This window comes from Blastomonas sp. UPD001 (genome assembly GCF_003426715.1).
GTDB lineage: Bacteria > Pseudomonadota > Alphaproteobacteria > Sphingomonadales > Sphingomonadaceae > Blastomonas.
This window is the reverse complement of sequence record NZ_QKVT01000001.1, coordinates 2,429,407-2,472,383: the sequence shown is the minus strand read 5'-3', so window position 1 is coordinate 2,472,383 and position 42,977 is coordinate 2,429,407. Positions and strand designations below refer to the sequence as shown.

The window sequence follows — 42,977 nt, the reverse complement described above, 5'->3', positions numbered from 1 at the left end:
GGGGCCGGCCAGCGCCGCCGCTGCCAGATATCGCGCCTTCACTCGGTTGCCGGAGCCGCCACCGGGACGGCCAGCGGCCTGCGCACGATTTGCTCGATTCCCGCCGCGCTCAATTGCGCGTTGAGCTTCGGCAAATCGCTGCCGATCGCTGCTTTGAGCGCAGCCAACTGCCTGTCGAGCTCGGCCGAGAGCGTGGCGAAGACCGCTTCGCTCTGGTCGGTCGGGCGCGCCTCGGCGCTTTCCGCGACGCCGATCAGCCCGGCGAGCTTGTCGTTGAGCTTGATCGGATAGTTGAGCGGGTCCTGGCGCGAGCGGTTGCGCATCTGATAGAGCTCGCCCTCGATCGCGCTGAGCCTTGCATCGAACGCACTCAGGGCGCGGCGCAGCCCGGCATTGGCCGATGCATTGCCTGCTGCCGATGCGGTCTGCTCCTTGATGCCGCGGATCAGCAGCACCGCTTCGTTGGCCTGGCTCACCCGCTGGCTCACCCGATTTGCGAAATCGAACCGCGCGACCAGATCCGCCTGGGTGACATTGGTCAGGCGCGGGTCGGAGCGGATTTCAAAGGGTTGGGTGAAGCTCTTGCCGTCGACGGTCAGCCGCGCCTGATAGCGTCCCGGCGCCGCCGTGATGCCGCCATTGCGGCTGGTCCACAGGATCATGCCGGGGAAATCGGTAAAGCCCGGATAGCGCATCTTCCACACGAAGCGGTTAAGGCCGGGCTTCATCGTCGTGGTCGGCTTGGGCTTGGGCTTGAACGGATCGTCTTCTTCGTCATCCTTCTTCTTGTCGTCCTTCTTGGGATCGACCGGATTGCCGGCAAAGCTCTGGATCAGCGCGCCGTCGGGTCCCAGGATGTCGAGCGCGAGCTGCTTGGGGCGGGTGGGCAGGAAATAGTCGATCGCCACGCCCTCATCGACCTCGCGCACGGCAGGGGCAGGGGCGAACAGCCGCTCGGTGCGCGGCGCGCCGCTTTCGAGCTGGCGCAGCACGCCGATATTGTCGAGCACCCAGAACGAGCGGCCGTGCGTCGCGATCACCAGATCGTTGGCGGTGACGGCGAGGTCCGAGACCTGCACCGCAGGTAGATTGCGCTGCAGCTTGCGCCAGTCCTTGCCGCCGTTGAACGAGACCCACACGCCGCGTTCGGTACCGAGATAGAGCAGCCCGGGGCGCACGATGTCGTCGCGGATGCTGCGCGCCATCTCGTCATTGGGCAGGCCCGCAGCGATCGAGGTCCAGGTCCTGCCGTAATCGGTGGTCTTCAGCACATAGGGCTTGAAGTCGTTCAGCAGGAAGCGATGGCCGATCATATAGGCCGTGCCGTCGGAATGCGGCGAATCCTCGACCGTGGTGATCTTCACATGGCGCGGCAGCGTCTTGGGCGTGACGTTCGCCCATTTGCCGCCGCCATCGCGCGTCACATGCACCAGGCCATCGTCCGACCCCGCCCAGATCAGCCCGCGCTCGCGCCGCGACGGGGCGAGGGCGAAGACTGTGGCATAGGTCTCGACGCCCGTCTGGTCGCGGGTGATCGGGCCGCCCGAGGGGCCGAGCGTCTTGGGATCGGCAAGCGTCAGGTCGGGGCTGATCTTCTCCCAGCTCTGCCCCTCGTTGCGGCTGCGCCAGACATGCTGCGAGGTGACATAGAGGCTCTTGGGATCGTGCGGATCGAACACGATCGGGAAGGTCCATTGAAAGCGCTCGGCAATCTCGCCCGCCGAATAGCCCATCGGATTGTCGGGCAGCACGTTGATCGCACGCGCCTGGCCGGTGGTGCGGTCGTAGCGGTCGAGCGTGCCGCCATAGCTGCCCGCGTAGAAGATCTCCGGATTGAGCGGATCGTTGGTGACATAGCCGCTCTCGCCGCCGCCCGCGGCAAAGCCGTACTGGCCGCCGCCGAGGACGTTGACATGCTTCCAGTCGCGCGAGGGCACGCAGATGGTCGAATTGTCCTGCTGCCCGCCACAGACGAAATAGGGGAAATGATTGCTGACCGACACGCGATACATCTGCGCGGTCGGGTAATTCTGCCGCGTCCAACTCTCGCCGCCATTGACGCTGACATTCGCGCCGCCGTCATTGGCCTGGATCATCCGCTGGTTGTTGGCGGGATCGATCCACAGATCGTGATTGTCGCCATGCGGCACCTTGATCTTCTTGAGCGTCATGCCCGCATCGTCCGAGCGGAAGAAATCGACGTTCAGGATATAGACCCGGTCCTTTTCGACCGGATCGGCGAGCAGGCGCGAATAATAGAAGGCGCGCTGGCGCAGGTCGCGGCTGTCGTTGCTGCGCTTCCAGCTCGACCCGGCATCGTCCGAGACGAACAGCCCGCCTTCTTCGGCATGCTCGACGATCGCGTAGACACGGTTCGCATCAACCGGCGAGACGCTGACCCCGATCTTGCCGATCAACCCCTTTTGCGGCAGCCCCGGCGCGCGGGTCAGTTCCTTCCAGGTCTCGCCGCCATCGGTGCTGTGGAACACGCCGCTGCCCGGCCCGCCAGAGCTCATGCCCCAGGGCTTGCGCCAGGCCTCCCAGAGCGCCGCGTAGATGTTGCGCGGGTTCTTCGGATCGATCGAGATATCGACCGCGCCGGTTTTCGCGTCGCGGAACAGCACCTTGCGCCAGCTCTTGCCGCCATCGGTGGTCTTGAACACGCCGCGCTCGGCATTGGGCTCGCCATAATGGCCGAAGCCCGCAACAAAGGCGGTGTCGCAATTGGCCGGATCGATCCGCACCCGCGCGAAATTCTGCACATCGGCCAGCCCGGTCTTCGCCCAGGTCTTGCCCGCGTCGGTGGATTTCCACACGCCATTGCCGGGCAGGATGTTGCCGCGCAGCTGCGTTTCGCCGGTGGTCAGGTACAGGATATCGGGATTCGCCTCGCAAACCGCGACCCCGCCGACCGAGGCGGTGTCGAGCTGGCCGTCGGTCACCGGCTTCCAGCTCTGGCCGCTATCGGTCGTCTTCCACAGACCGCCGCCGACGGCGGTGAAATAATATTCGTGCGGGCGTGCCGCGCTGCCGGTGGCGGAGATCGAGCGACCGCCGCGATCGGGGCCAATATTGCGCCAGGTCAGCGAGGTGAAATAGGCCTGCTCGTCCTCGGGCAGCGGCGCATCGGCCGCCTCCTTGGCCTTTTCGAGCTCGTTGGCGTCCTGCGCCAGCCCCGCGCTTGCGGGCAGGCAGCAAAAGGCCAACCCGATCCATTTGTGTTTGAGCTTCATGTCTGACCCTCTTTCCCTGCGTTGGCGCCTGCGTCCCGGCATGTGCCGATTCCAGATCGTTTCTGTTGGAACCACCATCGGGTGCCGCATCGGGGAAATCAAGCAAACTCATGGAGTTGTGAACCAAGCTGCAAACTTCCCGGAAAAGGCGGCCTCTCGAGGACCGATCAGCGTTGCCGGCGGACAGGCGTTGGAGAAAGAGATGCAACCATTACGTCAGGCGTAGGCACCTGAGACGATGGTTCAAATCATTCCGATCGATGCATATACCCCCGTCCAGTTGCCCCAATGGGTCGACGCATTCCCTGACCTTATCGCGGTTGTGACAATCTGCGCCCGTATTGCCGATAGCTCCTGATCATGGTGTCAGCTTCGGGAGAGCGTCCGGTTCTGGGGGCCGCAATAATCGATCAGACTGCCTCACGCGAGGTCCGGCTATCGGGTCTCGCTGTCGGACTCAGCGGATCGAATGCCATGCGCGAGCACCGCGCTTCACCCCGGCCGCCGCCGGTCCGAGCATCGGTTGGATGCCGTGGACGCACTCTGCGGCAGGCCATTTGCTCTGGAATCTGCACTGTCAGGCAACAAGGCGGGGCCAATTAGGCAACCGTCGCGGCAAACTTGTCTTATAAAAACGGGATTGGTCGATGTTGCATTGCAACGGACCTTCCGCCCGGTCGCGTGGCCTGGATTCGGGATAATGAGGGAACCCAAATGAGCGTTAGCAGTCTGCCGCGACCCGGCGAGGCCTCTTCCAGTGAAATGGGGGATGGCTATCTGCTGCAGAGCGAGGCCGATCTTGCCAAGGCGGTGGCCTACGCGATCGAACGCAGCGGTGCGTTGGGTGCCGCCGAGGCGATCGCGCATGTCAGCGAAGGCGGTGGAATCCATATCGCTGTCACCAACGGGCAAGTCGAGACAGCGGTGCGCGACGGCAACCAGAGCCTTCGGATCACTGTGTTCGAAAATGGCCGCACAGGCATGGCGTCCACCGAATCGCTGAGCCGCAGCGCCATCGATCGTGTGGTCGAGCAGGCCATCAGCATGTCGCGCCAGCTCGAACCCGATGCGGACGCGGGCCTTGCGGACACCGATATTCTGGCGTGGTCGACGCCGGGCGTACAGCTTTTCGCGCCTTCCAACGAGTCCGCCGAGACACTGACCGAGGCGGCGCTGGCAATCGAGGCTGCGGCGCTTTCGATCAAGACCAGCGATGAGGTTCGCGTTTCGGAAGCAGGGGCTTCGAGCCAGGACATGCGGTTTGCGATCGCGACCAGCCAGGGCTTCTGCCGCACCGGCAGCGGTTCGATTCAGCGCCGCTGGTGCCAGACGATTGCCCAGCGCGGCGACGAAATGAAGCAGGGCAGCTGGTCCTCGGCCGACCGCCAGCGCACGGGGCTTGAACCTGTCATGGAGATCGGCCGTCGCGCTGCCGAACGCGCGCTGGCCATGGTCGGCGCCGAAGGTCTGACCACCCGCCGTTGTCCGGTGCTCGTCGATTCGACGGTCGCCGCGAGCCTGGTACGCGATATATGCACACAGCTGACGGGCAGTTCGCAGTTTCAGCGCATGACGTTTTTGCCCGACGCCATGGGCCAGCAGATCACGGCGGGCCATCTGTCGATCGTCGAGGATCCCTTCGAGCCGTTCGGTTTGGCAAGCGCCGCGTTCGACGATGAGGGCGTTGCCGGCCGGCGCCGCGAAATCGTTCGCGAGGGCGCGGTCGCCGGGCTGTTTCTCGATACCCGCATGGCGCGCAAGCTCGGCAGCGTCTCGACCGGAAACGCTGGCGGCATGCGCAATCTGTCGCTCACCAGCAGCCTGACACAAGCCGGCGACGATCTCGCCGCGATGCTCCGCAAACTGGGGACAGGCCTGTGGCTGACCCGGTTCATGGGCGGCAAGACCAATCCGGCTACGGGGGTCTATTCGCAGGCCGCAGGTGGCTTCTGGGTCGAAAATGGCCAGATCGTGCGCCCGGTTCTGGGCTTCACCGTGGCGGGCAACCTCCAGGACATGTTCAAGTCCATCGCCGCGATCGGCGCCGACGTCCATCGCGCCGGAGCCTTTAGAGTGGGTTCGATCCTGCTGCCCGAAATGCAGATTGCCGGTCGCTGATGATGCACCCCTTACGGAAAGAACCGAGCCCGATGCTTCTGACAGCCACCGATCGTCTAGCCCATGCACAGGATCAGCTTCTTGCGGCCAACGACCTCGACATCAATCAGCTGGAGAACGGTCTTGCCAGCCTCTGGGCACGGGGCGGCGACTATGGCGACCTGTATTTCGAGATGACCACGCGCGATACATGGTCGCTGGAGCGCGGCAAGGTCGCGCGCGCCGCCTTCAGCATATCGCAAGGCATCGGCGCGCGCGCCGTGACCGGCGACAATACGGCATTTGCCTATTCCAGTGACATCAGCCCCAAGGCCCTCGGTGCCGTAACCGCTGCCGCGCGCGCCATGCAGTCGCAGGGCCAGGACTCCGGCGAAACCGGGCGGGGCGTCGAAATCAAGCCGGTAGGCCAGGATTCGAAGGCCTATTCGACGATGGAAGCAGCGGGCGGCATGGACACCATCCAGAAGGTCGCGCTGCTGCGCAAGCTGGATGACATGGCCCGCGCGGTCGACCCTCGCATTACCGAGGTCAACGCCCAGCTGGCCGTTGAGGATTCGACGATTCTGGTCGGCGCAACCGACGCCACGCTCGCGGGCGATGTCCGCCCGCAGGTGCGCCTCAATCTCTCGGTCGTGGCTGAGGGGAACGCCAGGCGCGCGTCTGGCTCGGCCGGGGGTGGTGGACGTTTCACCTTGGAAGAGTTCGATCAGCAAAGTCTGGAAAAACTTGTCCGCAAGGCCACGTCGGTGGCGCTGACAAACCTCCAGGCCATTCCTTCCCCGGCCGGTGAAATGACCGTGGTGCTGGGCAACGGCTTTCCCGGCGTCCTGCTGCACGAGGCCGTCGGGCATGGACTGGAGGGCGATTTCCACCGCAAGCGCGAATCCGTTTTCAACGGCATGATGGGCGAGCGTGTCGCTGCACCGGGTGTTACCGTCGTCGATGATGCGACCGTTCCCGGTGCGCGCGGATCGTTGAACGTCGACGACGAAGGGGTGATCGGGCAGCGCACGGTGCTGATCGAGGATGGCCGTCTGGTCGGCCTAATGCAGGACAAGATCAGCGCCCGGATCATGAATGACAGGATGACCGGCAATGGCCGCCGCCAGTCCTATTCCGACCTGCCGATGACGCGCATGACCAACACCTTCCTGGAAAATGGGCCATACGATCCTCAGGAGATCATCGCCTCGGTCAGGAATGGCATCTATGCCGTGGAATTCAGCGGCGGCACGGTCGACATCACCTCGGGCCAGTTCAACTTCTCCGCCGAACAGGCGTTCCTCATCGAGGATGGCAAGGTCACCGCGCCGATCGAGGGCGCGACGCTCATCGGCGTCGGAAACGAGGCGCTCAAGCACATCTCGATGATCGGCAACGATCTGGAAATGGGCATCGGCTTTTGCGGCAAGAATGGCCAGACTGTGCCGGTCTGCGTGGGGCAGCCGACGATCCGCATGGATCAGGTCGTCGTCGGAGGAGGCGGAGCATGAGAATGCGCCGCGAACGACCGGCATCCGTCGTGCGCCACAGCCGGGTGCTGATCATCGGGTCGGGGCCAGCGGGCTATACGGCGGCCATCTACGCCTCGCGCAGCGCGCTGAACCCGCTGCTCATCGAAGGTCCGCAGCCCGGTGGCCAGCTGACCATCACCACCGATGTCGAGAACTGGCCGGGCGATACCCGCGTGCAGGGCCCCGACCTGATGATGCGCATGGGTGAACATGCGCGTCATGTCGGCGCTGAGCTCATTTCGGATTATATCGTCGAGGTCGATCTGACCACGCGGCCATTTGCGGCCACAGGCGATACGGGCGATCGCTACACCGCAGACAGCGTGATCATCGCGACGGGCGCCAATGCGCGCTGGCTGGGTCTTGAGAGCGAAATGCGCTATCGGGGGCAGGGGGTGTCGGCCTGCGCCACATGCGATGGCTTCTTCTTCCGCAACCGGATCTGTGCGGTCGTCGGCGGGGGCAACACGGCGGTCGAAGACGCGCTGCATCTCGCCAATTTCGCGAGCGAGGTCTATCTTGTTCACCGCCGCGACACCCTGCGGGCCGACAAGGCCAACCAGGCCAGGCTGTTCGCCAATCGCAAGATCAAGGTCATCTGGAACGCCGAAGTGGCAGAGGTGCTCGGCGATGGTGGAAAGGTCACCGGGGTTCGGCTGACCGATGTCGCCACTGGCGCGCAGTCCATGCTCACGATCGACGGCCTGTTCGTCGCGATCGGTCACGATCCGGCGACCAGCCTGTTTGCAGGCCAGCTGGCGATGGATGAGGACGGTTACATCCTGGTCACCCCCGGGTCGACCGCCACCAGCGTTCCAGGCGTCTTTGCCGCCGGCGACGTGCAGGACAAGCATTTCCGTCAGGCGGTGGTGTCCGCCGGAATGGGCTGCATGGCGGCGCTCGAGGCCGAACATTTTCTCATCGATGTCGCGAGCGCTTCCGCTCCGCAACCCGCCGCTGAATGCATCAGCGGCTGAGTACAAGGATCACGCCATGTCCCTTCTGAAGATCGTAACGACAGAAACCTTCGAGGCCGAGGTTCTCCAGTCGCAGATTCCGGTGCTGGTTGATTTTCACGCTGCCTGGTGCGGCCCGTGCAAGGCATCGGCGCCGGCGCTGGAGGATGCCGCACGCGAGTTCGAGGGCGAGATCGCGTTCGTCAAGGTGGATGTCGACGAGGAACCGACGCTTGCCAGGACCTATGACGTTCAGGGTGTGCCGACGTTCATCGTGATGAAGGATGGCCAGCCGATCGAGCGCTTCCAAGGTCTGGTCTCGCGCGGCAAGCTTGCTGCGGTACTGGAGCCGCTTGCGTGAGCGGGCCCGGCAACACATTCCGCGCCTTTGGCGAAGAGGCGCGGCGGCAGGCGTTGATCGCCGACATCCGCAACAAGGGTCCGATCTACACCGCTTGGCTGACGCGCGCCTCGATCGAGGGAGATATTTCCGCCATCTCGGCCGAGCATGGCCTTCACCCGGCGCTCGCGCGGCTCTTGCCCGCGCTCGGTGCGTTCGGCGAAGCAGAAGATGCACGTTCCTTTTACGAGGCATTGCTCAACGCCATTCCCGTGGGTGCCGAGACAGGGGAGCTGGCCGGTCAGACGCTGCTTCTGGCTTGGACCGACCCGGTTTATGGTCGCGCCCGCATGGTCGCGCCGGGGCCGGTCCGTGACGCATGCGAGGGGGTCGTTGCTCTGGTGAAGCAATCTGTCGAACAGGCGGTGGACAAAAAGGCCTGGCGGTCCGCGCGGGCGACGCTCGCGGCTGTCCGCCATGATGATCCGGCCGCGGAGAAGGCGACCGATCTGGTCATGTCGCTGGGCTGGGATCTTGATCAGGCTCCGGGTGCTGCGCATGACGTGATCTCGGCATGGTCAGCCGCGGTCAATCTCGAGGCCGATGCGTCCGACGAGGACTGCTTCACCGCCGAGGAAAGCGCAACATTCGAGACCGAGATGAACAAGGTCAACGAAGAGGCGATGGATGCGCTGGCACAAGGCCAATCGGTCGAGAGCATCGGTGTCGAGGACTTTATGGCCGAAGTCGAGAAGCTCTGGAGGGCGGATCCGGTGCGTCATGCGCTCAAGCAGCGATCGGTCGCCAGACGCCAGCGATCCAATGCCAAGGTGGCGGCCTGGCGCCAGTCGATCCAGCGACGCATGCTGGATCTGGCCCATGCCACGCTGGCAGCGGCGACGATGGCCATTCACCCGGCCGAGCCTGTCGGCCTGCACGATTGGCAACAGCTCTGATGGCAGTCGTCCCCGCGCAAATTGCCTCGATCTTTGCCGCCAATCCGGTTCGCGGATTGCGCGGCGGCGACCCCTGGCACGTCGAAAGCGTTTTGCGCGATATTGCAATCATCCATCATCTGACCTGCGGCCCGTTTGCCTTTGCCCTCGAAGGGGCCAGCAACTTCGATGGTCCGGGCTTCTGTGCGCACATCATCTTCATCCGCTCCGGCGAGCTGAGCGTCGGTCAGGCGGGCCACAGCCGAACCCTGTCCGCGGGTGATATCTTCGTCGCTTGCGCTTGGCAGCCGATGACCCTTGAGGGCAAGGGCGATCTGGATGCGCTGATCGTCGTGCTTCCGGCCTGGTGGGCCATGCAGCGGTTTCTGGACGGCTTCCTGATCCTGCCCGATCTTTATGTCGACAAGGGCTATTTCGCTTCGCCCATCATCGCACGCCTGGCTGAAATGCTGTTTGCCATGACGCCGGATGATGAAACCGTCGCGTCGCAGGCGCTGACGATGATCTCGGACCTCATGCGCACGGCCCTGGCGGCCTGCGTCGATGCCGACAAGGCCCAGCCGCGCTGGCAGGGCCGTATGGGGGCCATACTGGAGTTCATCATCCGCAACCTTGATACCCCGGGGCTGTCTGCCCAGGATGCGGCCATCAGTCTCAAATGCTCCGTCAGGACGATCTACAAGAGTTGCGCGAACCATGGCACGAGCTTCAACAGTTTCCTCAACGAAATCAGGTTGGTGACCGCGCAATACCAGCTGATGCGGACCAATGATCGCATATCGGAAATCGCCTATAATGTAGGGTTCTCCAGCCTTTCGCACTTCTCCCATCTGTTCCGGGCCCGCTTTGGCGTCGCTGCCAAGACGATGCGCCAGAACCGCAGCGGGCGGCTTGTGCCATGAGCCGGATCGCCTCTTGCACGGAAATGTCTTCGTGTTTCCCGCAGCGTCTGCCGCGCAGCGCAACGCGCGTTTTTGGCCGGGTGATCGCAGCATGATCGGTGTCGGCGACGCACGCGCGGCCTGGCTCGCCCAGCACATCCTGCCGCTCGAGCCCAACCTGCGCGCATGGCTGGCGCGGCGGCATGTGGCGGGGCTCGATGTCGATGACATCGTGCAGGAAGCCTATGCGCGACTGGCATCTGTGGGCTGTGTCGAAGGCGTGCGCAACCCGCGGGCCTATCTGATGCAAACCGCGCAATCGATCATCTATACCCATCTGCGCCGCTCGCAGGTCGTCTCCATCCGCGCCGTCGAAGATGACGAATTGTCGTGTTTCGAAAGCGAGGAACCATCGCCTGAATGCACGATCTGCGATCGGGACGAACTGCACCGCATCCATCAGATCCTGGCTGGCTTTCCTCCGCAGGTTGCCACCGTGTTCACGCTGCGCCGGATTGACGGATTGTCGCAGCGCGAGACGGCCCAGCGGCTGAACGTTTCGGAAAGCACCGTGGAAAAACACATGGCAAAGGGCTTGCGCCTGTTTATGGACGCTATTGCGCGTTCCGGAATTTCGTCGCGTGGCGCGTCTAGAGCACACAAGGCAAATCGTACTGGATTAGATGTCCCATCGCGAAAGCAGTGCACGGATTGATGATGCGGCAGCTCTATGGGCCGCCCGTATCGATGCGCGTGCCCTTTCGGCCGAAGAGGAAGCCGAACTCATGGCGTGGCTGGCGGGCGATGAACGCCGCGTGGGCGCGTTCGCCCGTGCCCGTGCCATCTCGGTCTATCTGGCGCGCGCACGCGGTCTGCAGGGTGACAGCAGCGATACGTGACGGCTGGCCGGCTCGGTGATTCACGGCCGCACGCATCGACCTGCGCTGATGACCATCGCTGGCGGCCTCTTCGTTTCCCGCATCTGGCAAGACCTGCAGAAAGTGACGCGGGCCGGGTGTGGAAAATGCAACCGCCATGCGTCTCCCCTAAGTATCCGTTCTCTCCCCTCGTCTGCAGGGGAACGAAAGGATCGGCTTTTTCTGGGGGGATGGCAGTTCGTGCGCTGTGCGGGTCAATTCGTCATCTCCCTGCCATGCGGCCAGCGGGAGTACGCGATGCCACTTCGAGCGTTTCTTGGCGATTTGTCCTTCAGAACCGAGACGGTCGCGCGTGTTCGGGAACGGTGGGCCGCGCGCCAGGCGATCCCGCTGATCTATCTGAAATGGTCGTCGGACAGTGGTTTTGCCTCGCTCGCTGGCACCATCGCCGAAACGCAGGCTCCCGATGTTTTCGTCGCCAGAACCGGAATTCCGCTGGAACTGGCGCTTCTTTGCGAAACCCTGATCAACGCAGGCGTTGCGTTCGTCGACGATAAGACCGCGCCTTATGGCTTTGCCATGCAGTGCGACGATGCGGTCTGGGCATTCGGGACCGAATGGCTGGAGGCCATCGCTGCAGGGGATGATGTCAGCGACGTCGTTCGGCGCTTCCTGCCGCGCTTTGTGCGCCACATCCTGTCCGGCGATTTCTCGCTGGCTGACCATGTCGACGCAGAGGTGCGCGCCGCCGCCCAGCAGATCCTGGCCATCTGGACACGCGAACTGAAAGGTGAGGTCATTTCGCGGCAAGAGTGGCGAGCGGCGCGGGCCAATGTGCTTTGGGCCTCGGAGGCCAGCGTCGATCCCGAGGGATTTCTGGTCGCCGATCTCGTGGAATCGCTGCCATGGCCCCTGGCTGGCATCGCGCCCGAATTTCCGGCCATCTGCCAGAAATTCCTGCACGCCTATCTGCAGAGCCTGTCGGCAGCCTTCCTGCCGGAGCAGGATCAGGCGGATCGGATTGCGTGGCTCGTCGGGGCACGGCGCCTCAGGCACCTTCGCGGCGAGGCTCGGTTTGCCGATGCCTCGGACGAAGCGATTCTCGACCAGGTGCCCGAACTCAAGAGCGCGATGCTGGCGTTCCGGCAGCCCGACGCGGAATCCCGGATGGGCGCTGCCAGACATCTCGCCCGCCCGCTGGCCACTCGCTTTCTGCGCGAGCAGATGGATAGTCTGCTGGCGCTCCTGCGAGAGAGGCCGGGGTGACGCGCTTCATCGTCATTTCCCCGTGCTGCATCTTCATTGCCACCTCCAGCTAAGACTGTATCTCCTATGACCGACCGCTATGTCATCGATCCTTCCGCGCAAGACGCAGCACGGGAAGAGCGGCCGCCCGAGGTGCCGCCCGGCACGGTCTGGCAGCATGTGAAATACGGCGCCGGAATGATCTGGCGCTACGTCAAGGTCGATCCCATTCTGGGGACGCTGCTGATCGCGTACCAGTTCGTTCAGAGCACCGCGACGGTATCGGTCCTGCTGAAGATGCAGCTCGGGTTTTCGGCCATCGTGACCGCGCTGGCGGCCAAGGATGGTGACGTGATCCCCGGGATCGTGTGGGAAATCCTGATGTACAGCGGCGCCATGGCGATCCTGGGCGTGATCGGCGTGTGGACGCGGCTGGTCCTTCGCATCCGGATGCGCAAGGTGCTGACAGCGCCGTTCCTTGATCGCTGGATGGCGGGCAACCGGTTCTTCCACCTCGAACAGCGGGCGGATATCGACTATCCCGAACAGCGTATCCAGGAAGACATCTATACCTATGTCGAGAAGGTGACGATCATCGGCGTGTCCGTCGTCGCTTCGGTGTTCGGCGTGTTTCTCTATACTTCGGAACTCTGGCGCCTGTCGCCGCCGCTGGTTGTCCCGGCCGTCGGCATGACCGAGCCGATACCCGGCCTTTTGGTCTATGTCGCCTTCGCCCTGGCGATCGTGATGACCGTGCTGGTCCACTGGGTCGGCCGCTTGCTGACGCGCGCGGAAGTCGTCCGCCAGCGCCTCGAGGCACAGTTTCGTCAGGAAATGCAGGCAATCCGCGGCAATGGCGAATCGATTGCCTTTGCGCGTGCCGGTGGCATCGAGCGGCGCCGTCTGGCGAATACGTTCGAACTGATCGTCGTCAACTGGCGGGCCTATACCGTGGCGAACATGCGCATTACGCTGGTGACGGGCTTGCCCGAGACCTTCATGTTCCTGTTCCCCTATCTGATCTGCATTCCCTTCGTGCTCAGGGATCAAATGAAGATCGGCGACATCCAGGTCGTGATGGCGTCGTTCACCGCGGTCTATATGGGGATCAGCGCCATCGTGACCCAATATACCGAACTGGCGATCCTGCGTTCGGCGGTCGCGCGGCTTCAGTTGCTCGATGACCTGCTGTCCGTGCCAATGGACAGTGGCATTCACGTCGAGCAGATCGCGGACCAGCGGGTTGGCGTTCACCACCTCAAGGTCGCATACCCGAACGGTGAGCCGATGGTGGCGCTCGAGGAACTGGAGATCACGCCCGGTTCCCGCTTGCTCGTTCAGGGCAGCTCCGGCGCGGGCAAGAGCACCCTCCTGCGCAGCATTGCAGGCCTCTGGCCATTCGGGGAGGGTGACGTCAGACTGCCCGAAAATGCCAAGGTCGCGTTTCTGCCGCAGCGCAACTATATGCCCGACGGCACCCTGGCCAGTCTGATGTCCTATCCCGATCCGCCCGACAACCACAGTGACGCCGACTATGTCGATCTGCTCAAGGCCTTCGATCTTGCTCGGCTGGCACCGCAGCTGCACAGCTACATGCCGTGGAGCCGCATTCTCTCGCCCGGCGAGCAGCAGCGGATAGCCGCAGCCAGGGCCATCATGGCGCAGCCGGACTTTCTCTTCGTGGACGAGGCGACGAGCGCGCTGGACGCGCATTCCGAAGAGCAGCTGTACAAGGCGCTGATCGAGCGCCTGCCCAACGCCGCGATCATCTCGGTCGCGCATCGCCAGAGTGTCGCGGCATATCATGACCAGCGACTGCTCATCGAAAATGGCGTGGCCGATGTGTCCCCGCTGCGCCCCTCGGCAAGCTGACAAACAGTCCTCGGGGCGTGGGGCAGCGCAGGCTGCCTTGCGTCCGGATGGCTGCGACGCGGAACCGCTGCGAGAGTTTTCCAGTGAGACAGGAAGTTACACCGCGCGACCGATAATTAACTTTTTATGACGTCGCGAATGGCGGAAACAAAATGGTCATGCGTCTTATCGGGTGGGGATAATCACAGTCTCAAGGGAAGGGGCAGTCCGATGAACGCAAACAGCAAGGTTTTGAGCGTGCGGCCATGGCTTGGCACGAGCGTCGTGGCGCTTGGAATAGCACTGTGCGCACCGGCAGCACTCGCGCAGGAGGTTGAGGATCCCGATGGCGCGTCTGAAAGCCCGCAAGACGACCAGGTCGAGGGCGTTGCCGACATCCTCGTAGTTGGCCAGCGTTCGTTGAACAACGACATCCGGCGCAACCGCGATGATATCCAGCCCTATATCGTGTTCGATTCCACCGTGCTGACGCGGAGCGGTGCGCAGAATGTCGAGGACTTCCTGCAATCGCGCCTCCCGATGAACGCGACGCAGCAGACCCAGTCGCAGGTCGGCCCTCCGACCTCGGCCGCGGGTCGGCTCGACCTGCGCGGGCTGGGGTCTGATGAAACGCTGGTTCTCGTGGATGGTCGGCGTCTGCCCAGCATCACGACCGGGGATTCGTTCGGTCAGCCGAACATCAATGGCATTTCGATGGCGCAGATCGACCGGATCGAGGTCCTGCCCGCGACAGCGAGCGGCATTTATGGCGGCGGCGCGACGGGCGGGGTGATCAACATCATCCTCAAGCGCGACTATTCGGGTCTCGACCTGGAAGCCCGCTACAATGACTCGTCCGATTTCGAGGTTGGCCAGAGCTTCTTCAGCGTCAATGGCGGCCTTACGTTCGACAAGGGGCGCACCCGCATCATGGGGTCGATCTCGCGGTCGCGATCGCAGACCCTGGTGGCGAGCGACCGCAATTTCTTCCGGCGTGGTGCCGAACTGCAGTTCCGTAATGATCCGGTAAACGCCACCGTCCTGCTCGGCGGGCCGAACATCTGCTCGACAATCGATGGCTTCGACTGTGCGACCGATCGCCTCGTGTTGAAAAACGGCACGGCGCTCGGTTCGGCGTTCACCAGCATACCCGACAATTATTCGGGCAATCCTGCCGATCTCTCGGCGCGGGCGGGCAGCCTGATCTACAACCGCTCCTCATTGCCGATTTTCACCGCACCGAACGTCACGACGTACAATGTCAACATCCGGCGCAAATTCGGGAAGAACGTCGAAATCTTTGCCGATTTCTCGCGCGATGAATCCAAGAGCACCAACATCACGCCGATCCAGTACACGCTGTTCATCCCTGGCAGCGCGCCAGCCAACCCGTTCAACCAGGATGTGCTGCGGTTCTTCGACATTCCCGACAGTTTTGCGCAGACGCAGAACACCCGCAATACCCGCGTCAATGTGGGCGCGATCATCCGCTTGCCGTATCAATGGAGCGCGGCGCTGCAATATGACTGGCTGGAGAGCAAGGGGAACAGCGTCAGCAATACCGTGCTGGGGCCGTCCTTCGAGGGAGAGGAAGCGCTTCAGGCTGCCGCGTTCCGTGATCTCAGGGCCAATCCGCTGGCAAATCCGTTGTCGCTGTTCGATGTCTTCTCCTCGTCGAACGTCGCCGGAACGACACTGGAAATAGCGTCGCTGCGGCTGGGTGGTCCGGTGTTCATGCTGCCAGGCGGCAACCTTACGGCGACAGCCTTGCTCGAGCAGCGCTGGGAATCGAGCGATGAAACGGTCAACACATCGTCCTTCTTCGGCCAGACGACCTTTTTCTGGAATCCCAGGGCGGTCCAGAATTTCGAATCAGGCTATCTCGAGCTCCGCGCTCCGGTCTTCGCGCCATCGAACGGCGTCCCCTTGTTTCACCAGCTGGAGTTGATGGGATCGGTTCGTCACGATCGATACGACACGCGCTTTTCCGGTTCCTCGATCCGCGTCCCGAGCCAGACCGGCCCGTTTCCGGCCCAGATTGCATCCGAAAACGCTCTTTCGACGACGAACTACACCGTCGGGATCAAGTACGCGCCCGCCAAGGACATCGCATTCCGGGCCAGCTGGGGTAACGGTTTCCTGCCGCCGAAACTGGGCAATATCCGGTCGGAACCCCCCTCGCTGTTCAGCAGCTTCCTGATCTCGCTGCTCAATCTGCGCGATCCGGCGCGCGGCAACAGTCTCATTCCCGGCCCGCTGACCGTGCTGGGTGGTGGCAATCCCGATCTGAAGCCCGAAAAGTCGAACAGCTTTTCGGCTGGTGTCGTGCTGACGCCCAGTTTCGTGCCGGGATTGCGCATCTCGGTCGATCTGACCTCGATCCGCAAGAGCGACGAGGTGCTGAACCTTCCTATCACCTTCTTCCTGGCCAACGAAAAGGCGTTCTCCGACCGCATCAAGCGCGGCCCCAATCTGCCCGGAGATGCCCCCGGCACCCCGGGGCCGATCACGTCTGTGGACACCTCGACCCTCAATCTGTCGAAGTCGCGGTTGAAGGCCATCGATTTTCAGGTGGATTATGATCTCAAGGACACCAGCATTGGCGACCTGCATTTCTATGGTGTTGCCACGCACACCAAGGAGCTGAGCCTGCGGGCGTTGCCAGGCGACCCCTCGGTCAACCGCGCCGGGTTCTTTGAAGGACCGCTCAAGTGGCGTGCGAATGTCGGTGTGGACTGGAGCAGCGGTTCATGGAGTGCCGGCTGGAACACGCAGATTTATGGTGGTTACCGGGTCTGCAGCTCGGTGCTGACGGCCTTTACCTGCGCCCAGCAGGAAGCGTGGCAGGGCGCCGCCCGCATCGGCAGCCAGAACTATAGCGACATCTATGTCAGCTATGATTTCCCGGCGGGCGGCCTTCTGGAGGGCACCAATATCCGCCTCGGCATCCAGAATATCTTTGACCAGAAGCCCCCTACGGTGGCGTCCGGCATCGACCAGCTTGGATATTCGTCGTTCGGCGACCCCCGTCTGCAACGGTTTACCCTAGCGGTGCGCAAGCACTTCTAGTGCCCGGGGCGCCCGGTTTCCTGCCGCAAGGGCAGTGGGGCCGGGCGTCTCTGAGCTTGCGATCGCGGGGACCCATCCGAAACCTCCTGTCTAGGAATCGAGCGAACAATGCGTGGCATCATCATGGCTGTGGACGAGACCAATTTCGAGGCGGAGGTCGTGGCCAGCCCGCTTCCTGTGCTCATCGACTTCTGGGCCCCCTGGTGTGGGCCTTGCCGGGCGCTTCTTCCGACCATCGAAGCGTTGGCGCCGATATATGCGGACAGCCTGAAAGTGGTCACGATCAACATCGACGAGAATCCGGCATTGAAAGACAAATTCAATATACAATCGATTCCGCAACTGTATCTGACCCAGGAAGGCAAGCCGATGGCGCGCCTGACGTCGCGCACCCGCACGCAGCTTGCGGCTGAGCTGGACGACATTCTTGTTTGAGCGGCCCGAGATGACTTTCCAGGCTTTCCACGGCAGCCCCACCGTCAAGACAGAGTTGCTCGACCAGGTACGCGCGCAGTGGAACGCGCGTGCCCTGGCACCGGCTGTCGACCTCCACTGGAACAGCGAGGATCAGCCTGATTCGATCAGCGGAACGCTCGCCCGTACGCAAGATCGCAGCGAATTCGAAGAACGAACCGGAATTCCGGCAGATCTGGCACAGTTGTGCGAATTTCTGATCGTTGCGGGCGTCCGGCAGACCAAGGCGCCGGACACCGCCGCCGGGTTCTTGCTCGAAGGCGCTGACGCGGTGCTGGCGTTCGGGACCGAGTGGCTGAATGCGATCCGGCCTGGCGCCGACCTGAGCCAGATCGTTCCGCAGTTCGCGCGATATTGCCTGGCGCTGTTGCTCGATCCCGAATTCATCCTGGCAGAGCATATCAGCACCGCGTTGCGTGATGTCGGGGGCCAGATCCTGTCATTCTGGGATCGCGAACTATCCGGAAAAAGCCTTGCGCGTATCGATTGGCGCGACGTTCAACGCGCCGCGATGCTGGCCACGGCCAGTGACACCAGCGCCTGGGGCTATCGCGTGGCAGCCTTTGTCGAGGCGATTGCCTGGCCAGTCAAATCGGTGTCGCGCGAGTTTGTCGGGCTTTTCGAGCCGTATCTGTTCAACTGGCTGATGTACCTCGAAACGCCGTACATGACGGATGCAGAACGTGCGGATCGGGCGCACCTGCTGCTGGGGTGGAAGGCCATGGCGACCGCGCTGCGCGACGAGGCCGGTAAGATCGATTTCGACCCGCTGGAGTCACTCCCCGAGTCCAGTCGGGTCATGTCAAGCAACCACATCATGCAGACGATGGATCGGGCCGAGGCTGTCAGGGCCGCGGCACGCAGCCGCAAGGATGCGGTGATCACCGCTCTGATGGACGCCCTCCTTGCGCTGATACGCTCTGCCTGAGCGCCGCCGCCACCCGTCTTTGCCTCCGATGGCGCACCGCGCACAATAGAAGGATGAATGCATGAGCGTAGATATCGTCGCCGTTTCCGATGCAACCTTTGCGGTTGAAATCGAACAGAGCGATCGGCCTGTGCTGATCGATTTCTGGGCGCCGTGGTGCGGGCCGTGCATGGCGCTGCTGCCAACGGTCGAAGGCCTGGCGTCGGTCTATGGCGATGACCTGAAAGTGGTCAAAGTCAATGTCGACGAAAACCCCGTTCTCGCAGAAAAGTTCGGCGTCCAGGGCATTCCGAACCTGACACTGGTCATGGGAAGCAGGGCCGTGGCGCTGCGCGAACGCAGCCGGACCCGCCTCGTGAGCGAGATCGACGCGCTGCTCGGCTAGCCGCCGACAAGCCGCCCGCCAGCACGGCGGTATGCCGGGCGATAGCGATGTCCACGCCTCCCGCCAGCGGGGCCGGCGGTCGAAGAAAATGCAGTCGCTGCGACGCGGTTCACCGCTGGAAAGATTGAATGATGGAACAGGTAATGACAACCAAACCCCGGACTGCTGCCCGCGCGCTTTCCCGAATTGAGGCGGCCGCGCCACCAGTATCGAGCAAGCGCGAATGGCTCAGCGAGGCGATCGGGAAGATCGAGGCGGATTTCAACCGATCTGCCGACACCCACCTGATCCGGTTGCCGCTGCCGCATCACCCGGGCGTAACCCTCTATCTGAAGGACGAAAGCAGCCACCCGACCGGCAGTCTCAAGCATCGGTTGGCACGTTCTCTCTTTCTGTATGCACTGTGCAACGAATGGATCGGGCCGCAGACGACGATCGTCGAGGCATCCTCGGGATCGACTGCGGTCAGCGAAGCCTATTTTGCAAGGATGCTCGGCCTGCGCTTCATCGCCGTCGTGCCTGCGAGCACCGCAGCACCCAAGCTCGATGCGATCCTCTTCCATGGTGGGGAAATCCACGCCGTCGATGATCCGCGTACCGTGTATGACGTCGCGCATCGGCTCGCTGCCGAGACCGGCGGTCACTATCTGGACCAGTTCACGTACGCCGAACGTGCGACCGACTGGCGCGGTAATAACAATATAGCTGAAAGTATCTTCGCGCAGATGGCGCAGGAGGAACACCCTGTGCCGGCATGGGTCGCGAGCACCACCCGCCGCGCATCGAGCGCGAGCAGCGTGATATAGCCCGTCGCCGTGGCGGCAGCGACGGAGAGCCTGGCTGCCTCTTCGCTGGCCTCGCTCGCCGCGAGATTGGCGCGGGCCGCATCGACCCGCGCGGCATTCTTGCCGAACAGGTCGAGCTCGTAGCTCGCGCGGAAGGCCGGCTGCGCCAGGACGGAATCGAGCCCCTGGCCGAAGGGCGAGACCTCGCGCCGCACCGCGCCATCGACCCCGATGCCGAGCGAGGGCAGCAACAGCCCGCGCGAACCGCGCTCGGTGGCGCGCGCTTCCTCGACCCTGGCGGCAGCGATCTGCACATCCGGATTGTTCGCGCGCGCCTTCTCGACCAGCGCGGACAGCTGCGGGTCGCCAAAGGCCTGCCACCACTGCGCTTCGACCGGAGCGGTCACGCCCAGCTGCGTGCGCCACGCGATCGGGGCGGCAACCGATGCGCCTTGCGGGGCGTCCTGCAATGTTGGAGCGCAGGCGGAAAGCAGCAGCGCGCCAGCGAGCGCGGCGATCAGGGGACTGCGCATCGGCCTCACTCCCCGGTGTGGACGGTGGCGACCACCGACATGCCGGGCCCAAGACGCTTCGCCGCCTTCTGGCCGGGATCGAGCACGATGCGCACCGCGATGCGCTGCGGCACCTTGACGAAATTGCCCGCGCCCGTGTCCGGCTTGACGATGCTGAACTCGCTGCTGGCAGCAGGCGCCACGCTCTGCACGCGCCCGGTCAAGCGGGTCCCGCCAAGCGCATCGACCTCCAGCGTCGCGCGCTGGCCGACAGCCATGTTCTCGGTCTGCGCTTCCTTGAAATTGGCCACCACCCATAGCTCGTCGGGGACGATGTACATGAGCTGGGTTCCGGCGCTGACCAGCTGGCCTTCGCGCGCGGTGATCTCGCTCAGACGGCCCGACCGCGGTGCGCGGATTTCGGTGCGCGAAAGCTCGAACGCGGCCAGGTCGCGCGAGGCCTCGGCGCCCTGTACCTGCGCCTCGAGCGCGCCCCGGCCCACCCGGACCGAACGCACATTCTCTGCCGCGATCGCTCGCTGCGCCTGCGCCTGCCGCACGCCTGCCTGTGACTGGCGCAGCGCTGCCAGCGCCTGGTCGCGCTCGCGCAGCGAGACCGAGCCTTCATCGACCAGCTCGTTGATCCGGTTCATGTCGGCCTGCGCCTTCTGATAGCCGGCCTGGGCGCTGGCCACGGCCGCGTCCTGAAGCTGCAGCTGCGCCTGCGCCGAGCGCAGGCTCTGCGCACTGTTGGCGAGGTTGGCCTTTTGCGCGGCAATGTTCGCCGCGCCCTGCTGCACCTTTTCGCGGAAAGGCGTGGCATCGATGCGCGCGAGCAGCTGGCCCTGTTCCACCTTCTGGAAATCGGCGACGCGAACCTCGACCAGATAGCCTGCGACCTGCGGGCTGACGATGGTCGTGCGCCCGCGAACATAGGCGTTGTTGGTCGTCTGGTCGCCGCCGGCAAAGGGAGGCAATCCCCAGGCAAAGAGCGCGACGAGCACGCCGACCAGGATCAGCACGGCCGCAACCAGCACGCGCTGGCGCGAGAATTTCGGCGACCAGCCCTTTTCGGGCGGCGGTGGCGCAGCGGGGCTGCCCGATGCTTCGGTGGGGGCCGCCTGCGGGTTGATGGATGTCATGGTTCGTTCCTTGCGCGCATTGCCTCGATAAAGGCGAGTTCCTTGGCGAGCGGATTGCGCCCGCGGATCTTGTTGATCACCCACGGCACGAGCAGCGCGACAAAGGTGATCGCCGAGAGCGTGCCGATGAGGAAGAAGACGTCGTTGAACGCGAGCACCGCGGCCTCGCGCCCGATCTGCGCCGAAATGCTCGCCGAGGTTGCCTGCTGCACCAGCGCCGGGTCCTGCTGCAGCGGGGCAGTGCGCTGTGCCGCGTTCGAGAAGGCCTGCGAGAGCTGCGCATTGCTCATCGCCAATGTCGTGCCTGCATCGATCAGATGCGTCTTCAGCCTGACCGTGTGGAAGCCCGAGAGCAGCGCGATCCCCGCCAGGCCACCGACCGATTGCGACAGCGAGAAGATCGCGATGAAGCTGATGATCGTGTTCTGCCCCGCGGCCAGCGCACGCAACATCCCCTGCATCAGCACCGGGCCCATGGCGAACACGGCGGCAAAGGCGATGGCCGCCTGCGACAGATAAAGGTCCTGCGGGCGGCTCATCATGCCGGCGCGGGTATCGGCAAAGGCCGCCACGCAGATCACCAGCACGGCAAACAGAACGGGCCGGGTCAGGTCCTTCGGGTCGAGCCGGATCACCGAGAGCACCATTCCGGCAACGGTCGCGCCGGTCAGCACCCAGAAATAGCCGGTCAGCTGCTCGTTGCCATAGCCCAGCGCCGCGAACATGCCGCTCGCGCCGAAACCCTGCTCTGCCACCAGGATGCGCACCGTCGCGCCGATCGCCGCGATGCTCAGGATCGCGCGGCTCGACAGCCAGCTCAGATCGAGCATCGGGCTCCTGCGATTGGCCTCGATCAGCAGGCAGCCGCCCAGGCCGATCACCGCGAGCGCGACCGCATAGCCCAGCCAGGGCGCATCCCACCACACGATGCGCCCCTGGATCAGGAACGCGCAGAGCGAGGCGACGCCCAGCACGAACAGCGCCATGCTGGGAATGTCCAGCGGCTCGAAGGTCAGCTTGCGGACCCCCGGCGGAAGGCGCAGCAGATAGACAAAGGCGAGCCCGAGCACCGAGAGCGCGAACTGGAACTGGAAGACATGCGCCATATCGCCATCGACCAGCAGCGCCGGCGACAGCGCGCGCGTCAGCGGAAAGGCGATCTGCGCGAGGCCGAGCGACAGCACCAGGCCCACGGTGCGCATCGCCGGCGGAAGCCCCTGCATCAGATAATAGATGGTGAGCGCCGACAGCCCGCTGGCGGCGACCCCGGCCACGGCGCGCGCGGCCAGTTCGGCATGATAGCCCGGACCGATCAGTTGGACGAAATTGGCGAGCACCAGCCCCGCCATCGCCCAGCGCACGAAAAGCTGGATGCCGAACTCCTGCCGCACGCGGAACAGCAGCATGCTCATCGTGGCATAGGTCGCGTAGAACGCCACCGTCATCCACCCCGCCTCGACCGGGGTCAGCGCGAATTCGGCCTGCAGCGCCGGCGTGTTTGCGAGCAGAAAGCCGTTCTGCGCGCCGCCGACGAGCCCGATGAACACGCCGATCGCAAGATAGGCCGCGCGCCGCCGCGTCGGGTGATCCGGGTTGGCGGGCGATCCGGGCAGGATCGGCATCTCGTGCGGCTTGAACGCATAGCCGTCGGTCTTGTCGATCAGCGGAGGTGGAGGCTCAGCCACAGCGCAACGCCTCGTCGATCAGCACCACCTCGAGCGCGGCGGCGAACGCACGCTCGTCGCGTATGTCGGTCACCAGCTCGCTGAGCCGCTCGCGCCTCGCGACATGGCTGGCCGCAGAATAGATGAAATTGGCGACCCGGAACTGCAGATGCGTCCCCTCCACCGCCGCCTCGGCGACCGCAGCCTGAGCAAGATCATGGAAGCGCTGATGGACCGGCGCCGACAGTTCGCGCAGCAGCCAGTCGGATCGATCCGTATCGACGGTGATGTCACGCAGGATCAGGCGCGGCACCTCAGGATGCGCCAGCAGATGCTCGATATACGCCACCATCGTGCTGCGCAGCCGCGCGGCCGCCGATGTCCCGCCAGCACGGCCTTCCGACGCATCGAGCGCGTCGCGCAACTGCGCCGCCGCGCTGCTGACAAGCGCTTTCCACAGCCCCAGTTTTCCGCCGTAATGATAGGAGATCAGGGCGACGTCGACGCCCGCGTCGGACGCGATCAGCCGCAGCGGGGTCGCCTCATAGCCTTTGGCGGCGAAATGCATTCTTGCGGAAGCCAGCAATGCCGGGGCCACCTGTCGAGCATCGCCCTGGGGGCGTCCTGAACTCTTGCGATGCGCCATATGGCATTCCCTGCACGGCCCACGAGCCAAGGGCTCAGGCTAATTCAACATGTGTTGAATACGTGAAGGGCCGGGTCGAGTTCCAAGCGCGAACGAAAATATAACTTGGATTAATCTCTGGCGCGAATTTGGTTGCTGGGGGCTGGAGATATCGTCAGCGAGTCGTGCGGCCGGACCGGCCCGCGGATGGCGTGGCCGAGATTGAAATAAAAATTTTACATCGGGATACAGGATGGTGAGACGGCTCATGGCGCGCCTGCGCAGGTCAGAGGACAGCGACTTGTACCCGGTAATGCGCTTCACCTGTCAAGCCGATTGGACACAGGCTGCAGAACGATCGCTTCATTTTGATTTTACCCGATTTTATTTCGTTAATGCGCTATCGGGCATGGTTAATGGACCGTATCAAGGTTACCAGAGTTTTAGGTGCACCTCCCAAGTCAACGCACCGAAATCAGCGTGTTGACTAACCACTTACGTAGACAAAATTGGTATTTGTTCGACGTTCTGCCATTAACTTTTGCTTATGCAATGCGCGGCTAAGCGGTGTCATCCAATCTGGACAGAGGGAAACCAGGGGAGGCTCCCATGCTGAACAACTTTTACGCCCATTATCCAATTCGCAAGAAATTCGACGTAATCCTTGGGGTGCTGTTGGCGATTGCCATCATTCCCGCGGCGTACAGCGCCAGCGAGCTGTTTGGCGGCAACGCGGACGTGCTCTGGGAGATGATCGGCGAACTGGGGGTGCTGATGGCCGTGGGGGCGTTCGTGCTATATGCAAAAAAGGCGGTCAGTGACCCCTATGTGAACACCGTCGTCCGCATGGAAGGCCTGGCGGCTGGCGATCTGACCAGCCCGATCACCTTTACCGACCACCGCGACTGCGTGGGCCGCATGAACAAGGCCATGCTGGTGTTCAAGGACAATGCCGCCGAGCGGCTCCGCGCCGACGCCGTGCTGCGCACCGTGGTGTCCGAAATTACCTCGGGCCTGCAGCACATGAAGAACGGCAATCTCACCTACTCGATCGATTCCGCCTTCGACGCCGAATACGATCAGCTCCGCCAGAATTTCAACGACACGATGGGGCAGCTCTGCCAGCTGCTGACCCAGACGTCGAGCGCGGCGTCGAACGTGCTCAACGGCGCCTCGGAAATCCGCTCGGCTTCGGACGATCTGGCCAGCCGTACCGAGCAGCAGGCCGCCAGCCTGGAGGAAAGCGCCGCGGCCATGCGCGAGGTCACCGGCATGGTGCAGCAGACCGCGCAGAATGCCGCCGAAGTCGGCAAGCAGGTCAGCGAGGCGCACATGGCAGCGACCGATGGCGGAGCGGTCGTCCGCCGCGCCGTCACCGCGATGGACGCGATCCAGAAATCCTCGAGCGAGATCACCAACATCATCGATGTCATCGACGGCATCGCCTTCCAGACCAACCTGCTGGCATTGAACGCGGGGGTCGAGGCGGCGCGCGCCGGCGATGCGGGCAAGGGCTTCGCCGTGGTCGCCAACGAGGTGCGGGCGCTTGCCCAGCGTTCGGCCGATGCCGCCAAGGACATCAAGGAGCTGATCACCGCATCGACCGCAGGCGTGTCCGACGGCGTGGCGCTGGTTGACGAAACTGGCACGGTGCTGTTGCAGATCAGCGACCGCGTGGCCGCGATCAACACGCGAATCTCCGAGATCTCGTCTTCGGCCCAGGCACAGGCGCTGCGCCTGCAGCAGGTCAATCTCGCGGTGAACGAGATGGACAAGATGACCCAGCAGAATGCCGCGATGGTCGAGGAATCGAACGCCGCCGCGCGCAGCCTGGCCGAGGAAGCGACGGATCTGTCGCAGGTTGTCCAGCGCTTCCAGACGGGCAACGTGGCGCCCGCCAAGCTGCCCAGCGCCGCCAAGCCGGCCCGCCGCGCACCGGCCCCGCGCGCCCCGATGGTTTCAGGAAACCTCGCATTAACCATTTCCGAGGAAGACTGGTCGGAATTCTGAGGAACAGGAGAACAGAGTGATGCATCAACTGACTCTGCCCAGCCGGTGCGATCGCGCGAGCGCGATCTCGCTGCATGCCGAACTGCGCGACAAGCTGAAGGCAGGTCCGGTGGCGATCGACGGGTCGGATGTCACCGCGCTCGGCCAGGCCATGCTGCAGCTTCTGCTCAGCGCGCGCCAGACCGCGAATCGTGCGGGGCAGACGCTGACCATCACTCCTTCTGAAAAAATGCGCGCGACGCTGACCAATGCCGGAGCCGATCCGGACATGCTGTGCGGAAATGGAATGCCGTCATGACCAACGAGGAAATCCGTACCATCTTCTTCGCCGAATGCGAGGAAGCGCTGGCCTCCGCCGAACGGGCGCTGACCATCTGCAAGAGCCAGCCCGACAATATGGACGCGGTCAACGACGTGTTCCGCTCGGTGCACTCGATCAAGGGTGGCGCAGGCGCGTTCGGCTATACCGCGCTGCAGGTCTATACCCATGGCTTCGAGACGCTGCTCTCGGACGTGCGTGACGGCATCCTGCCGATGACCGAGGACCTGCTCTCGCTGCTGCTTCGCGCGCTCGACCTGCTTGGCGACCATGTCGCACGGGCGCTCGAGGGCAGCGAAGCGCCCGATGACAGCGCGATGATCGCCCAGCTGGCCGCTGCCCAGCAGGGCGGCGGCACAGCGGCCCCCGTCGAGGCCGGCGACGGCGGCCCTGCGCAGCCGCCCCGATGTGGTCGCCGCTGAACGCCGTCTGGCTGCTGCCGATGCCGAGATCGCGGCAGCGGCGGCAGAGCGCTTTCCCAGTTTCAGCCTGACGGCGGGCCTGGGGCTGATCTCGCTGGCGCTCGGCGATCTGCTCACCCAGGACGCTATCATCGGTTCGCTGGGCGGCGCGATCTCCGGGCCGTTGATCGATTTCGGCCGGGTGGGTACGCGTATCGATCAGCGCGAGGCCGAGGGGCGGGAGGCCTTTGCAAACTACCGAAAGACGCTGTTCACCGCTCTAGGGGAGACCGAAGCAGCGCTGGGCGGCCTCGACGCGGCAAGGCGCAACGCAAGTGGCCTGTTGCGCCAGTCCGAACTTGACCGGGCCGCAGCCGAGATCGCGCGCGAGCGCTACCGCCTGGGCCTTTCAACCTTTCTGACCGTACTGGACGCGGAGCGCGTCCGGCTTGCATCGGCCGAGGCAGCGGTCAGCGCACTGGCCAGCGCAAGGCGGCAGGAGATTGCGCTCTATCGCGCAGCAGGTGGCGCAGACGCTGCACCGTGATAAGGCGAACGCGGAATTCCGGCGGTCGGCCCTGCACTGCCGCCGCTATTGGATGCAGCGGACAGCGTCGGTTGGTCTCCAGTTACGCGGCCCCATATTGCGGTCGTTGGCGATCGTCACGGAGTGCAGCACCGCCTCGATATCGCGCCGCCACGTGTCGAGAAAACGGCGCAGCCCGGGATATTCGGGGGCTTCGTCATATTGCTGCCAGACGAACAGCTGCAGCAGCGAGGGATGATCGGGCAGATAATAGACGATCTCCACGGTCGTCAGGCTGTAGCCCAGAAGCTGCAACCGAAAATCATCATCTCCCGCCATGATGCGTTCTCCCGATGCTGTTCAGATGGCCCTTGCAAACAGGGGTAATAATCGTCGGCAAATCTCTGTCGAACCGCGGGCCTTGTCAAGCAGGGTTGCAGCGCAAATCCCCTCTATCCCATTGATATAATGCATCTTATTGGCACTCACCGCCGGCGAGTGCTGAAAATTTGAGCGCCCCTCTTGAACTGCCCCGACAGGCTAACAATTTTGCCGCTCGCCTCCTGCTGGAGTCTCCGGGGGAGGCTTCCATCAACGTTTTTGCAATTGGAGGTTATGCATGCATTTCCGTCCCTTGCACGATCGCGTGCTGGTTCGCCGTATCGAGGCCGATGAGAAGACGGCCGGCGGCATCATCATTCCCGACACTGCCAAGGAAAGGCCGCAGGAAGGCGAAGTGGTCGCCACCGGACCGGGCAGCCGTTCCGACAAGGGCGAGCTGATCGCGCTGGCCGTTCAGCCGGGCGATCGCATCCTGTTCGGCAAATGGTCGGGCACCGAGGTCAAGATCGACGGCGAGGATCTGCTCATCATGAAGGAGAGCGACATCCTGGGCGTGGTCGAGACCGTGGCCGAGCTGAAACAGGCGGCCTGACCTTTCCCGTCGTCATTTCCATTTGTTCAACCGAAATCTGGAAAAAGGAGGTAGGCCATCATGGCTGCCAAGGAAGTAGTGTTCGCAGAAGACGCTCGCGCCCGGATGCTGCGCGGCGTCGATATCCTGGCCAATGCGGTCAAGGTAACCCTCGGCCCCAAGGGGCGCAATGTGGTGATCGAAAAGAGCTTCGGCGCGCCGCGCATCACCAAGGACGGCGTGACCGTCGCCAAGGAAATCGAGCTCAAGGACAAGTTCGAGAACATGGGCGCGCAGATGCTGCGCGAGGTTGCCAGCAAGCAGAATGACAAGGCCGGCGACGGCACCACCACCGCCACGGTGTTGGCCCAGGCCATCGTGCGCGAGGGCGCCAAGGCCGTCGGTGCGGGCATGAACCCGATGGACCTCAAGCGCGGCATCGACTTGGCGGTCAGGACCGTGGTCGCCGATCTGGAATCGCACGCCAAGAAGGTCGTGTCGAACAGCGAGATCGCGCAGGTCGCGACCATTTCGGCCAATGGCGATCAGGAGGTCGGCCGTATCCTTGCCGAAGCCATGAACAAGGTCGGCAATGAAGGCGTGATCACGGTCGAGGAAGCCAAGAGCCTCGAGACCGAACTCGAGACCGTCGAGGGCATGCAGTTTGATCGCGGCTATCTCTCGCCCTATTTCGTGACCAATGCCGAGAAGCTGCGGGTCGAGCTGGAAGACCCGTACATCCTGATCCACGAGAAGAAGCTGTCCAACCTCGCACCGATGATCCCGCTGCTCGAGCAGGTGGTGCAGTCGGGCCGTCCGCTGCTGATCGTCGCCGAGGATGTCGAGGGCGAGGCGCTGGCGACGCTCGTGGTCAACCGGCTGCGCGGTGGCCTCAAGGTCGCCGCCGTCAAGGCTCCGGGTTTCGGCGATCGTCGCAAGGCGATGCTCGAGGATATCGCCATCCTCACCGGCGGTAATGTGGTCAGCGAGGAACTGGGCACCAAGCTGGAGAATGTCACCATTCCCATGCTCGGCCGCGCCAAGAAGGTCATCATCGACAAGGACAACACGACGATCGTCGACGGCGCCGGACAGCGCAGCGACATCGACGGCCGCGTGGCGCAGATCTGCGCGCAGATCGAGACCACGACCAGCGACTATGATCGCGAGAAGCTGCAGGAGCGCGTCGCCAAGCTCGCCGGGGGCGTGGCGGTGATCCGCGTTGGCGGCGCGACTGAGGTCGAGGTCAAGGAGAAGAAGGACCGGGTGGACGATGCGCTCCACGCGACGCGTGCTGCGGTCGAGGAAGGCATCCTGCCCGGCGGCGGCATCGCGCTGCTGCGCGCCATCAAGTCGCTCGAAGGGCTGAAGGCTGCCAATGACGACCAGCAGTCGGGCATCGACATCGTCCGCCGGGCTTTGCGCGCGCCTGCCCGCCAGATTGCGGAGAACGCGGGCGAGGACGGCGCGTTCATCGTCGGCAAGCTGCTCGAGGCCAACGAATATTCCCGCGGCTTCAATGCGGCCACCGGCACCTATGAGGACCTGGTTGCAGCGGGCGTGATCGATCCGGCCAAGGTCGTGCGCACCGCGCTGCAGGATGCGGCGTCAGTAGCGGGCCTGCTAATCACCACCGAGGCGATCGTGACCGAGGCTCCGAAGGAGGACCGGGCTGCGGCCACGCCGCCAATGGACTTCTGATCGGATGCACATGATGGGTTGGGGGCAGCGCCCAGTCTGCTCCCGACCCAGACCAGGTCACTCGCAACAGCCGCCATGAGCGTCCGCTCCTGACGGAACCCGCCGAATGGCTTCCACGATGCGGTTGGTTAGCGATGCGACCAGCCGCTGGCCATGAGCCGTTGACTTCAGGTTGCCAGATTGTGATGATTTCAATCGTCAGATTTGACGCTGTTACTGCCCGCCGCCTATCTTTTCCATCCCGCGCAGACCGGCGGCTAAGCTGATGCCCCATCGCCGATGGTATGTCGCGCTAGGTGCCACGATATCGGCCGCAGCATATTCCCCGCGCCCAAAGGCATCAGGCGGATGACTCACCGGTTCGACACAAAAATAATCCTCTCCGGCGGGGACATAGAGGTGAACGCCCGCCATCGCGGTACCATGAACAACGACAGGATGATTGCCGCCCCAAATGGTGATCGGTTCGGTAGTGGGAAAGAAATTGTCGAGCCCTTCAAGAGCATCAACCGGCACCGGCTGAGTGTCTTGGAACATATCCGTCGGCGCCAGCGCTTTGGCAAGACCATCCGTATGATTTACCCACATCCCTGTCGCGCGGAGGGTGACAGCGCTTGCGCGACGACGGACAAAATAGGGATGGATACCCGTGCCACAGGGCATGGACGAATACCGGTCGCGGTTCACGATGGCCATGTCGATGTGAATGCCGCGGGAGTGAATGAGAAAGCGCTGTTCTGCGCGATAGGACCAGGGCCAGCCTTCATCGCCTTCGACGCCTCGCCCGGGGTGATCATAGAACAGGGTCAATTGGCATTCGCTGACATCGGAAACCTCCCAGTCCCTGCGCCAGCCATGCCCATGGTGTGCATGCGGCAAGGCAAGAAGCTCACGATCAAGCTGCACCGTCCGCTCTCCGATGCGAAGCAGGCCATGGCCAATCCGGTTGGCGAAGGGCACCAGCGGAAAGCTCGCGCAATCCAGGATGTCACCGACATCGGGGCCCGCGCTTCGGAACACCGGCTCGCCCTTGAAGTGCAGCGATGCCATGGCCCCGCCAAGAGCGGGAAGGATCACTGCGCGCCAGCCCAAAGCTTCTAGGGTGATGGCCATCGCGGCTCAGAGCTTCAGTACGGCTACACCGGCGGCCGCCAGTTCTCGTTGGCCCAGCACCAGCTTTCCTCCGATATCATCGGGTATGGCGATAGTTTCGGTTGAATAGTTGAAAGCAAAGACGTGGCTTCCTGTGCGGCGGATACGCAGTCCAGCGGGCAGGTGAACTGTCTTGATGCCAGCATCCCTCGCGGCGGTGCGCAACACCATCGCAAGCAGATCCTGATCAGGCCACGCGGCGAGGTAGCGCCGATTGCCCGAGCGCCAGCAGGCGACGGTGCCGTCATCGGCGACGAGTTCTGCTGCCGCATCGGTTTCCAAATGCTCGATCCAGCGGCGCACGGCCCAGCCCTGACCCGGATGTATCAGCCCTGGCCTAAGGCTTTCCACTCGCACCACCCTGGCTGGAAAAATCGGCCCCGGCGGCAGGGTCTCGGGAATCGCAAAGTCGGCTGTGCGGCTGCCCGATCGAGGGCCGATCACGACAGGGCCTTTAAAGTCGTCAAGATGCGCCAGCAGTTTGTCAGGCACCACGGGCATGCAGGGCACCACGCACAGCTTGTAGCCTTCGAGCGGCGCATCGGGCGGCAGGATGTCGACATTCAGCCCCATCTGCCGCAGCGCGCTATAGGCATCGAAAGCTGCCCATAATGCCGATAGCCCCGCACCCTGCGGCTGGATGGTGGTGATCCAGTCCGAATCATAGGAGAAGATCAGCGCCACGCTTTTGACGGCATCGGACATAGGGCCGATCGCGGCGATGTCACGCGCGGCCTGAGCCGCCTCGGCATAAGCTGGCGCAGGAGCATTGTCGGGCCGAAGCAGGCCTGCATGCAGCTGTTCCTGGGCGAAGGGTGCCTGGCGCCAGCGGAAATAGCTGACCAGTTCAGCGCCATGGGCCAGCGCCTCGAGCGTCCAAAGCCGCACCATGCCATCCAGCGGCGCCGGGTTGTGCCGCGCCCAGTTGACAGGCCCAGGCTGCTGCTCCAGCACCCACCAACGGCCACTGCGCGTGCATCCCCGGTACAGATCGTGATGGAATGCGGCGATATCGGGATGGCCTTGCCGTGCATAGCGAAGCTTGTCGTCCTCGCTGAACCGGAAGCTGTCGAGAAAGCCCAGGGGATAGCTGTCCCAGCCCACGGCATCGAGCGACTGCGCCACATCATGATGATCGAACTCGGTAAAGAAGCCCATGAAATTGTGGGTGATGGCCCGACCGGGGGACATTGCCCGCAGGATGTCCACTTGGATATGGTTGAAGCGGACGACCTCGTCCGAGGCGAAGCGGCGGAAGGCGAGCCAATGCGCCGGATTCGCTTCGGTAACGGTCAGATTGGGCAAGTCGATTTCATCGAAGCTGCGATATTCCTGACTCCAGAACACATTGCCCCAGGCCCGGTTGAGCACCGCGACATCGCCATAATGTTCGGCCAGCCATGCACGGAACGCGGCCAGGGCAGCGGGAGAAAAGCTCTGTACCGTGTCATGGCAGCCATATTCATTGTCCGTCTGCCAGGCCACAATCGCCGGATGGTGACCATAGCGCTCGGCCATCGCGCGGGTAATGCGCGCGGCCTGCCTGCGATATCCAATATGGCTGAAACAGTAATGTCGACGCGACCCGAACCGCCTCGGACGACCGTCGCGGTCGACCGCGATCATGTCGGGCATGGAATCGACCAACCATTTCGGAGGCGTGGCCGTGGGCGTTCCCAAGATGGTGCCGAGCCCCGCAGCGTGAAGCGTTTCGATCGCCCGATCGAGCCAGTCCCAAGCGTACTGACCTGGCTCAGGTTCGATTCGACTCCAGGCAAACTCGCCGATGCGCACCCGGGTCAGGCCGATCTCGCGCATGCGCCGGGCGTCGTCGATCCATTGCGCTTCGGGCCAGTGCTCGGGATAGTAGCAGACGCCGAGCTGCATCAGCAGTGGCTTGGGGGATGGGCTCTCGGAGATCATGGCTGCGCGGTTGCTCTTTTTGGGATCAGGGGGCAATTACGAATAGACGATATGTTCAATTGGCGCTCATGCCACATCAAAAAGGCGGCACATGGCTGACCGGGGTTTGAAATCCAAAGCAGCACCGCGCAAGCGTGTCCGACTGGCACCAAAAGAGCGGCAATCGCTCATCCTGGACCGCACCGCCGATATCATCGCGCGCGAAGGCGTTTCGGCGCTGTCCATGGACCGGATCGGGCGCGAGGCCGGAGTCAGCAAGTCGCTGGTCTATGCCTATTTCCCCAGCATGACCGACCTTTTGCGACAGCTGTTGCAGCGCGAATGGCGCAGGCTCCGGCGTTTGCAGGCCGAGGCGGCAGACCAGGCCGAGACAATGGAAGGGCTGGTGCGCGCGGTGACCCATGTCTACCTCAAGTATATCGACGAGCGTGGCATGCTCATCGAACGGCTTCAGGCCGAACCGTCTGTATCCGCGATCCATGATCCCACCGAGTTCGGCAGGGACAGCGCCGTCGGCTATCTCGCTGAAATCGTTGCCGAGCATTACGGGCTTCCGCAGGACATCGCCAAGGCTGCGACGGATATCAGCTTTGGTCTGCCGGCAGCTGCGGGCGCTTATCTGCTGCAGCGACGCCTGAGCCGGGAGGTGCTGGAAGACCTGACCGTTACCATGATCCTCGGCACACTCAATGAGCTGAAGCGCGAACATATGGCCCGCCTTCAGCCAATCCGGCGCGCACGGTTGCTGAGGTGATCTGCTCAAGCTTCGGCGGCGAGCAGATCCGGTACCCGCTCCGATGTAGGATTGACGACGGCAACGGGGCCATCATCAAGGCCATATTCCCTCCGCAACCGGTCCAGCGGTTCGTGAACGCGATTCTCGAAAGCCACGAACTGCAGGCTGCGGGCGCGACGCCCTCGCGACCAGCCATCGCTAATGGCATCCATCGCCGGCTGGATCAGCAGCGGATCGACCAGCGCCATATGACCTGAAACGACCGCAATCCACATCGCGGCATAGGGAAAGTCCATCTGCGCCAGCTGAAACGCCTGCAGCGCCAGCTCTCCGAATGGGGTCGCCGGATAGCCGGTCAGCACATGGTGCAGATCATGCGTCTGAAAGCCCCGCACCACCTTGTAGGCAATGGCGGGCGGCATGCGATCAATCTTGCCGCTGAGCTCCAGCGCTTCGTGCCGGGCGCGATAGCCCGCTGCCAGATGCTCGACCAGATGATTATCGACCATGAAAGCGCGATACGCATGGCCGAGCGTTCCGGGCGCACAATCATCCAGCATGGCAAGTCGAAAGTCCGGCGCCAGCCAGGCCTCGCGCGCCAAAGGACCATGTTCCGGATGATTGACGATGGCAGCCTCATATTTGGCAATGGCATCGGCAGGTGCCGTCTCCCACCATTCATTAAACAACCAGTCGATGCCATGCGTGTAGAAATTGTCGATGCTTTGGAGAAATTTCTCTCCGAAGCCGCGTTCGATCGGATTGGCCATCTGCGTCTCTCCTCGGGCTCTGTCGCTTATTTCGCCAGGCTTCCGCCATCGACCGGCACCAGCGCGCCGGTCATGAAGCGGGCGGCGTCACTGACCAGAAAGGCCAGAACCTCGGCCATTTCCTCCGGCGTGCCATAGCGCCCGAGTGGGGTACCATGAGCCAGCTGCGGGCGGACGGCCTCAGGGTTCTCAGGCGACAGCTTTCTTTCAAGCTGAAACATCATTTCGGTACCGGTCGGGCTGGGGCAGATGGCGAGAACCCTGACGCCATGCGGCGCCATGGTCACTGCGGCCGACTTGGTCATGCCATTCACGGCCGCTTTGCTTGTGTTATACCCGAAGATGTTGCCGCCGCCGCCAAAGCCGGAAACCGACGAGGTGTTCACAATGACGCCGCGGCCGCGGCGCTGCATATGGCCACCGACATGCTTCAGGCCCAGGAACACGCCCTTCACATTCACCGCCATGATGCGGTCGAAATCGTCCTCGCTATAGTCCACCGCGCTGGCAACCGGGCCGGAGATACCGGCATTGTTGAACAGGATGTCGATACCGTCGCCAAGGCGGCAGGCCGTATCCACGGCACGCAACCAATCGGCGCTTTGGACCACATCGCCAATGAAGGGCGTGACATCGCCTGCTTCGGCTGCATCTGTGAAATCGGCATCGGCCCGGTCGAACGCCAGAACGCGCACGCCATCGGCGCAAAGCCTGCGCACAGCAGCCAACCCGATACCTCGAGCTGCGCCAGTCACGATGGCCACGCGGCCATGAAGCGAGGAATCAGCCATGATATTGGTCCTTGTCGAATGAAGCTGCGCTATCAGCAAAAATGAAGTCGCGGATGAGCTCGGCGCACAGGGCCGGCGCATCGCGATGCGGCACATGCCCGGCCTCGGGCAGCCGGATGACGCGGGCGTGCGGGCACGCGCTTGCGATCATATCAGGCATGCTTGGCACGAAAACGGTATCGCGCTCGCCCCAGATTATCAGCACCGGGCAAGCGATCGCCAGGACGGGCAGGCCTATGTCCGGTTCCAGGGCTGTTATGGCATCGGCGGGCGGGATCACGAATGGGGCGGCCCGGTACCATGCCCGCATCGCAGACCAGGCCTCAGGCTGAGTCCAAGCGTCGCGATAGCTCTCGATATCGCGAGATGTGAGAAGTTTTCGTCGGATGGCGTCGCCCAGAAATCGCTCGATCAGCGCATCTGCTTGTGCCTCGCAGAAAACGCTGTCCGCAGCCTCGGAGCGCAGCAGGGTGATGTATTGCGAAGCAGCGCGCTGCTGCGCGTGGTGCAGTATCATGTGCTGGAATATGCGGGCTGGTGGTGCGTTCAGCACGATCAGCCCGGCAATCCGTTCCGGAAAGCGCTCTGCGAATTCGAACGCAATCACGCCGCCCCAGTCATGGCCACACAGATGCACCTGCTCAAGTTCCAGCGCGTCGATCATACCCAGCAGGTCGCGCACCAGGGTTTCGATACGATAGTCTTGCACAGCACCAGGCCGGCTGCTGCCCCGGTACCCACGCTGATCGGGCGCAAGCTGACGGATACCGCTGCCAAGGCGCTCGGCCAGCGGCCTCCAACTGGCTGCATGGTCGGGAAAGCCATGAAGCATCAGGAGCGGCGCGCCTTCTCCCTGCTCCAGATAGTCGAGTTCTATACTGTTCGTTGCGATGCGGTGCTGGGCGGGTGATGCACTCGATCCACCATGCAAAGACAAATCCTGCCTCATTGCCCGGCCACCCCTGCCGCCAGTTGCTTGCGCCACGCGGTTCTGGCGATATCGACGGCTCGCCCTTGTCGCTCCTCAATCATAGCCTTGACTGTCAGAGCGGCGCCCTGGCCAGGTTGCAGCAGTTCAAAGACATTCCCGTCCGGGTCGCGACCAAAGAGGACGGTTGCTGATCCCACATCCTGCGGCGGACCATGCAGCTCTATACCATGGGACACCAGGCGCCGATAATCCGCCTCCAGATCATCACTCTCGAAGCAGATGTGATTCCAACCCGGCGTGTTGAGCGCTTGGCGCGCGACAGGAGTGGTCGGAGGCTGATGGTACTGCCAGAATTCCAGTTCGGCATTGGAAAGGCGAAGCCACCCGCCATCGAAGCGGACATCGGCGATCCCGGCAACGCGGTCGAATTTCGGATCCGGGCCGAAAGCGCCCTGACGCGCGCTTTCCTGGCCGGTCAGCAAGGCGTAAAAGGCCAGTAGCCGGGGCATGTCGGGCGAGACGATCGCGGTGTGCGCGAACCAGGGCCTGTCAGCCGCTGCGGGTGCCCAAGGCACGCCCTCAAGCTCGATGATATTGCCTTCAGGATCGCGAATATACACGTAGCTGTTGCCCGTGCCCAAGCCGGACGGCCGACTATGCGACGCAGCACCAGCGCTTACAAAGCCGTCATACAGACTGTCAGACAGGTCTTGTTGCAGGCAGATATGGCGAATGCCCGCAGAATAGACTTCACGCCCCGGATTGGCGCAATGCCCCGCGTCGGAATACTCGAACAACTCGATCGCGCCCAGCGTGCCCCGCAGCAACGCCACGCGCGCGCGGGCGTCGTCCATTTGCAGCATCGCCCGGTTCTCCGGCGTATCGGCAAGGTCAAAACGCGACGCGACGGCGAAGGCCTGCTGACTGGTAAAAAAGGCGATAGCGGCATCGAGATCGCTGACGACGAGGCCGGTGTGATGGAGGCCGGTGATCATGGCATAGGCTCCGCTTGAAGGGACTCGCTCGCCCGCGCGTCGATCTGGGCCCGGATGGTTTTGTGGGTGGCGGCGGTGAGTGAATAGCGCCACGCCAGCATGGCTGCGATCAGGACCAGCGCACAGGGAACGAGGCTGTAGCTGATCGACAGAGCGAGCAGAGGCTCGGCCCGGCTCTCCCCTGCTGACTGGTAGCCCACCGCTCCCAGGATCAGCAGTGGCAGACCCGCACCCAAGGCATAGCCCATCTTCTGCACCATCGCCATCGCCGCAAAGAACAGGCCCTGCTGCCGATCGAGCGTTTCGGCCGTGTCGATATCAGCCGTGTCGGCCACCATTGCATGGGGCAGCATCAGCACGGCACCATAGCAGCTACCCTTGAGGATGAAGAGCGCCGTGAACAGCACGACACCGCCCTTGGGCACCAGGAACATGCAGGCATTGGTCAATGCGACAATGACGAGCGCCAGCGTCAATGCCCGGTGCTTTTCGATCCGCTTGGCCAGCCAGACCCACCCCGGCATCACGAGCAGCGCCGAGGCGAAATAGAGGAAATAGACGATACCGATATTGGTGACACCGACGACATCGCGCGCGAAGAAAACGGTGATGGTCTGCCTGAATACTTCGCCGATCGTGGCAATCAGCACCAGCAGCGTGATGTTGAGAAATGCCCGGTTGCGTCCCAGCATGCGAAGTGCGCCACCGAGGTGGAATGGCGCCTTGCGGATGGGCGCGGCCGGTTCGGGAACGAGCATGAAGGCAAGCGTTGCACAGACCGGCAGCAGCGCGATGATCACGATGCTCAACGCGGCCATCACGTCCGCACTCGTCGCCCCGGGCTGCGACAGGACATAAGCGGGAATCAGCGTCGACGTGATCAGGCCAACAATGCTGAACCCCTGCGATACCGAGCTGATGCGCGTGCGAACATGATAGTCGGACGAGAGTTCGGCAGACCAGGCCTGATAAGGCAGCAGTATGAGCGTATAGCCAAGATACACCAGCGCGACCGCCAGCGCGAAATAGACGATGCCGGCGTCGGCTGCGGGGACGAAGAGCATCCGTACGCCCGCAGTCATCGCGATAGTCCCGAAGATCAGCCACACCCGGCGACGCCCAATGCGTGGCCGCCACCGATCGGACATGATTCCGATGATGGGGTCGGTAATGAAATCGGACAGCCGCGCGAGGATAAGAGCGATGCCGATCAGCTGCAGGCTGAGCTGCAACTGCCCCGAATAGAGCGGAGCGAGATAGATCGCGATCGGCAGCCCGATCATGCCGAGCGGCAGTTGCACCGACCCAAAGGCGAGAATGCGCCAGAAGGCGATGGGAGCATCGACGGTTGCTGCAGTCGCCCTCATGCGCAGACCCCTGCTGCAGAATGGGCACCAAGACCAAGGCGCAGGTCAGCCGTCACAGCGGAAAGATCGTGTGGCCGCCGTCGAGCACAAGTGCCTGTCCGGTCATGAAATTGCTCTGCTGCGAGGCGAGATACACGGCAATGCCCTCCATGTCCTGCAACTGCCCGATGCTTCCCGACGCGGCTCGCCTGCGGCATCCGTCCTGGAACGCCTTGGGAGTGTTGAGCGACATTTCCGTTTCGATAAAGCCCGGCAGAATGGCATTGACCTGGATCCCGCTGCGGCCAAGTTCGATCGCGAGGGACCGCACCAGACCCATGACGGAGGCCTTGGTCATGCAATAGCCAGCGGAATTGGGCAGGCCCAGCAAGGCGGCGACCGACGATGTCACGATCAGCTTCCCGCCGCAGCCGGCTTCCTTCCAGTGGCGGATCGCCAGCTGGAAGGTATCTATCACGCTCATCACGTTGAGTTCGTGCGTTTGCAACCACGCATCGCGATCCAGATCAACGAAGGCCCCGCGCACGCCCGATCCACCAGCGTTGGCGAAGCAGCTGTTGATCTGGCCGAAGGCGGCAAGCGTTTCGGCAAAGGCAACGGCGGATGAACTGGGGTCCATCACATCCGCCACAAAGCTGCGCGCCGTGCCGCCAAGCGCTTCGAGTTCGGCGATAGCGGCCGCGTTCTTTTCCGCATTCCGCCCCCAGATGGCGACGGCCGCACCGCACTTTGCCAGGCCCTTCGCCATGGCGAGCCCCAGGCCGCCATTGCCGCCCGTAACGAGGGCCACATGCCCCTGAAGATCAAAGAGATTGTGCATTTAGGTCACTCGCCTGCTGATTTGTGATGCAATTCGAGCCCCCTGGCCCATCTGCGCTGAAAGCCGCGCCAATAATCGGGCTGGTTGTCACCCGCGAATGTCCCGCCCCATTGCTGCCCGAAGCTGCTGGGCCAGCGGCCGGCACTGGCGAGCGGAACGGGTACGTCAAGATACCGCCGCATGGCCTGGTCCTGCTTCAGGTGTAAGTCAAAGAAGGCGCTGATGAAGTGCACATTGATCCCCTCGATCCGCTCCTTGCGCCACACCGGATCGCTCAGATACTCGATGGCCGGAAAATCCGCGCCTTCGGGCAGATTCACAGGGTTGCCGGCAATATTGTGCGCAGCTTCGCGATAGACTAGCAGGTACCGGTTAGCACCGCTTGCAACGCCGAACAGTCGCTTAACGCCTTTTTCGAAATCGACCACGTCGTCCAGGTCGCCATCGATAAGCAACATCGGAGTCTTCAGCGCGGCAAGATCCTGATCGCGCCATACCATGGCTTCGGGTTGCGCGCCCCAGGGGGCCAGGGCGACGACCGCATCGATCTGCGCGGCCAGGGTTGGGTCAGGCCGGGGCAGCGCGGCCAAGGCTTGGCGCGGTAACTGGCGATAGGCCGGAGCTTCGGGATCAATCGGCACGCCTACGGTCGTGATAGTGCCATAGCCGCCCATCGAATAGCCCAGCACGCCGATGGCTTTCGGGTCGACCATGCCCGTCACGCCGGAATTCGTGACAGATCCGTCCAGAATCGCCCTGAGAACCGCCTGCTGGTCCCTGGATCGGTTCAATAGAACGCTCCCGAACGAGGTTGCAAACGAGGCGACATCGTTGAACGGCAGATCCCGGTGATCGATCGATGCAACGACATAGCCGCGCGAGGCCAAAGTCTCGCCAAGGCGGCTCATATGTTCGGCCCATCCGCCATAGCCATGGGACATGACGATTAGCGGAAACCGCTTACCGGTAAGCGCCTGCGCCGGTGCAAGGGCCATGCCCTGCTCGGACAGTTCAAGCACCTGCTGCCCCGGTACCGCCCGTTTGTGAAGATACAGCTGGCGGGTCGCATTGCGTTCAGGACGGGCAGGAAACCAGAGGCGCAGGCCAATTCTTCGGTCGCCCACAACCAGTTCCTCTGAAACGGTGCCAACGGAATACTGACCGAAGCCCGCCAGCTCCGGCATTTCTGCTGACGGAAGCGGTACATGCGTGGACAGGGCCGAACCGGCGGGTCGGGCTTCGGCGGTAGCCAGCGTGGCCAACGCGGCGACCACAAGCCCTGCCGCCTTGCTGTTCTGAAGCATTGTCACCGGCCTGAACTCTCCTTCTGCAACTGTCCGCCATCGTCCGTTGTACGGGGCATCAGCGGAACCCTACCCGCAAGGCCAGTCCGAACGTACGCGGATCGAGCAGGAAGGCGCTGCGGAAACTGCCGACTAGGTTCGAGTTCACTTCAAGGAAGGTGATGCTGTCGTCGTTCGCCAGGTTCTTGACGAACGCCGTGAGGCTCCAGTCCTTGTCGCTGTTGGCGACAACCAGCGAGGCATCGAGCTGGGACCAGCTGCCGACGCGGTCGGCGGGAAGGTTGAACTCGCGCGAATGGAAGCCCGATTGCGAATAGAAGTCGACGCGTGGCCGAACCGTCCATCCGTCCCCGGCCTCGAAGGTATATTCCGCTGCGAGTTTCAGAGTCCGGCGCGGCGCGTTGGGCAGCTGGTTGCCGCGCAGCTGGAATCGGGCATTGCCCCGAGCCGGATCAGCCGAGAGGAAATCACTCCGGATCTCCGCATCCAGCAAGCCAAGGCTGGCCTCGAGTCGCAACGGTTGGGCCGGACTGTACACCAGTTCGGCCTCGAAACCGCGCACCCTTGACTTGGGTATGTTGGTATTGGCCACTGCCGTGCCGACGAGGTTGCCGACGATCAGGTTGGAATAGTCATAGTTGAATGCCGCCAGATTCAACCGGCCCTTGCCGCCCAGGAAGGTGTTTTTCACCCCAAGCTCGAACGCATCAATCTCTTCGGAGTCGAACAGCGGGATCGTGTTGTTGCCGGGATTGAAGCCGCCTGACTTGAAGCCGCGCGAGAAGGACAGATAGACATTGGTGTCCTCGGTGAACGATACCTTCGGGGCCCAGTTCAGGATGGCGCGGCCTGTGACCTTGTTGAAATCGGCTTCGCCGATGAAATAGGGGCTGAGCACGAAAGTGCCTGAGGCAGTTTCGATACGTTTCTTGTCATGCGTGTAGCGCAGGCCGCCGGTGAGCTTGAGCGTGTCTGTGATATCGACATAGACCTCGCCGAATACAGCATAGGATTTCACCTGGCCCAGCCGCGTATCGAATTTGGAAACTGCGCCCAGCAAGCCGTTGGCCGGTGTCCATGTGTCGACAAAGCCGGCGCCGCGAGCGTTCATGTAGAAGCCGCCCAGGATGAAATTGAACGGACCGTCAAAGCTTGATGCAGCCCGAAGTTCCTGGCTGAACTGCTTCTGGCTGCCGCCCCCGGTCTGCGAGGTGCGATAATCGGTCGTGGTGACAGGTCGGCCCGACAGCAGATAGGTGAGGACGCCATTGCCATTGCCTGCGTTTGGAACGACCCGGGTGCCAAAGGTGCCGGGATTGAACGCATTGGGGCGGAAGCCCTGATCGAAATCGCGCTCGCTGGTATTGTCGCCATCGCGAAGACCTGTGAGCGAAGTAAGGGTGATTGCGCCCAGCTCCTGGGTGATCTCAAGCGTTCCGAGGAAGTCCTCTGCTTTCTGGAACGGACGCACATCGATCACGACATCGCGCAGGTTTGCCGGGTTCTGTGCGAACGTGCCAGGGCGCACCACACCGGGCAGCAGGAAGCTGTCGATCGGGAAGTTGGTCGTCGGGAACGCTGTGCCTGCCGAATTGGGCGAGCATCCGAACTGCGGGTCGGGCGTGCAAAGCGATTTCGCCGCGTTCTGTCGGTCGGAATCCTCTTTGAAATACGTCAGAGTAAGGTCGATCGTGGTCGAACTGGACGGTTCGATACGCGTGCTCGACCGGAGAGTGTACTGGTTGCGACCGTCAATATTGGTGTTGTCGAGAAGGTTGCGGGTATAGCCGTCGCGATTGATATAATTGGCGGCGAAGCGCTGATAGATGCCTTCGGCTATCGGCAGGTTGATTGCCGCATTGGCACGAATTCCGCGCGGGCTTTCGCCTTGCACCTCAACATAGCCTTCAAAGCTGTCGGTCGGGCGACGCGTAATGAAGTTGATTGCGCCGCCAGTTGTGTTGCGCCCGAACAGCGTCCCCTGCGGCCCACGCAGCACTTCAATGCGCTCCATGTCGAAGAATTCGCCGAAGCTGCTGCCCGATTGCAGGAACACGCCGTTGACCAGGACGCCGATATTGGTGTCGCCGGTGCCTCCGAACGACTGCGAGCCAACCCCACGTATAGTGATGTTGCGGTTGGCCGAGAGAGTGACGTTCGGCGCGTTGAACTGCAGGTCCTTGCTGTCCTCAATCCGCGCTGCCTGAAGGGCTTCTGCATTTAGCGCGGTGATGGCGATCGGCACTTCCTGGACGTTCTCCGCCTTGCGCTGTGCCGTAACAACGATGGTGTCGCGATCCTGCGCGGCATCAGCATCCTGATCCTGTGCCGCCAGCGGACTTGCTGCCGCCAGCCAAGCCAGCGTCAGCACCGATGCTCCACGTACCGTGTTCAAGCCCCTCGTCATGCCATCCTCCCTTTGTTTTGACGATATGTGCAATACAAATGGACTGATGGTCAATAGATTATCTCAGAGAGCCGATTTTACGCGAAAAATGGGCTGATTACAGATGCCTTGAGGAGGTTAATTCAACGAATCGACAAAACGACTCGGCGCGCGATCCTGCTCTGCGAGCGGCGTGGTGGTGGCGTCCGTGCGCAGCTGATCTGGCAGGAGGCGTTTGGGAGAGCCGCAGCCACTCGCGCTGGCGGAACTTAGCCTTTCAGCAAGCGTGCTCCGGCAGAAGGAATGCCCAGAAAATGGGCTTGATCAGGCTTGCCAGTACGCCGCCAGTGGTCCGCCAGCGCGCGATCTATTGCGG

The 42,977-nt window shown here is 63.0% G+C and carries 38 protein-coding genes and 1 pseudogene; 23 read left to right on the top strand and 16 right to left on the bottom strand.

Going from position 1 to position 42,977, the window contains the following annotated elements:
- Positions 1-38: 38 nt before the first annotated feature.
- Positions 39-3,233 (bottom strand): WD40/YVTN/BNR-like repeat-containing protein, encoded by a 3,195-nt coding sequence (locus DM995_RS12550; protein WP_116969640.1) that lies wholly within the window; start codon positions 3,231-3,233, stop codon positions 39-41.
- Here DM995_RS12550 and DM995_RS22375 point away from each other — a divergent pair.
- The 16 genes from DM995_RS22375 to DM995_RS12485 all read left to right on the top strand — a co-directional run bounded on the left by DM995_RS22375 (position 3,232) and on the right by DM995_RS12485 (position 19,634).
- Positions 3,232-3,459 carry a hypothetical protein gene (locus DM995_RS22375; protein ID WP_232824371.1) on the top strand — a complete coding sequence of 76 codons (228 nt, stop codon included), beginning with the start codon at positions 3,232-3,234 and terminating at the stop codon, positions 3,457-3,459. The genes DM995_RS12550 and DM995_RS22375 overlap by 2 nt on opposite strands.
- Before the next feature lie 488 nt (positions 3,460-3,947).
- Positions 3,948-5,351, top strand: a complete 1,404-nt coding sequence (locus tag DM995_RS12545; RefSeq protein WP_116969639.1) for a TldD/PmbA family protein — start codon at positions 3,948-3,950, stop codon at positions 5,349-5,351.
- Positions 5,352-5,383: 32 nt separating this feature from the next.
- Positions 5,384-6,844, top strand: coding sequence for a metalloprotease TldD (gene tldD, locus DM995_RS12540; RefSeq protein ID WP_116970453.1), 1,461 nt, complete (start codon positions 5,384-5,386; stop codon positions 6,842-6,844).
- Positions 6,841-7,842 (top strand): thioredoxin-disulfide reductase, encoded by a 1,002-nt coding sequence (gene trxB, locus DM995_RS12535; RefSeq protein WP_232824370.1) that lies wholly within the window; start codon positions 6,841-6,843, stop codon positions 7,840-7,842. The genes tldD and trxB overlap by 4 nt, the downstream gene beginning before the upstream one ends.
- Before the next feature lie 16 nt (positions 7,843-7,858).
- A complete protein-coding gene (gene trxA / locus DM995_RS12530; protein ID WP_116969637.1) occupies positions 7,859-8,182 on the top strand; it encodes a thioredoxin in 324 nt (107 codons plus the stop codon).
- A gap of 53 nt (positions 8,183-8,235) precedes the next feature.
- Entirely contained in the window at positions 8,236-9,117 is an 882-nt protein-coding gene (locus DM995_RS21295; RefSeq protein ID WP_157973194.1) for a hypothetical protein, read from the top strand.
- Complete coding sequence (locus DM995_RS12525) at positions 9,117-10,019, top strand: helix-turn-helix transcriptional regulator (protein ID WP_157973193.1); 903 nt, start codon at positions 9,117-9,119, stop codon at positions 10,017-10,019. Before DM995_RS21295 ends, DM995_RS12525 begins: the two co-directional genes overlap by 1 nt.
- 31 nt (positions 10,020-10,050) lie before the next feature.
- Positions 10,051-10,713: an RNA polymerase sigma factor gene (locus tag DM995_RS12520; RefSeq protein ID WP_116969635.1), complete on the top strand. Its 663-nt coding sequence runs from the start codon at positions 10,051-10,053 to the stop codon at positions 10,711-10,713.
- Positions 10,682-10,897 (top strand): hypothetical protein, encoded by a 216-nt coding sequence (locus DM995_RS22370; protein ID WP_157973192.1) that lies wholly within the window; start codon positions 10,682-10,684, stop codon positions 10,895-10,897. The genes DM995_RS12520 and DM995_RS22370 overlap by 32 nt, the downstream gene beginning before the upstream one ends.
- Before the next feature lie 48 nt (positions 10,898-10,945).
- Positions 10,946-12,142 (top strand): hypothetical protein, encoded by a 1,197-nt coding sequence (locus tag DM995_RS12515; RefSeq protein ID WP_157973191.1) that lies wholly within the window; start codon positions 10,946-10,948, stop codon positions 12,140-12,142.
- A 66-nt stretch (positions 12,143-12,208) separates the two neighbouring features.
- Positions 12,209-13,993: an ABC transporter ATP-binding protein/permease gene (locus tag DM995_RS12510; protein WP_116969633.1), complete on the top strand. Its 1,785-nt coding sequence runs from the start codon at positions 12,209-12,211 to the stop codon at positions 13,991-13,993.
- A gap of 210 nt (positions 13,994-14,203) precedes the next feature.
- Positions 14,204-17,041, top strand: a complete 2,838-nt coding sequence (locus DM995_RS12505) for a TonB-dependent receptor domain-containing protein (RefSeq protein WP_198669345.1) — start codon at positions 14,204-14,206, stop codon at positions 17,039-17,041.
- Positions 17,042-17,149: 108 nt separating this feature from the next.
- Positions 17,150-17,476 (top strand): thioredoxin family protein, encoded by a 327-nt coding sequence (locus DM995_RS12500; RefSeq protein ID WP_116969631.1) that lies wholly within the window; start codon positions 17,150-17,152, stop codon positions 17,474-17,476.
- Positions 17,477-17,486: 10 nt separating this feature from the next.
- Positions 17,487-18,443 (top strand): hypothetical protein, encoded by a 957-nt coding sequence (locus DM995_RS12495; protein ID WP_116969630.1) that lies wholly within the window; start codon positions 17,487-17,489, stop codon positions 18,441-18,443.
- A 61-nt stretch (positions 18,444-18,504) separates the two neighbouring features.
- On the top strand, positions 18,505-18,828 hold the full coding sequence (locus DM995_RS12490; protein WP_116969629.1) for a thioredoxin family protein: 324 nt from the start codon (positions 18,505-18,507) through the stop codon (positions 18,826-18,828).
- Between the two features lie 128 nt (positions 18,829-18,956).
- Positions 18,957-19,634 (top strand): pyridoxal-phosphate dependent enzyme, encoded by a 678-nt coding sequence (locus tag DM995_RS12485; protein WP_286164948.1) that lies wholly within the window; start codon positions 18,957-18,959, stop codon positions 19,632-19,634.
- A gap of 26 nt (positions 19,635-19,660) precedes the next feature.
- On the opposite strand, the pseudogene DM995_RS12480 reads toward DM995_RS12485, so the two are convergent.
- From DM995_RS12480 to DM995_RS12465, 4 genes and pseudogenes are all read right to left on the bottom strand, one after another.
- Positions 19,661-20,146, bottom strand: a pseudogene (locus tag DM995_RS12480) (TolC family protein); the annotation flags it as partial.
- Between the two features lie 5 nt (positions 20,147-20,151).
- On the bottom strand, positions 20,152-21,267 hold the full coding sequence (locus DM995_RS12475; RefSeq protein WP_116969628.1) for an HlyD family secretion protein: 1,116 nt from the start codon (positions 21,265-21,267) through the stop codon (positions 20,152-20,154).
- Complete coding sequence (locus tag DM995_RS12470) at positions 21,264-22,952, bottom strand: MFS transporter (protein WP_232824369.1); 1,689 nt, start codon at positions 22,950-22,952, stop codon at positions 21,264-21,266. Before DM995_RS12470 ends, DM995_RS12475 begins: the two co-directional genes overlap by 4 nt.
- Entirely contained in the window at positions 22,945-23,577 is a 633-nt protein-coding gene (locus tag DM995_RS12465; RefSeq protein WP_116969627.1) for a TetR family transcriptional regulator, read from the bottom strand. Before DM995_RS12465 ends, DM995_RS12470 begins: the two co-directional genes overlap by 8 nt.
- Before the next feature lie 588 nt (positions 23,578-24,165).
- Here DM995_RS12465 and DM995_RS12460 point away from each other — a divergent pair.
- Genes DM995_RS12460 through DM995_RS12445 form a run of 4 tightly spaced genes read left to right on the top strand, consistent with a single transcriptional unit; the run spans position 24,166 to position 26,833 of the window.
- Positions 24,166-25,566: a methyl-accepting chemotaxis protein gene (locus tag DM995_RS12460; protein ID WP_116969626.1), complete on the top strand. Its 1,401-nt coding sequence runs from the start codon at positions 24,166-24,168 to the stop codon at positions 25,564-25,566.
- A 19-nt stretch (positions 25,567-25,585) separates the two neighbouring features.
- Positions 25,586-25,864, top strand: a complete 279-nt coding sequence (locus tag DM995_RS12455) for an STAS domain-containing protein (RefSeq protein WP_023836570.1) — start codon at positions 25,586-25,588, stop codon at positions 25,862-25,864.
- Positions 25,861-26,307, top strand: coding sequence for an Hpt domain-containing protein (locus DM995_RS12450; RefSeq protein ID WP_232824367.1), 447 nt, complete (start codon positions 25,861-25,863; stop codon positions 26,305-26,307). Before DM995_RS12455 ends, DM995_RS12450 begins: the two co-directional genes overlap by 4 nt.
- Positions 26,294-26,833: a TolC family protein gene (locus DM995_RS12445; protein WP_157973190.1), complete on the top strand. Its 540-nt coding sequence runs from the start codon at positions 26,294-26,296 to the stop codon at positions 26,831-26,833. Before DM995_RS12450 ends, DM995_RS12445 begins: the two co-directional genes overlap by 14 nt.
- Before the next feature lie 45 nt (positions 26,834-26,878).
- Here DM995_RS12445 and DM995_RS12440 read toward each other — a convergent pair whose 3' ends face one another.
- Entirely contained in the window at positions 26,879-27,151 is a 273-nt protein-coding gene (locus DM995_RS12440) for a protein usg (RefSeq protein WP_023836011.1), read from the bottom strand.
- Positions 27,152-27,431: 280 nt separating this feature from the next.
- Here DM995_RS12440 and DM995_RS12435 point away from each other — a divergent pair, with 280 nt between their 5' ends.
- Both DM995_RS12435 and groL read left to right on the top strand, forming a co-directional pair.
- Entirely contained in the window at positions 27,432-27,746 is a 315-nt protein-coding gene (locus DM995_RS12435) for a co-chaperone GroES (protein WP_023836010.1), read from the top strand.
- Between the two features lie 60 nt (positions 27,747-27,806).
- Positions 27,807-29,426 carry a chaperonin GroEL gene (groL, locus tag DM995_RS12430; protein WP_116969624.1) on the top strand — a complete coding sequence of 540 codons (1,620 nt, stop codon included), beginning with the start codon at positions 27,807-27,809 and terminating at the stop codon, positions 29,424-29,426.
- A 213-nt stretch (positions 29,427-29,639) separates the two neighbouring features.
- Here the strand turns inward: groL and DM995_RS12425 are convergent, their stop codons facing one another.
- The gene (locus tag DM995_RS12425) at positions 29,640-30,539 is read right to left on the bottom strand and encodes an aldose epimerase family protein (RefSeq protein WP_116969623.1); all 900 of its coding nucleotides are present in this window, start codon (positions 30,537-30,539) and stop codon (positions 29,640-29,642) included.
- A 6-nt stretch (positions 30,540-30,545) separates the two neighbouring features.
- Positions 30,546-32,501 (bottom strand): beta-galactosidase, encoded by a 1,956-nt coding sequence (locus DM995_RS12420; protein WP_232824366.1) that lies wholly within the window; start codon positions 32,499-32,501, stop codon positions 30,546-30,548.
- 91 nt (positions 32,502-32,592) lie between these two features.
- Here DM995_RS12420 and DM995_RS12415 point away from each other — a divergent pair, with 91 nt between their 5' ends.
- On the top strand, positions 32,593-33,255 hold the full coding sequence (locus tag DM995_RS12415) for a TetR/AcrR family transcriptional regulator (protein WP_031317438.1): 663 nt from the start codon (positions 32,593-32,595) through the stop codon (positions 33,253-33,255).
- Positions 33,256-33,260: 5 nt separating this feature from the next.
- Here DM995_RS12415 and DM995_RS12410 read toward each other — a convergent pair whose 3' ends face one another.
- The 8 genes from DM995_RS12410 to DM995_RS12375 are packed head-to-tail and all read right to left on the bottom strand — an operon-like array spanning position 33,261 to position 42,622.
- Positions 33,261-34,007 (bottom strand): Coq4 family protein, encoded by a 747-nt coding sequence (locus tag DM995_RS12410; RefSeq protein ID WP_023836005.1) that lies wholly within the window; start codon positions 34,005-34,007, stop codon positions 33,261-33,263.
- 26 nt (positions 34,008-34,033) lie between these two features.
- The gene (locus DM995_RS12405) at positions 34,034-34,798 is read right to left on the bottom strand and encodes an SDR family NAD(P)-dependent oxidoreductase (protein WP_023836004.1); all 765 of its coding nucleotides are present in this window, start codon (positions 34,796-34,798) and stop codon (positions 34,034-34,036) included.
- Positions 34,791-35,747, bottom strand: a complete 957-nt coding sequence (locus DM995_RS12400) for an alpha/beta fold hydrolase (protein ID WP_116970450.1) — start codon at positions 35,745-35,747, stop codon at positions 34,791-34,793. Before DM995_RS12400 ends, DM995_RS12405 begins: the two co-directional genes overlap by 8 nt.
- A complete protein-coding gene (locus DM995_RS12395; protein ID WP_116969621.1) occupies positions 35,744-36,724 on the bottom strand; it encodes a VOC family protein in 981 nt (326 codons plus the stop codon). Before DM995_RS12395 ends, DM995_RS12400 begins: the two co-directional genes overlap by 4 nt.
- A complete protein-coding gene (locus DM995_RS12390) occupies positions 36,721-38,091 on the bottom strand; it encodes an MFS transporter (protein WP_116969620.1) in 1,371 nt (456 codons plus the stop codon). Before DM995_RS12390 ends, DM995_RS12395 begins: the two co-directional genes overlap by 4 nt.
- 52 nt (positions 38,092-38,143) lie before the next feature.
- Positions 38,144-38,881 (bottom strand): SDR family NAD(P)-dependent oxidoreductase, encoded by a 738-nt coding sequence (locus tag DM995_RS12385; RefSeq protein ID WP_157973189.1) that lies wholly within the window; start codon positions 38,879-38,881, stop codon positions 38,144-38,146.
- A gap of 35 nt (positions 38,882-38,916) precedes the next feature.
- Positions 38,917-40,215 (bottom strand): alpha/beta hydrolase family protein, encoded by a 1,299-nt coding sequence (locus DM995_RS12380; RefSeq protein ID WP_116969618.1) that lies wholly within the window; start codon positions 40,213-40,215, stop codon positions 38,917-38,919.
- Between the two features lie 58 nt (positions 40,216-40,273).
- Positions 40,274-42,622, bottom strand: a complete 2,349-nt coding sequence (locus tag DM995_RS12375; RefSeq protein ID WP_116969617.1) for a TonB-dependent receptor — start codon at positions 42,620-42,622, stop codon at positions 40,274-40,276.
- Positions 42,623-42,977 lie beyond the last annotated feature (355 nt).

Bases quoted from the DNA above. Each gene is read 5' to 3' on its own strand.
- DM995_RS22375 (WP_232824371.1), top strand. From the start codon at position 3,232: ATGTCTGACCCTCTTTCCCTGCGTTGGCGCCTGCGTCCCGGCATGTGC.
- DM995_RS12550 (WP_116969640.1), bottom strand. From the start codon at position 3,233: ATGAAGCTCAAACACAAATGGATCGGGTTGGCCTTTTGCTGCCTGCCC.
- DM995_RS12545 (WP_116969639.1), top strand. From the start codon at position 3,948: ATGAGCGTTAGCAGTCTGCCGCGACCCGGCGAGGCCTCTTCCAGTGAA.
- tldD (WP_116970453.1), top strand. From the start codon at position 5,384: ATGCTTCTGACAGCCACCGATCGTCTAGCCCATGCACAGGATCAGCTT.
- trxB (WP_232824370.1), top strand. From the start codon at position 6,841: ATGAGAATGCGCCGCGAACGACCGGCATCCGTCGTGCGCCACAGCCGG.
- trxA (WP_116969637.1), top strand. From the start codon at position 7,859: ATGTCCCTTCTGAAGATCGTAACGACAGAAACCTTCGAGGCCGAGGTT.
- DM995_RS12525 (WP_157973193.1), top strand. From the start codon at position 9,117: ATGGCAGTCGTCCCCGCGCAAATTGCCTCGATCTTTGCCGCCAATCCG.
- DM995_RS22370 (WP_157973192.1), top strand. From the start codon at position 10,682: ATGTCCCATCGCGAAAGCAGTGCACGGATTGATGATGCGGCAGCTCTA.
- DM995_RS12515 (WP_157973191.1), top strand. From the start codon at position 10,946: ATGACCATCGCTGGCGGCCTCTTCGTTTCCCGCATCTGGCAAGACCTG.
- DM995_RS12510 (WP_116969633.1), top strand. From the start codon at position 12,209: ATGACCGACCGCTATGTCATCGATCCTTCCGCGCAAGACGCAGCACGG.
- DM995_RS12505 (WP_198669345.1), top strand. From the start codon at position 14,204: ATGAACGCAAACAGCAAGGTTTTGAGCGTGCGGCCATGGCTTGGCACG.
- DM995_RS12500 (WP_116969631.1), top strand. From the start codon at position 17,150: ATGCGTGGCATCATCATGGCTGTGGACGAGACCAATTTCGAGGCGGAG.
- DM995_RS12495 (WP_116969630.1), top strand. From the start codon at position 17,487: ATGACTTTCCAGGCTTTCCACGGCAGCCCCACCGTCAAGACAGAGTTG.
- DM995_RS12490 (WP_116969629.1), top strand. From the start codon at position 18,505: ATGAGCGTAGATATCGTCGCCGTTTCCGATGCAACCTTTGCGGTTGAA.
- DM995_RS12485 (WP_286164948.1), top strand. From the start codon at position 18,957: ATGATGGAACAGGTAATGACAACCAAACCCCGGACTGCTGCCCGCGCG.
- DM995_RS12475 (WP_116969628.1), bottom strand. From the start codon at position 21,267: ATGACATCCATCAACCCGCAGGCGGCCCCCACCGAAGCATCGGGCAGC.
- DM995_RS12465 (WP_116969627.1), bottom strand. From the start codon at position 23,577: ATGGCGCATCGCAAGAGTTCAGGACGCCCCCAGGGCGATGCTCGACAG.
- DM995_RS12460 (WP_116969626.1), top strand. From the start codon at position 24,166: ATGCTGAACAACTTTTACGCCCATTATCCAATTCGCAAGAAATTCGAC.
- DM995_RS12455 (WP_023836570.1), top strand. From the start codon at position 25,586: ATGCATCAACTGACTCTGCCCAGCCGGTGCGATCGCGCGAGCGCGATC.
- DM995_RS12450 (WP_232824367.1), top strand. From the start codon at position 25,861: ATGACCAACGAGGAAATCCGTACCATCTTCTTCGCCGAATGCGAGGAA.
- DM995_RS12440 (WP_023836011.1), bottom strand. From the start codon at position 27,151: ATGGCGGGAGATGATGATTTTCGGTTGCAGCTTCTGGGCTACAGCCTG.
- DM995_RS12435 (WP_023836010.1), top strand. From the start codon at position 27,432: ATGCATTTCCGTCCCTTGCACGATCGCGTGCTGGTTCGCCGTATCGAG.
- groL (WP_116969624.1), top strand. From the start codon at position 27,807: ATGGCTGCCAAGGAAGTAGTGTTCGCAGAAGACGCTCGCGCCCGGATG.
- DM995_RS12425 (WP_116969623.1), bottom strand. From the start codon at position 30,539: ATGGCCATCACCCTAGAAGCTTTGGGCTGGCGCGCAGTGATCCTTCCC.
- DM995_RS12420 (WP_232824366.1), bottom strand. From the start codon at position 32,501: ATGATCTCCGAGAGCCCATCCCCCAAGCCACTGCTGATGCAGCTCGGC.
- DM995_RS12415 (WP_031317438.1), top strand. From the start codon at position 32,593: ATGGCTGACCGGGGTTTGAAATCCAAAGCAGCACCGCGCAAGCGTGTC.
- DM995_RS12410 (WP_023836005.1), bottom strand. From the start codon at position 34,007: ATGGCCAATCCGATCGAACGCGGCTTCGGAGAGAAATTTCTCCAAAGC.
- DM995_RS12405 (WP_023836004.1), bottom strand. From the start codon at position 34,798: ATGGCTGATTCCTCGCTTCATGGCCGCGTGGCCATCGTGACTGGCGCA.
- DM995_RS12400 (WP_116970450.1), bottom strand. From the start codon at position 35,747: ATGAGGCAGGATTTGTCTTTGCATGGTGGATCGAGTGCATCACCCGCC.
- DM995_RS12395 (WP_116969621.1), bottom strand. From the start codon at position 36,724: ATGATCACCGGCCTCCATCACACCGGCCTCGTCGTCAGCGATCTCGAT.
- DM995_RS12390 (WP_116969620.1), bottom strand. From the start codon at position 38,091: ATGAGGGCGACTGCAGCAACCGTCGATGCTCCCATCGCCTTCTGGCGC.
- DM995_RS12380 (WP_116969618.1), bottom strand. From the start codon at position 40,215: ATGCTTCAGAACAGCAAGGCGGCAGGGCTTGTGGTCGCCGCGTTGGCC.
- DM995_RS12375 (WP_116969617.1), bottom strand. From the start codon at position 42,622: ATGACGAGGGGCTTGAACACGGTACGTGGAGCATCGGTGCTGACGCTG.